This window comes from Gordonia oleivorans (assembly GCF_040044975.1).
Taxonomy (GTDB): domain Bacteria; phylum Actinomycetota; class Actinomycetes; order Mycobacteriales; family Mycobacteriaceae; genus Gordonia; species Gordonia oleivorans.
The window spans coordinates 229371-286655 of record NZ_JBDZDI010000001.1 but is presented as its reverse complement, the minus strand read 5'-3'; the positions used below and the strand labels follow the sequence as shown (position 1 = coordinate 286655).

The window sequence follows — 57285 nt, the reverse complement described above, 5'->3', positions numbered from 1 at the left end:
TTGCTCGGTGCCGGCGATCGCGCCTACACCGTCGCCGAGATCGAGACGATCCTCGCGCCCCTGCTCGACTACATCGACGCCCGCGGACTGCCCGGCCCCGACCCGTCGCTGTGCCGCGGGCTCGGTCTGCAGACGACCCTGCGGGAACTGGAAACCGCCAAGGTCCTCCAACGCTTCACCGGCGGCCCCGACACGGTGTGGTCGATCGCCCCGAACAGCCACGCGATCGCGGCCTACTACCGCAACGGGGCGCTGCATCACTTCGTGGATCGCGCGATCGTCGAGGTGGCGTTGCTGGCGGCGCTCGACGGCGACCTCGGGCATGACCATGAGCACGAGACGATGCTCGCCGCCGCGCAGGAGGAGGCACTGCGGATCCGGGACCTGCTGAAGTTCGAGTTCTTCTTCCCCACCAAGACCGAGTTCCTGCACAGGCTCGGCGGCGAGGTCGACCTGATCGCACCGGAATGGCGCACCGTCACCCCGTCGGCGGAGTGGTTCCACAACACGCTGCTGTCCACGTCGGGAGCATTGTTCGCGCGGCGGACCCTGCAACCGTTCTTCGACGCCCAGTTGGTGGTGGCGCAGCTGCTGGTCTCCGGTGGTGCGGCCGCCCTCGGCAAGGAGCAGGTGATCGCCGACGGACTCGGGCTGGGACGTCAACTGGCGCTGCAGGGTGTTGTGCGCAGCCAGGATTCGGTGTCGACCGAACTGTACGACGCGGCCTACCGGCTGGCGGAGAACCGGCGGCTGATCTCCGGTGGCGACGACGTCGACGTGGTGAGCGCACGGACCGCGTGGCTGGCCGAGGTCGAGCAGATGCGTGATCGTCTCGCGCGTATCGCGGCCATCGAGGTCGCCCAGGAGGAGGCGCTGTCGTGAGTGCGTTCACCCGACGGCTCGAGGCGATCCGGTCGTCGCCACGTGGCAAACACATCGGTGCCTTCTTCGACTACGACGGCACCCTGATCGAGGGATTCTCGGCCACCGCGATCTTCGGGGAACGTCTCCGCAGTCTTGAATTCGGGCTCGGTGAGGTCGCCGACTTCGCCCTCATCGGACTGCGCGGAGTGGAATCCGAACAGGATTACGCCGAGGTGCTCGAGGCCACCAAACCGACCTTCGCCGGCAAACCGTACACCGAGCTGCTGGCCATGGGGGAGCGGCTCTTCCGGCAGGACACCGCCGCCAAACTCCGGCCGCAGATGTGGCAGATCCTGCGGGCGCATCGGGAACGCGGGCATCGCATCGTGATCGCGTCGTCGGCCACCCGGTTCCAGATCGAACCGATCGCGCGTGAGATCGGCGCCGATCACGCCCTGGCCACCGACGTCGAGGTGGTCGACGGCATCGTCACCGGAGCGGTGATCGGCCGACCGCTGTGGGGACCGGGCAAGGCCGCCGCGGTACGCACCCTCGCGCGGGAACACGACATAAACCTCGACGCCTCGTTCGCCTACAGCGACGGCAACGAGGACATCCCCTACCTGGAGAGCGTGGGACATCCGGCCGCGGTGTCGCCGCGCCGCACCCTGCGTGCCGAGGCGAGCGCCCGTGGCTGGCCGATCCTCGACCTGCGCAACCCGTCACACAACCGATGGGCGATGGCGGCGCGGACCGGCGCCTGCTACGGCTCGTTCCTCGCCTCTGCCGCAGCGGGTTTCGTTGCCGGACTGGTACCCGGCGTCGGATCGGAGACGGCCATGCAGGCCGCGGTGGCGATGGGCACCGACGTCGGACTGGCCCTTGCCGGTATCGACGTCAGCGTCCTCGACGGTGGTCAGTACCTCACCTCGTCGCGGCCGTGCGTGTTCGTCTTCAACCATCAGTCGAAGCTCGACCTGGCCGTCATCGTCCACCTGGTGCGGCGTGACGCCACCGGGGTGGCGAAGAAGGAGGTGGGGGACCTGCCGGTCTTCGGGCAGATCCTCGACTCGGCGGGACTGGTGTTCATCGACCGTGCCGATGCCGGACGCGCCATCGACCAACTCGAACCCGCCGTGCGCAAACTGCGCGACGGCGGTGCGTCGCTGGTGGTGGCGCCGGAGGGCACGCGCTCGGCGACCCCGCGGATCGGGCCGTTCAAGAAGGGGCCCTTCCACATCGCCATGCAGGCGGGTGTGCCGGTGGTGCCCATCGTGCTGCGCAACGTCGGCGAATTGATGTGGCGCGGAGCGCAACTCATCTCGCCGGGCACCGTCGAGGTGAAGGTGCTGCCGCCGGTGGACACCTCGACCTGGACCACCGAGGCCGTCGGCGAACATGCCGAGGAGGTGCGTCAGATGTTCGTGTCCACGCTGGCCCAGTGGCCCGTCGAATCGTTCGAGGACGGCCGGATGACCCGCACGATGGAGGCGTGAGATGAGTGAGGACGCACCCCTGTCGTGGGGGACCGAACCGCATATGAGCCCGGTCGACGCCTTGATGTGGCGCGGCGATGCCGACCGCAAACTGCGGGGCACCATCTCCATGCTGGAAATCTATGACCGCGTACCGGATTGGGACCGGTTGCTCGCGGCGCACGACTGGGGAAGCCGGATGGCGCCCCGATTCCGGCAACGCGTCATCGAGTCGCCGTTGGCCACCGGAACACCGAGTTGGGCGGTCGACGCGGAATTCGACCTGCACTATCACGTGCGCCGGATCGCACTCGTCGGCGACGGTTCGATGCGCGAATTGCTGTCCACCTGTGAACAACTCGCGATGACGGCGCTCGATCCGGCACGGCCGCCGTGGGAGGGCTACCTGATCGAGGGACTCGCCGGCGGCAAGTGCGCCTACTTCCTCAAGGCGCACCACGCGCTCACCGACGGCCTCGGCGCCATCCTGGTTCTCGCGCAACTGCATTCGACGTCACGTGACCCGATCCCGGGTAAGCCGCAGCCGCCCGCCCCGATGCCGACATCCATCTCGGCGCTCGATGTGCTCCGGCGACAGATCGGCGAGGAGGTGGCCCGGATACCGCATCGTGCCTCGCTGGCGCTGCGCGGTGTGGCCGCCCTGCGGGACCCGGCCCATGCGCTCAGTTCGGTTCTGCGGTATGGGCGTTCGGTACCGCGGGTGGCCGGGATGGTGTCGCCGCCGGGATCGCCGCTGCTATCGGCGCGCAGCGTGTCGTGGCGGTTCGCCGCGTTCGAGGTGCCGTTTCCGGACATGCAGGCCGCGGCGCGCGCGGTGCGGGCCTCGATCAACGACATCTACCTCGGCGGGCTCATCGGCGGATTCCGGATCTATCACGAGAAGAGCGGTGCCGCACTCGCCCCGATACCGGTGGCCATCCCGATCTCGGTGCGGCGACCCGAGGATCCCGAGGGCGGCAACCGCATCGCCGTCGGGCGGATGGCCGGCCCGATGGACATCGCCGATCCCTTCGAACGGGTCCTGACCATCCGCGAACAGGTGCGGGCCGCCAAGAACGAACCCGCCGTCGACATCTTCAACACCCTGGGGTCGGTGCTCGCCTGGATGCCCGGCCGGCTCCTCGGACAGTTCAGCGGCGCGACGAGCCAGAACGACCTGCAGGCCAGCAACGTCCCCGGAATCCCGTGGGACACCTACGTCGCCGGCGCAAAGGTGGAGCGGCTCTTCCCGTTCGGGCCGCTGCCGGGGTGTGCGGTGATGGCCACGTTGATCACCCACAATCAGATCGCGTGTCTGGGACTGAACTTCGACGCCGCGGCGGTCACCGATCCGGAACTGTTCGCCGAATCCGTCGTCGCCGGTTTCGACGAGGTGCTGGGCCTGGTGGCCGAGGGCCCCGACGGTGCCGATGCCACCCCGGGCGTGATGCGTCGGGTCGTCTGAGGGGGATGTCGAGGCGGGGCCGGTCGCCGGGTGGTCGGCCGGCGCATGGTCGGTGGCCGGGTGGTCAGTCGCTGCGGTGCGGCAGGAACGCGGCGATCACCAACGCCACCACCGCGATCCAGATCGACGACACCCCGATCCAGCGGTAGCCGAAGCCGCCGGCCATCGCACCGCAGGCGAAGACGAGCCAGGTCGCCACGGTGGTGGTCCACTGCCAGGCGTCGTCGGTCCTGATGCCGTACACCAACTGGTGCGCGGCCTTGACCAGGGTCCCGGTGACGTAGGTCAGCCCCACATGCACATCGGTGGATCGCGACAGGGCCGTGTTGATCAGGCCGCTGCCGATCGCGACCACGGGCAGGCCGATCTCCGGTGACACCACGACGGTGAGCAGTGCCCCGAGCGCCACCCAGGCGATCGTCGCCGAGGACTGGATGTGGTGAGCGCGTGGCCCGCCCCATCGGGTGATGACGTTGCCGAGGATGTTGCCGGCGAAGAAACCGATGATCAGGGCCGCGCAGATGGCCAGGGTGTGCCAGTGACCGTAGGCGATGGACTGTCCGAGGATGGTGGTGTTCCCCGACATGAAGGCGACGAAGATTCCGCTGAGAGCCAGGAATGCGACCGCGTCGAGGTACCCGGCCGCGGCCAGCAATGTCAGTGCCAGCGCGCGTTCGGACGGCGCCCGCCCCGGCGTGGCTGCGGCTGTGTCCGACACGGGTGTGAGGGTATCAGCCGAGATAGGTCGGAGAATCGGTGAATGCGCGTGTGTCCATACGACATTCGCCCGGTCCCCTCGTGGGGGACCGGGCGAGGTCAGGAGATCGGACGACTAGATGTCGAGGCGGGCGTACTCACGCAGCTTCGCGGTCTTGTGCACGGCCTCGATGCGGCGGATGGTGCCGGACTTCGAGCGCATCACCAGCGAGCGGGTGGTGGCGCCGCCCGGTCGGTAGGTGACACCGCGCAGCATGTCACCGTTGGTGACGCCGGTGGCGCAGAAGAAGGAGTTCTCGCCGCTGACCAGGATGTCGTTGGTGAGGACCCGGTCGAGGTCGTGGCCGGCGTCGAGGGCCTTCTTGCGCTCCTCCTCGTTACGCGGCCACAGCTTGCCCTGGATCTCGCCACCCATGCACTTCATCGCGACGGCGGTGATGATGCCCTCCGGGGTGCCACCGACACCCATCAGCATGTCGACGGTGCTGTAGTCGCCGGCCGCGGCGATCGACCCGGCGACGTCGCCGTCGGAGATCAGGCGGATCTTGGCGCCGGCCTGACGGATCTCGCCGATCAGATCGGCGTGGCGGGGACGGTCGAGGACGACCACGGTCAGGTCGGCGACGTCGATGCCCTTGGCCTTGGCGACCGAGTTGATGTTCCACTCCACCGACTCGTCGATGTTGATCGCGCCCTTGGCCTCCGGGCCGACGGCGATCTTGTCCATGTAGAAGACGGCCGACGGGTCGTACATGGAGCCGCGTTCGCTGACCGCGATCACCGCGATCGAGTTGGGGCGGCCCTCGGCCATCAGCGTGGTGCCGTCGATCGGGTCGACCGCGACGTCGCAGTCGGGGCCGTCGCCGTCGCCGACCTCTTCGCCGTTGAACAGCATCGGGGCCTCGTCCTTCTCGCCCTCACCGATCACGACCACACCGCGCATCGACACCGTCGACAGCAGTTCGCGCATGGCGTCCACGGCGGCACCGTCGCCGCCCTTCTTGTCGCCGCGACCCACCCAGCGACCGGCCGCGAGCGCGGCCGCCTCGGTGACTCGCACCAACTCCATCGCCAAGTTGCGGTCGGGTGCCTGGTGGGTGGATGCGCTCATGTCTCTTCGACTCCTCGGCGTGCGGCGTTGCGGCTCACCGTCCATCCTCGCATGTCACGCCGCCCGCGCGTCGGCGGGTCGCCCTTTGGGCGCGCGGGGTGTGCGTGCCTGCCATCACACGATTGGGGTCGGCGCGAGGCCGACTGCAATACTGGCCTCATGGCCTCCAAACCGCGCTATCTGACCAGCGGCAAGGACATGATTTGGTCGATCATTCCGCTGCTGGTGATCTGCGCGTTCGTCGCCATGGTCTCCGGCAACTGCTCGGTCGGACTGACCGGGACCGCCAAGGACGACCGGCGCGCACCGTTCGACGTGCAGGGCGCACTGCTCGCCGATTCGCAGACGATGCCGTTCCCGATCCGGCGGCCCGCCGACCCGGACGGCTGGAAACCCAGCTCCGGTAGCCGCGAGAACGCCTCGGGACATGTGCTGAGCAATGTGGGATGGCTGACCCCGTCGGGTAACTACGTGCAGCTCACCCAGACCGACGCCTCCGAGGACACACTCGTCACCCATCTCGCCGGGGGTGGCGACGACGACGAGGTCGCCTCCGGTACCGGTACCCGCGAGATCGGTGGCCATCGCTGGGTGCTCTATTCCACCTACGACGGCAACAACATCTGGATCACCGATCTGGGGAACGTGCGCATCGCGGTGATGTCGACCGGTTCCGCCGACGACATGGAGAAGATGGCCGCGGCGGTTCTCGCACAGCAACCCCTGCCCGGTCGGGGCTGAACCCGGGTCTCACACGCGGTTGGGCAGACACTCTCCCGGCCGTCGTGATCTCATGTCGGATGACGTTGCCGACGTGGCGTCGTGACATGTGGTCGGAAAGAAGGTGTCGGGGTGTTACGACTGCGGATTGTGAGCATGGGCGCACTGGTGGTGGCCGCGGTGGTCTGCATCGTCGGGGCCGTGATCGGCTCCTGGGTGTGGATCATCCCGGCGGCGATCCTGACGCCGCTCGCCGCCCTCGGCATCTACGACCTGCTCCAGCGCAAGCACTCGATCCTGCGGAACTATCCGGTGCTCGGACACATGCGATTCCTGCTGGAGATGCTGCGTCCGGAGATCCAGCAGTACTTCATCGAGCGGAACTTCGACGGCCGCCCCTACGATCGTGACGTCCGCTCCCTGATCTACGAGCGGGCCAAGGGCACCGCGTCGGAATTGTCCTTCGGCACCGAACGCGACATCGACGCCGAGGGTTACGAATACCTCGTCCACTCGGCCGCACCGCTGATGGCGCCGCCCGAGCCGTTCCGGGTGCGGATCGGCGGACCCGACTGCACCCGCCCGTACGACATGTCGCTGCTCAATGTCTCGGCGATGAGTTTCGGTGCGCTGTCGTCGAACGCGTTGCGGGCGCTGAACGAGGGGGCCCGGAAGGGCGGTTTCGCCCACGACACCGGCGAGGGCGGGCTGACGCCGTATCACCTGACCGGTGCCGACGTCATCTGGGAGATCGGCTCGGGCTACTACGGAACCCGCACCGCCGACGGACATTTCGATCCGGACACCTTCGCCGAGAAAGCCGCCACCGAACAGGTCAAGGCGATCCTGGTGAAGCTGAGTCAGGGCGCGAAGCCGGGCATCGGTGGCGTGCTGCCCGGGTCGAAGGTCACCGAGGAGATCGCGCGGTATCGAGGTGTGCCGGTGGGGCGCAAGTGTGTGAGCCCGCCCGCGCATTCGGCGTTCTCCACCCCGCGGGAACTCATCACCTTCATCGGGCGGCTGCGGGAACTGGCCGACGGGAAACCGGTGGGGTTCAAGCTGTGTGTGGGTTCCCGGGTGGATGTGCTGGCGATGTGCAAGGCGATGGTGGAGGAGCAGATCACCCCGGATTTCATCGTCATCGACGGTGCCGAGGGAGGTACCGCGGCGGCGCCGCTGGAATTCGAGGATCACGTCGGTCTGCCCCTGACCGACGGACTGATGACGATGCACAACGCCCTGGTCGGATGTGGTCTGCGGGACCGGATCCGGATCGGGGCGAGCGCCAAGGTGGCCTCCGGCAACGACATCGTCAAACGCCTCATCCAGGGCGCCGATTTCACCAACGCCGCACGCGCGATGATGATGGCGGTCGGCTGCATCCAGTCGCAGCGCTGCCACACCAATCAGTGCCCGGTGGGAGTGGCCACCCAGGACCCGCGGCGGGCGCGGGCGCTGGATGTGGCCGACAAGAGCGAACGCGTCTACCGCTATCACAAGGCGACGGTGGCGCAGGCGATGCGGCTGATGGGTTCGATGGGTATCGACGATCCGGCCCGCCTCGGCCCGCACCTGCTGCGCAAACGGCTCTCGACCACTGAACAGCGGTCCTACGCCGAGATCTACGAGTGGCTCGACGACGGTGTGCTGCTGTGTGATCCGCCGGAATCGTGGGTGGAGGACTTCTCCCGCGCTGATCCGGATTCGTTCCGGCCGGTCGGCTGATCGGGGCCGGTACATCCCGGTCAGGTCCCGACGGCGCGCGGGTCAGTCGTCGAAATCGTCCTCGTCGTCGTCACCATCGTCATCGCCGTCGTTGAGCACTGCCTCGATGCGGTCGCGGGCACCCGCGAGGTGTGCCTCGCAGCGGTCGGCGAGCGCCTCACCGCGTTCCCACAGGGCCAGTGACGCATCGAGATCGAGGCCGCCGCGTTCCAGGGTGGTCACCACCTCCACCAGTTCGTCGCGGGCCTGCTCGTAGCCGAGTTGTTCGACCGGGACGTCGGTGGGCTGGGCTGGATCTTTCGGGGCTGAATCTTTCTGCGATGAATCTTTCTGGCTCCGTTGCGGACTCACTGATCGGGCTCCTGATGATCGGGATGTGCGGGCTGATCGACGTGCGCGTGCAGGGAACCGTCGGCGACGCGGATGCGCAGCGCGGTCCCGGCGCCGACGCCGTCGACGGAGTCGAGGACCTGCGGCGGATCGACGTCGGTGCGTTGCACGACGGCATAGCCGCGGGCGAGGGTCTGGGCCGGCCCGAGGGTGGCCAGCCGCGCGGCGAGGGCCTCGGTGCGGCGCTCCTGGGTGTCGATGAGGCGCAGCACATCACGCCGGATGTCGGAGCGGGCCCGCTCGACGCCCTCGACGTGCCGGTCGATCATCGAGAACGGATCGGCGAGAACGGGTCTCGCGCGCAGGCCGGCGATCACCCGATCCTCCCGGTGCACCCAGTTGCGCAGGGCGTGCGCACTGCGTCGCCGCAGCGCGGTGATGCCGACCAGTTCGGCCTCGACGTCGGGGACCACACGTTTGGCGGCGTCGGTCGGGGTGGCCGCGCGCAGGTCGGCGACGAGATCGAGCAGCGGCGTGTCGGGTTCGTGGCCGATGGCGCTGACCACCGGGGTGGTGCAGGCGGCCACCGCGCGCAGCAGGGTCTCGTCGGAGAACGGCAACAGGTCTTCGACGCTGCCGCCGCCGCGGGCGATGATGATGACGTCGATGTCGGGGTGTGCGTCGAGGTCGTTGAGGTGGGCGATGATCCGCGTTACCGCCGTCGGCCCCTGGACCGGGGCGTCCCGCACGTCGAAACGCACTGCCGCCCAACGGGTTGACGCGACCGTGACCACGTCGTGCTGCGCGGCGCTCGCCCGCCCGGAGATCAGGCCGATGGTGCGGGGCAGGAAGGGCAGCCGGCGTTTCATCCGGGTGTCGAACAGGCCCTCGGCGGCCAGGAGCTGCCGCAGCCGTTCGATCCGCAGCAACAGTTGCCCGATGCCGATGGGGCGAATGTCGCTGACCCGCAACGAGATCGTACCGCGGCCGGTGTAGTAGCTGGGGCGTCCGAGCATCACCACGTGCGCGCCCTCGGTCAGCGGCACCTCGGAGCGGGCGAGCAGATCGGGGCTGCAGGTCACCGAGATGGAGATGTCGGCGGCCGGATCCCGCAGTGTCAGAAAGGATGTGCGGGTGCCCGGGCGTCGGCTGATCTGGGTGATCTGGCCTTCCACCCAGATCTGGCCGAGACGATGCACCCAGTCGGCGATCTTGGTGTTGACGGTGCGGACCGGCCAGGGATTGTCGGCGGTGTTGGCCCCGGCGGTCACGGTGTCCCCGGTGCGACGGTCACAGCCCCCGGAAAGGTGACGCGCCCCGTCACGAGGAGGTGGAGCGCTTGTTCTCGGCGGCGGTGATCCGGTTGTCGATCATCGTGATGAACGGTGCGCGGTTGCGGGTGCTCTTCTCATACGCCAGAAGCGCGGTGAGGTCGTCGACGCTGACGGTGCGCAGCTTGGCGCGCAGCTGGGCGAGGGTGAGGGTGTCGTAGTCGGTGTACTCGACGACTTCGGGCACATCGCCGGATGCCGGCGACTCGGCGTCCGCCTCGGAGGCGGACTCGTGGGCCGAGTCGATGACGTCCTGGGGCGCGGAGCTGTAGAGCGCGAACCGGCCGGCGTCGGCGCGGGGCGCCTCGGATTCGGGCGCCGGGGCCGGCGCGGATGCCTTCTTGGTCGGCGTTTTCTTCGCCGGGGCCTTCTTGGCCGGGGTCCTTGGCTCAGGGGCCTTGGTGGCGGGTGCCTTCTTCGCGGCCGCCTTCTTCGCCGGAGCCGGTGTGGCCGCCGCCGGCGTCGCCTCGTCGGTGGTGCCGCCCTTGCGCCCGGACTCGATCGGCACGACCGATTCGGTGACGTCGATCTCGTCGTCGTCGAAGCGCGCCCACGACGGTTGCTCGTCGGGATGGTCGAAGAGGAACTCGAGCGCGGTGTCACCCTTGATGGCGAGTTCGGCGATGCCCTGCTGTGCGCGCATCGCGAACTGCAGGGTTTCGCTGACCGCGGTCATCGGCAGGGTGACGAGCAGAGTGGGGAGCTTGCGCGTCTCCTCGATCGCGGTGACGACGAGACCTGCGGCGATACGGGCCGGATAAGGTGCGCGAACCATGGGTTCACTCTGCCATCTTCGCTCGTGGCGGCCAACACGTACCCTGGGAGTCATGTCTGAACCCAAGCGCGTCCTGCTCGCCGAACCGCGGGGGTACTGTGCCGGCGTCGACCGGGCCGTGGAGACCGTCGAGCGTGCCCTCGACAAACACGGGGCTCCCGTCTACGTCCGCAAGGAGATCGTGCACAACCGGCACGTCGTCGACACGCTGGCCGAACGCGGTGCGATCTTCGTCGGGGAGACCGACGAGGTGCCCGAGGGGGCGATCGTCGTGTTCTCCGCGCACGGTGTGTCCCCGGAGGTCCACCGCACCGCCGCGGTGCGCAACCTGAAGACCATCGACGCGACATGTCCGCTGGTCACCAAGGTGCACCAGGAGGCCAAGCGATTCGCCCGCGACGATTACGACATCCTGCTCATCGGCCACGAGGGCCACGAGGAGGTCGAGGGCACCGCCGGTGAGGCACCCGAGCACATCCAGCTCGTCGACGGCCCCGACGCGGTGGACAAGGTGACCGTGCGTGACGAGTCCAAGGTGATCTGGCTGTCGCAGACCACGCTGTCGGTCGACGAGACGATGGAAACCGTCCGGCGCCTGCGCGAACGTTTCCCGGAACTCAACGACCCGCCGAGCGACGACATCTGTTACGCCACCCAGAACCGGCAGGTCGCGGTGAAGGCGATGGCCCCGCAGTGCGACCTGGTGATCGTCGTCGGGTCGAAGAACTCGTCGAACTCGGTGCGTCTGGTGGAGGTGGCCCTGCAGAACGGGGCGGCCGCGTCGTATCTGGTCGATTACGCCCGCGAGATCGACCCGTCGTGGCTCGAGGGCGTCAGCACCGTCGGCATCACCTCCGGCGCGTCGGTCCCCGAGGTGCTGGTGCGCGGCGTCATCGACTTCCTCTCCGAGTACGGATTCGACTCGGTGGAGAAGGTCACCACCGCCGAGGAGACGCTGACCTTCGCGTTGCCGCGGGAGCTGCGGCCGGCGCGGACGGCGCGCTGACCTCCCTGACCTCCTCGGCCATCTGCATGCCCAACTCCCACCTGCACGCAATGCATTCCGTGCAGGTGGGAGTTGCGCGCGCAGCTTCCGGAGCCGACCGCTCAGTACTCGTCGGGTTCGAGTCGGCGGACCCGACGATGCGGTAACGACAGCGCGAGCACCACGATCACCAGTGTCACCGCCACCGCCACGCCGATCAGGGCGACGTTGCGGGCGGTGTGGTCGACGACCGGCGGGGCTGCCGGGGCGGCGATCGGCGCCGACGTGGCCGGCTCGACCGCGGGACCGAGTTCGGCGGTCAGGGCCGCCACCGGATCGATGACGCCGTAACCGATGGCCTGGTCGTGCCCGGTCCCGGGCGCGTGGGCCGTGGCGATGATGCGGTCCATCACCTGTCCCGCCGACAGTTGCGGGTAGCGGGCGCGGATCAGCGCGGCGGTCCCGGCGACGTAGGGCGCGGCAAAGCTGGTGCCCAGCACCGGAACCGGGCCGGAGTCGCTGCGCAGGGCATTCACCAGCGCGGAACTGCGCGGGGTGCTGTCGAGGCTGACGATGTCGGTCCCCGGGGCGGCGACGTCGACCCACGGGCCGTGCAGGCTGAAGGAACTCGGGGCACCCGAACCGGCATCGACCGCACCGACGGTGAGCACATACGGGGAGAACCAGGCGGGGCTGGCGACGGTCACCACCGAACCCCAGCCCGCGGTGTCGGCGGGATCGGGTGCCGGATTCTGTTGTGCGCAGGCCGATCCCTGTGACAGATTGCCAGCGGCGACGACCACCACCACATTGCGTTCATAGGCGTGGCGGACGGCCGCGCCCAGCGCTCGATCGGCGGGACGGTCGCCGGCGGACGAACAGGCCACCTCGGAGATGTTGATGACCGTGGCACCGAGATCGACGGCCCGGACAACCGCGTTCGCCAGTGTCGACACGGACCCGTAGCCGCCGCCGACCGCGGGATCGGAATCCTCCCGCCGGCGGTCGGCGGCGTCGAACGCCGCGCTCGACTGCCGGATCGAGATGATCGAGGCATCGGGCGCGACCCCGACGAAGGCATCGTCGGATGACGGTGCGGCGCCGATGATCCCGGCGACCAGTGTCCCGTGCGCGTCGCAGTCGGACAGGCCGTCGCCGGCCGAGACGTAGTCGCCACCACCGCGGAGCCGGGGCAGGCGCGGGTGCGGTGACACACCCGTGTCGATGACCGCGACGCGCTGCCCGGCGCCCCGGGAGAACCGCCACGCGTCATCGAGATTCATCATCCGCTGCGCGGGCGGGACCCGGGTGGGGGACGGTGCGGTGAGGGGCCGCGCGCACAGGGTCCGCTGTTCGGTGCGTTCCGGCGGTGCCACCGGCGCCGAACGCACGAGTGCGCCCGTGTCGATGACCGGCGGTGTCAGGGCGGACGCAGGCGCCGCGCCGCCCAGTGCGACGATCACCGCGGTGAGCGCTGCGGCCAGGACACGCCGGGCACCCGACGCGGTGTCCGAGGTCATCTCACAGATTCCGGACGGTCTGATACAGGTCGAGAATCCATGCCAGCAGCGGCACGATCACGGCGATCAGCGCGTACTCCGTCAGCTCCGCCAGCCGACGCATCACCGGCGAAAACGCATGTCGCGGAGCCACAACCCCGCCGATCATGGCGGCGATCATGGCGAGGACACCCACGGCGAAACCGGCGAGCGGCCACATCCCCGGGCCCAGCGCCCACGACGCGACGATCGCGGCCAGCGTCAGACACCCGCCGGTGACCAGGGTGGCGGCCTGCGCCAGATCGGAGTGCGACCGCCCGCGCAGGCACAGCACGACGGCGACGATCATCGCCAACGACATCGACCGCCAGTCGATTCCGGCCCACGGGGTGGCCGTCACAACGGCGGCGACCGCCGTGATCACCGTCGATCCGGCGACGATCCCGGTGAGGTAGGCGTTCGCCAGGTAAGAACGACGTTCCAGTGCATCGGTTTTGGGTAGGGCGATGGCGCCGATCGCGCCGATCCCCTCGATGGTCGGGGGTGGCTCCGCGTCGTCGATGTCGATGGGTGCCCCGGCCGTCGGCACGGGCGGAAGCGGCAGTTTGGCGAGCACGATGGTCAGCCGTGGCGCCAGGCCGATCACCACCAGGCCGACCACCGCGGTCACCGCCGCCACGTCACCACCGGGCGCGGTCAGGAGAAGATCGGCGACACAGGCGCAACCACCCAGGATCGATGCCGTGATGACCGCGCTGTGGATCACCGGCCCGGCCGCCGAACACCGATAGGAGATCACCGCACACACCAGTGCGCTCGCGAACCCCAGGCTCACTCCGGCGGAGCCGAAAGTGCCGGGCACGCCCAGCATCCCGGCCGCGAATGCGGGCGGGATCGCGGCCGCCGACAACGCCGCGGCGGTGGCTCCGTCACGACGATGACGCGCCACGATCGTCGACGCGGTGATCAGTGCGACGGCGGCGAGCGCGGCCGGGATCGCCGGCCACCAGTCACTGTGCTGGGCACGCATGCCGCACAGGCTCACCGCGGCGACCAACGACGCGAGGATCGTCGCGGAGAAACCGAGAATCCGGGCGGCACGTGCAGACCAGTTGGCGAAATGCGACTCGTTGAGCCGCGCGACCGCGTCGACGACGTCGTCGTAGAGGACCGGTGCCTCGCCGGTACGCAGCCGGGAGATCACCAGCAGGTCGCCGTGGCGGACCCCGCACTCCGCCAGCGACCGCTCGAGGGGCAGTGGGTGTCGGCCGATGTGCGACAGGGTCCACCGGTGACGGTGATCGTCGGGTCGCGAACCCTCCGACGCCGCATCGCCATCCGGGTCATCGCTCCGGCTGCGCCGGGGACTGCGGGATTCGACGTGGGCGATGAGATCGGTCATCAGCGCGGCGATGGGCACACCGGCCGGGAGTGCCACGTCCATCTGGGTGTTGCCACCGAGCACCGACACCCGCACCATCGTGGGCTCGACTGTGGGGGTATCCGCCGACGGCGCGGAATCCGGCGGTATCGATGTGACCGGGTGCCCCGTTGACCGTGTATCCACAAGTGACATCTACCGTTACCTCCCCGCTGGTTCGCAGTTACCATAACCGGACATCACGGTCCGGGTGACCCGGGCCACTGCCGGCGGTGGATAACCCGACCCGTCACGACGGCGCGGAGATGGTCGGCACGGGTGGACTGACGAGGGGGAGTTGGTTGGTGCTCACGGACGGCTTCGTGCGGCGACCGCGTATCACGCCGCCCCGCATGCCCGGTGGTGAACTCAACATCGCGCAACCACCGGACGTGCCCCGCGTGGTGCCCGGCAATCTGCTGGTCAAGCTGTTGCCGGTGGTCATGATCGTTGCGGTGGTGGGCATGGTCGGACTGATGTTCGCGACCGGTGGACGCAATATCCTCTCCAACCCCCTGTTCATGATGTTCCCGCTGATGATGCTGATGTCGATGTTCGGGATGTTCGCGGCCGGCGGACGTGGCGGTGGGAAGAAGGCGGCCGAACTCAACGAGGAACGCAAGGACTACTTCCGGTATCTGGCGCAACTGCGGGGCCAGGTCGACGAGACCGCCCGGGCCCAGCGCGTGGCGTTGTCCTGGAGCCATCCCGACCCGCGGTCGCTGGCCGAGGTCATCGGTGGCCGGCGGATGTGGGAGCGGCGTCCCACCGACAGCGACTTCGCCCACGTCCGTGTCGGTGTCGGCACGCAACGGTTGGCGACGCGACTGGTCCCGCCGGAGACCGGGCCGCTCGAGGACATCGAACCGGTGTCGATGGTGGCGTTGCGCCGGTTCGTCCGTACCCATTCGGCGGTCCACCGGCTGCCGACGGCGGTGTCGCTGCGGGGTTTCCCGGCCCTCAACATCGAGGGCGTCCGGCAGGAGACCCGGGACCTGGTGCGGGCCATGGTGATCGAACTGTGTGTCTTCCACGGTCCGGATCACCTGCGGGTGGCCGTGGTCACCGCCGATCCGGTCGGAGAGGCGTGGGATTGGGCCAAATGGCTCCCGCACGTGGGTCATCCGCGTCTGGCCGACGCCATCGGTCCGATGCGGATGATCTTCCCGAGCCTGGGCGATCTGGAGCTCGCGCTGGCCACCGAACTGTCCGAGCGTGGCCGGTTCAGCCGCTCGGCCCCACCCACCCCGGGCCGGCCCCACCTCGTGGTCATCATCGACGACGGTCTCATCGAGGGTGGCGAACGGCTGATCAACGACGCCGGCATGGAAGGTGTCACCGTCGTCGATCTCACGGCGCCCGCCGACGGGCTGGCCGCCAGACGTGGTCTGTCCCTGGTGGTTCGAGATGACACGGTGTCCGCGCGGAGCGCATTCGGCGTCGAGGAGTTCGCCACGAGGGACGGCGTGTCGATCGCCGAGTGTGAGGCCATGGCCCGACGTCTGGCACGCTACCGCCTCGCGTCGGCGGCCAGCATCGCCAGCCTCGACGCGGAGGCCACCGCCGTCGATCCGGGTCTGCCCGCGCTGCTCGGCATCGACGATGTGTCGCGATTCGATCCGGCGTCGGGTTGGCGCGGCCGATCCGGACGGGAACGACTACGGGTGCCCATCGGCTACACCCCGAACGGCTCGACCGTCGAACTCGACATCAAGGAGAGCGCCCACGGCGGTACCGGACCGCACGGCCTGTGCATCGGAGCGACGGGCTCGGGGAAATCGGAGTTCCTGCGGACACTCGTCGTGGCCCTGCTGGCCACCCACTCACCCGCCGAACTCAATCTCGTTCTCGTCGACTTCAAGGGTGGCGCAACCTTTCTGGGACTCGAGCGAAGCCCGCACGTGGCGGCGATCATCACCAACCTGGAGCAGGAACTGGCGATGGTCGACCGGATGAAGGATGCCCTCTCGGGGGAGATGAACCGCAGGCAGGAGGTGCTGCGCTCGGCGGGAAATTTCGCCAACGTCACCGAGTACGAACAGGCCCGGCTGGCCGGGGCACCCCTCCAACCGCTTCCCGCGTTGTTCATCGTCGTCGACGAGTTCTCCGAATTGCTCTCTCAGAAACCGGATTTCGCCGAACTGTTCGTCGCGATCGGCCGTCTGGGACGGTCCCTGCACATCCATCTGCTGCTGGCCTCGCAACGGTTGGAGGAGGGGAAACTCCGTGGGCTCGATTCGCACCTGTCGTATCGGATCGGACTGAAGACCTTCTCGGCCAACGAGTCACGATCGGTGCTCGGCGTTCCGGACGCCTATCATCTGCCCAGCGTGCCCGGTTCGGCATATCTCAAGGCCGACTCCGGTGAACCCGTCCGCTTCAACACCTCCTATGTGTCGGGTCCGTATCACCCGCCGGTGCACGGCTCGCCCGACGAGTTCGGTGCGGCCGAGGCACGGGGTCCCCGCGCCCGCATGAAGGTCTTCACCGCGCTACCCGTGCCCTTCGATGGGCCGCCGCCACCCGAGAGCGCGCCGGTGGTGGGTTCGGTCCTCGACAATGCGGCCGCGTTGCTCGAGGAGACCCCACCGGCGACGTCGATGCCCGATCCCCCCGAGCCGGGTGCCGGAGGTCCGAATCCTGCTGCGCAGCACGGTGGTTCGGTGACGGTGCCCACGCTGCTGCAGACGCTGGTGGGGCGTATCGTCGGATACGGTCCGCCGGCTCACGAGGTCTGGCTGCCGCCCCTGGACTCCTCGCCCACCGTGGACGCACTCGTCGGCGACCGCGACTACTCCGCGCCCGCACCGCCGGGCGCGCTGCGGGTGCCGATCGGCATCATCGACCGACCCTTCGATCAGCGGCGGGACGTGCACGTCCTGGATCTGTCCGCGGCCGCAGGCAATGTCGCGATCGTGGGTGGACCGCAGTCGGGCAAGTCGACGGCACTGCGCACGCTGATCGTGGCCGCGGCGGCCACGCACACACCCGAGCAGGTGCAGTTCTACTGCCTCGATTTCGGTGGCGGTTCGCTCGCCGGGGTGGCGGGGCTCCCGCACGTCGGGTCGGTGGCCACGCGCGCCGACATGGATGCGGTGCGTCGCACCGTCGCCGAGGTGGCCGCGGTCATCCGGGCCCGCGAATTGCGTTTCGCGCGGGCCGGTCTGGAGTCGATGCAGGATTATCGACAGCGCCGGGCCGCCTGGGCGGGCACCGGACGGACCGACCCCGACGATCCGCTCGCCGACGACCCGCACGGCGACGTCTTCCTGGTGCTCGACGGTGTCGGCGTGCTGCGCGGCGAGATGGAATTCCTCGAGGAGCAGATCTCCATGATCGCCGCGCAGGGGCTGTCCTACGGTGTCCACCTGGTGATCACGGCCACCCGGTGGGCCGAGGTCCGACCGGCGATGCGTGACCTCATCGGAAGCCGTGTCGAACTACGTCTCGGCGACGCCATGGATTCCGAGGTCGGGCGCCGGGCCGCCTCACTTGTTCCGCACAACCGCCCGGGCCGCGGACTGAGCCCGGACGAGATGCACCTGCTGGTGGCGCTGCCGCGGCTCGACGGCGACCCTACGCCCACGTCGCTCCCGGTCGGTGCGCAGATGGCGGTCGACGCCATCTCGCTGGCCTACGGCGACCGTCGGGCGATGCGGGTACGCACGCTGGGCACCGAGATCGCGATGTCCCACGTTGCCGAACGCGTCACGGCCGAACGGGGACCACTGCCGGTCACCCAGGTCGCCATCGGCCTCGGCGAACTCGAATTGGCGCCGGTGATACTGGATTTCGCCGCGCAGCCGCACTTCATGGCGTTTGCCGACGTCGAGCACGGCAAGACGACGCTGCTGAGAACCATTGTCGCCGGCCTGGTTTCGGGGTCGACGCCCGAACAGGTGAAGATCGTGCTGGTCGACTACCGGCGGACGATGCTCGGCCTGATCTCCGGTGACCATCTCGCCGGCTACGCCAGCTCCAACGACAACGCCACGGCCATGATGCGCCAACTGGCCGGCTACTTCACCCAACGCCTTCCACCCGAGGACATCACGGTGGATGCGCTCAAGGACCGCAGCTGGTGGTCGGGCCCGGACGTCTACGTCATCGTCGACGACTACGACATGGTCGCGACGTCGTCGGCGAATCCGATGCTGCCCCTGCTGGATCTGGCCTCGCACGCCCGTGACATCGGGATGCACATCGTTCTCGCACGCCGATCCGGCGGCCTGGGGCGGGCGATGTTCGACCCGGTGATCGCCCGGCTGCGCGACCTGTCCTGCGACATGTTGCTGATGAGCGGTGACCGGGACGAGGGCTACATCACCGGACGCTCGCGATTGCAGCGACTCGTTCCCGGGCGCGGTGAACTGATCTCACGCAGCCGGCCGGCGGAGATGATCCAGGTCGGCATCTCCGATCAGGTGTCCTCGTGACCGCGACGACGGCGCCACCGCGAGCCCACCCGCCGGCGCCGGTGGTGTCCCGGCGGGCGACCGTCATCGACCTCGCCTACGGGCAGGTGGTCCTCGGCGATGCGGGGGCGGGCCCGGATGTGTCCGCGCTGCTCAACGCCATCGACGCCGACACGATCGTCGTCGATGGTGTCGCCGCGCCGGCACCGGCGCGGTGGGCGGCGGTGTTCGCGGCGATCGCCGAGTCGGTCGGATGGACTCCGCTGATCCTCACCCACCCCAGCACCTGGGGATCGGTGCGCACCGGGGTGCTGCGCCGCGCCGCGGCGATGGTGCCGACCGACATCGACGTGCTGCCCCGCGCGGTGCAGATCGCCCGCACCCATGCCGACGTCACCGTCTCGCGGTGCGCGGTCGTGGAGACGACCGCCCTTCCCGACCATGACGACGGCCGCCGCTCTCCCCGGTGGGACGTGCAGCGGTTGCGCCGCATCCCGACCGGGTGGGAGATCGAGGCGAGTGGCATCCTGCGCGCGGTCGGCGACGCGACCGATTCCGCCGCGGTCCAGGCGGTGATCGACGACGGCGTCGAAGCCGTGTTCGTCGACGGGGTCACCGCCGCCGAGGTGACCCGAGCCGTCGACACCATCACCGAACACACCGTCGCCGGTCGGGTGGTGCGGGTCGACCGGCGCCTGGTCACCCGGGCGCCGTCGACGGCCGGCTCGGCGGGATCCGCCGCTACCGACCCGGCCTGGGCCGACGCCGCGGCGGAGGCGATGCCGAGTACCTCGCGCGCCGGTCGACGGCGGTGGGCCTGGGCCGCCGCGGCGATGGCCGCGGTGATCGTCGTCGCGATCGCCGGGCTGGTGGGGATCGTCCAGACCGACGAATCACCACCGCCCACACCGCTGGCCGTCACGGTGGGCCGCACGTCGATGCTGATCCCACCCGCCTGGCACCGCGACGACCCGCCGGCACCGGGCTCGGCGCCGGCGTCACCGGCGACCCGGTCACCGTCCCAGTCACGCACCGTCTTCGTCGCTCCCGACGACGGCGCCCGGCTCATCCTCGTGCAATCGCCGATCCGCGCCGGATCGACACCGGCGTCGGTGGGCGTGAGCATGGGTAACCGGATCGGACAGCGCGGCGACGACGTGGTCAGCGAGTTTTCGCCCTCGACCCGATTCGCCGGCCGGGATGTGATCAGCTACCGCGAGGCACCGGCGTCCGGCGCACCGATCCGCTGGTACGTCCTGGTCGAACACGATCTCCAGGTCAGCATCGGATGTCAGGCCGGAACCGGCGGCCAATCGGTGGACGGGCCGTGCGTGCAGGCGGTCGAATCGGCCCGGATCGCCGCCCGATAGTCCCCGCCTCTGGTGCCCTTACCGGCCAGCTCAGACAGCGTTTTGACCCCGATGGGGCCGCTCCCGTACTCTGGATCGCTGGTGCGTGGCACCCTCATGCCGTCGTGGTGTGCGGGTAGTCGAGGCCCGGGTCCCCACTGGTCGCCGGAACAACCTCTGCCATCGTGCCTGACCAGCACCGATCACAGACAAGTTGAGGACCAACTGTGCCTACCTACACCCCGAAGGCCGGTGACATCACACGCACGTGGCATGTCATCGACGCCACCGACGTGGTGCTCGGCCGGCTGGCCGTGCAGAGCGCGAACCTGCTCCGCGGCAAGCACAAGCCGACCTACGCCCCGCATGTCGACGGTGGCGATTTCGTCGTCATCATCAATGCCGACAAGGTCGCCCTGACCAGCAACAAGGCCGAGCGCAAGCTGAACTACCGGCACTCCGGGCATCCGGGTGGCCTGAAGGTCCAGACGACCGCCGAGCTGCTCGAGTCCAACCCCGAGCGCGTGGTCGAGAAGGCCATCAAGGGCATGCTGCCGCACACCAAGCTGGGACGCGCCATGGCGTCGAAGCTCAAGGTGTACGCCGGCCCGAATCACCCCCACGCCGCGCAGCGGCCCGTCCCCTTCGAGATCAAGCAGGTGGCCCAGTGACCAACGAGAACATTTCCGACGAGGCCGTCGAGGCCGCCGTGGAGAATGCCGCCGAGGCCCAGGCCGCTGCCGGTGACGACACCGCTGCCGCCGAGACCGCCGTCGAGCAGGCCGTCGAGGCCGTCGAAGAGGTCGAGGCCGCTTCCGACGACTACGACGCCGACGCCGATGTCGTCGCCGAGCCGGCCGTGGATCGTGCGCCGGTCGTCATCGACCGCCCGATCCAGACCGTCGGCCGCCGCAAGGAGGCCGTGGTGCGGGTGCGTCTGGTTCCGGGTTCGGGCCAGTTCACCCTCAACGGCCGCACCATCGAGGAGTACTTCCCGAACAAGGTGCACCAGCAGCTGATCAAGGCCCCGCTGGTCACCGTCGAGCGCACCGAGTCGTTCGACATCTACGCCAAGCTCGTCGGTGGCGGCCCCTCGGGCCAGGCCGGTGCGCTGCGTCTGGCCATCGCCCGTGCCCTCATCGAGGTCACCCCGGAGGATCGCCCGGCCCTGAAGAAGGCCGGCTTCCTGACGCGTGACCCGCGTGCGGTCGAGCGCAAGAAGTACGGCCTGAAGAAGGCCCGCAAGGCGTCGCAGTACTCCAAGCGCTGACTTGGCACGCCTCTTCGGAACCGACGGCGTCCGAGGCCTGGCCAACGCCGAGCTCACCTCCGAGCTCGCGTTGCGCCTGGCCTCGGCCGCCGCGTTCGTTCTCGGTACCGGCCCACGCCCCCGCGCGGTGGTGGGTCGCGATCCCCGCGCCTCCAGCGAGATGCTCGAGGCCGCGGTCTGCGCGGGGCTGGCCGCCTCCGGCGTCGACGCGATCCGGGTGGGTGTGCTGCCCACCCCGGCGATCGCCTTCCTGACCGCCGACTACGGCGCCGCCTTCGGTGTGATGATCTCCGCATCGCACAACCCCATGCCCGACAACGGCATCAAGTTCTTCGGCGCCGGCGGACACAAACTCGACGACGAGATCGAGGACCGCATCGAGGCCGCGATGGACGGTGACCTGCCGCGCCCCACCGGCGCCGGCGTGGGCCGACTCTCCGACGCACCCGACGCGGAGGACCGCTACGCCCGTCACCTCGCCGCCGCGATCGATGTGCGACTCGACGCGCTGACCGTCGTCGTCGACTGCGCGCACGGCGCCGCCTCGCACGTCGCGCCGCACGTCTACGCCGCCGCGGGTGCCACGGTCATCCCGATCCACGCCGATCCCGACGGCATCAACATCAACGAGGACTGCGGCTCCACCCACATGGGCAAGCTGCAGGCCGCCGTCCTCGAACACGGCGCCGACCTCGGCCTGGCCCACGACGGTGACGCCGACCGCTGCCTGGCCGTCGACTCGACCGGCCAACTCGTCGACGGCGACCACATCATGGCGATCCTGGCGAGCGCCATGCATCGTCACGGGCGTCTGCGGGACGGTGTCCTCGTGGCCACCGTGATGAGCAACCTCGGACTGCATATCGCCATGCGCGAGGCCGGAATCTCGTTGCACACCACCGCCGTCGGCGATCGGTACGTGCTCTCCGAACTGCGCCGCGGTGACTACTCGCTCGGTGGCGAACAGTCCGGGCACATCGTCGTCCCCGGCTCCGGGACCACCGGCGACGGCATCCTCACCGGCCTGCTGCTGATGGCCGAAATGGTGGAGAGCGCCACACGTCTGGCCGATCTGGCCGGAGTCATGACGACGTTGCCGCAGGAGCTGATCAACGTCCGGGTGGCCGACAAACATGCGGTCGCCGTGGCGATCTCGGTGACCGAGGCGGTCACCGCGGCCGAGGCCGAGCTCGGCGATCAGGGCCGAATCCTGTTGCGGCCGTCGGGAACCGAACAACTCGTACGGGTGATGGTGGAAGCGCCGACCGCCGAGTTGGCGCACGCCATCGCCGCGCGCGTCGCCGACGTCGTCGCCACCGCGGGTGCCTGAGGCCCCGTCGAATGAGCGGCGCACCGAAGGCCGTCCTGTTCGACTTCTCCGGCACCCTGTTCCGGTTCGAGGCGCGTGACGAGTGGTTCGCCGACCTGCACGACGAGCACGGTGAGCCACTGCACGTCGACGCCCAGGCCGAACTGATGCGCCGGATGACCCAGCCCGTCGGGCTGCCCGCCGACATCGTCGACGATGATCGGATCGCCTGGGAACGACGCGATCTCGATCCCGAACAGCATCGCCGCGCCTACCTCGCGGTGCTTCGGGCATCCGGTCTGCGTACCCCCGGGCACGCCGAATCGCTGTACGAACGTGTCCTCGACCCGCACTCGTGGGTGCCCTTCGGTGACACCACCACCGTGCTCACCGGACTCGCCGCCGCGTCGGTGCCGGTCGGCGTGGTCAGCAACATCGCCTTCGATCTCCGGAAAGTCTTTGCCCTGCACGGACTTGCCGACACGATCGGCACCTTCGCGCTGTCGTATGAGGTCGGCGCCATCAAACCCAACCCACGGATCTTCCACGCCGCCCTCGAGCCGCTCGGTGTGCCGGCCTACGACGCGCTGATGATCGGCGACAGCGCCGAAGCCGACGGCGGTGCCACCCGCCTCGGCTGCGCCTTCGAACTCGTGCACGACGTCCCGGTCGCCGGGCGTCCGAGCGCCTTGACCGACGCCGTCCGGGCGCACGGCCTGCTGCACTGAGTACCGGTAGTTGTGGATTCCTCCGGCACAGATGGGGGATCGTGGGTCACAATCGTCTCACGACGGGAGGGGGACCACGTGGAATCGTCGAATGTCGCGGTCGATGATGTCGCGATCGATGCGGACGAGGTGGCCGAGGTGATCGCGTTCTACCGGCGTGCGTCGCACGTGTTGACGGCCGCCACCGATGATCTGACCGCCCACGACTTCGGTGCGTGGAGCAGTGGCGGGTGCGGCGACCTGCCCGATCACGCACTGCCCGATCACGCACTGGCCGACGACCTCGGCGTGCGGGTCGGCGAGATGGGCCGCGCGCTCGCGCAGGGCCTCGCCGCGCAGGCCGCATCGGCGGCCCGGCTGGCCGACATCCTGGCCCACGGCCTGGCGGCGCTCGCCGATGCGGATGCGCAAGCGGCCCGGGTGGTGGCCGCATCCGCCGATCCGGAGCCGGCGTCCTGATGGTTCGGGAGCCGGAAACCCTTGCGGTGCTGCGTGATCGGGCCGTCGCGGGTGTGGAGGACCTGGTGACGGTGCTCGGTGTCGGGCGCACCATCGGGGTGACGGTGCCTGCCGACGACGACGTCCGCACCACACTGCGTGAGGTCGGGACCCTCGACCTGACCCGGCTGTCCGCCGATGCGCATCGCCTGCAGACCGTCCACCGGGTGGTCGCCGATCTGTGGCACCGGCTCCCCGAACAGCAGGTCCGACTCGATCACGCCTGGTCGTCGGGTGCCGGTGCGGTGGCGATGACCCTGGCCGTCGACCATCAGCGGCGCGCCGAGGCCGATCTGCAGGCGCTGCGTTCGGTCGCCGACGCGACGGCCGCGGCGGCGTCGGGAATCGATCAGGTCCTGCGCACCTGGTATCTGACCGTCGCGCGCCTGTCCACGCCGCTGATCGCCGGCGTCCCGCCGGGCGAACTCCCCGCCGCCGTCCTGTCCGGTCGGGTGCCCCTGACCGTCGTCGCCGCCGACATCGGCGCCCGGGTGCATCTTCTGCACACCACGGCCGATTCCACCCGCACCGGGATCTCGGCCATCCTCGAACAGCTGGCCACCTCGGCCGGCTCCTGGTCACCGCCGTCGAACGTGCGGGCGGAGTCGGGTCTGGCGGGCGCGGGCGGTGGGTACGGCCCCGGCGACGACAGCGGTATGGCCGCGGAATCCACCGGTGACGTCGTCCACGGCGTCAGCACCGGCGTCGGCACCGGAGCCGACGCGTCGGCGGTGGGGCACCCGAGTACGAAGGACAATGCGGCCGACGTACCGCTGACACTCACGGCGCAGAAGTCCGATGTGGTCGTTCCTGACGAAACATCCGGTGAGGCAACAGATTCCGGTGTCATATCCAAGTCCGGGCAACCCGGCCACGCGCTGGGAGGTCACGCGCCGATGCCGCCGCCTCCCGCACCATCCCCGTCGCCCTCGCTTCCGGAATCCGACCTCGCACTGGCGGGTGATCAGTGAACGCCGCCGAGCAGATCGAGATGATCGCGCGCCGGACCGTCGCCACGGTGACCGCGGAGTCACGCCGGTTCAGTGAGACGACACTGCGTCTGGCCGCCGAACTCGGCGAACACCAGCAGACCCGCCGCAACGACGTCGCGGACCTGCGCACCGAACTGCAGGCCGCGGCGGACGCCTGCGACACCGCCACCCCCCGAATCCTGCTGCCCGCGGACATGTCCGAGGCCAGTCCCCATCGGGGCCGTCCGAACGCATAGGCTGTCACACGTGCCCGGCAAGAAGCGTTCCCGCAAACCTTCCACGCCCCCGGAGAAGCTGATGAAGGAGCTGACCCGGCGAGGTCCGCACCGCGTGCTCGCCGGTGGTCTCGGCATCGTCGGCATCGAGGGTCGTGTGTTCGCGCCCGCCGACGGCACCCGACGACCCGTGCTCGCCTTCGGGCACGGCTGGCTCACCGGGGCCGGTCGCTATCGCGACTTCCTCTATCACCTCGCGTCCTGGGGCTTCGTGGTCGCGGTACCCGAGGGCCAACGCGGACCCTTCGCCTCCGACGTGGGTCTGGCCGCCGAGATGCGCTCGGCGGCCACCATCGTGTCCTACGCGCCCCTCGGCGACGGCACCGTGACCGCGGATCCGGCCCGCATCGGTTTTCTCGGCCATGGCTTCGGGGCGGCGGCCGCGGTGATCGCGGCCTCCGACGAGGTCGTCCTCGGCCAACCGGCCGTGTCGACGTCGGGTGTGGTCGCGATCTTCCCCGCGCCGACGACCCCGATACTCCCGGCCGCCGCGGCGCAGGTCCGCGCGCCCGGTCTGGTTCTCGCGGCCGGTACGGCCCTCGACACGTTCGACGCCAACGCCCGCCCGCTGGCGCAGGCCTACGGCGGCGATGTGGTGTTGCGCACCCTGCCCGGGGCCACCAGCAAGGGATTCCTCGAACACCGCTCACCGAAATCGCTGCTCGGCATCAACGGTGCCGACAAGGTGACCCACACGCAGGTCCGCGCGTTGACGACGGGCTTTCTGCTGCATGCGGTGGCCGGTGACGACCGCTATGCCGGGTTCGCCGATGCCTCGGAGATCATCAAGAAGACCGTGGTCAGCGATCCGTCGGAGACCACGGAGGGCGAGCTGGATCACGTGTCCCGGTTGCTGGGCGCCAAACCGCGCAATCAGCGTGGCCGGATCGCCCGCAGAATCCCGGTACCCTGACCTTCTATGTGTGGAATCGTCGGATATGTGGGCAGCCGTGACGCCCTCGACATCGTGGTGGAAGCACTGCGACGGATGGAATACCGCGGATACGACTCCGCCGGGGTCGCGATCCTCGACGGCCGTGGTCACACGGCGGTCGAGAAGAAGGCCGGCAGGCTGGAGAACCTCGACAAGCAGATCGCCACGGTGGGACGGGAGTCGCTGGCCGGGACGACCGGCATGGGACACACCCGCTGGGCCACCCACGGGCAGCCCACCGACCGCAACGCGCATCCGCACGTCAGCACCGACGGCAAGATCGCGGTGGTGCACAACGGCATCATCGAGAACTACGCCCCCCTGCGGACCGAACTCGAGGATGCCGGCATCGAGTTCCGCTCCGACACCGACACCGAGACCGCGGTCCACCTGATCGAGCGGGAGTACGCCCACGGCGCCACCGCCGGCGACTTCGTGGCCAGCGCGTACGCCGCCCTCAGTCGACTCGAGGGGGCGTTCACGCTCGTCTTCACCCATTCCGACCATCCCGGCACCATCGTCGCCGCGCGACGATCCACCCCGCTGGTGGTGGGCGTCGGCGACGGCGAGATGTTCGTCGCCTCGGATGTGACGGCGTTCATCGAGCACACCCGTGACGCCGTCGAACTCGGGCAGGACGAGGTCGTGGTGATCACCGCGGACAGCTTCACCATCACCGACTTCGATCAGAATCCGCAGGCGGGCAAGCCTTTTCACATCGATTGGGATCTCGCGGCCGCAGAGAAGGGCGGCTACGACTTCTTCATGCTCAAGGAGATCGCCGAGCAGCCCGCCGCGATCGCCGACACCCTGCTCGGTCACCTCGACGAGGGCCGGATCGTGCTCGACGAGCAGCGGCTGTCCGATCAGGATCTCCGCGACGTGGACAAGGTCTTCGTGGTGGCCTGCGGCACCGCCTACCACGCCGGCATGCTCGCCAAGTACGCCATCGAACACTGGACCCGCCTGCCCGTCGAGGTGGAACTGGCCAGCGAGTTCCGCTACCGCGATCCGGTGCTCGACCGGTCGACGCTGGTGGTGGCGATCTCGCAGTCCGGTGAGACCGCCGACACCCTGGAAGCGGTCCGGCACGCCAAGACGCAGAAGGCGCGGGTGCTGGCCATCTGCAACACCAACGGTGCGCAGATCCCGCGCGAGTCGGACGCGGTGCTCTACACCCACGCCGGACCCGAGATCGGGGTGGCCTCCACCAAGTGCTTCCTCGCGCAGATCGCCGCCGCCTATCTGGTGGGTCTGGCGCTCGCGCAGGCCCGCGGCACCAAGTACTCCGACGAGGTCGCCCGCGAGTTCGCCGCGATGGAGGCGATGACCGACGCGGTCCGCGAGGTCCTCGGCACCATGGAACCGGTGCGGGAACTCGCCCGATCCCTGGCCCACCACAACACCGTGCTGTTCATCGGTCGCCACGTCGGCTTCCCAGTGGCCCTCGAGGGTGCGCTGAAGCTCAAGGAACTCGCCTACATGCACGCCGAGGGTTTCGCGGCCGGCGAGCTCAAGCACGGCCCGATCGCCCTGATCGACGACGGCCTGCCGGTGATCATCGTGATGCCGTCGGCCGACGGTCGTGCCGTGCTGCATTCGAAGATGGTCAGCAACATCCGCGAGATCCAGGCACGAGGTGCGCGGACCATCGTCATCGCCGAACCCGACGATGACTCGGCCCGCGCCGTCGCCGATCACTTCATCCCGATCCCCAAGACGCCCACGTTGCTGCAGCCGCTGGTCTCGACCGTCCCGCTGCAGGTGTTCGCCGCCAGTGTCGCCCAGGCCCGCGGCTACGACGTCGACAAGCCCCGCAACCTGGCCAAGTCGGTCACCGTCGAATAGACAGCCATGCCGGTCACCTACGTCACCGCCGAACGGGTCCGCGAGGCCGAACGCGCGACCGGCGACCTGCTGACGAACGGCACGCTGATGCGCCGCGCGTCGCACGGGGTGGCGCAGGCGGTGATCGACGAGTTCACCCGCGCGGGCGGCTGCCACGGACGCCGCGTCGGGGTGGTCGTCGGCGCCGGTGACAACGGGGGAGACGCCCTCTACGCCGGGGCCGCGCTCGTGGGTCGGGGCGTCGCGGTCAGTGCCCTGCTCCTCGCGCCCGACAAGGCCCATCCCGGCGGGCTCGCCGCGCTCCGCCGCGCCGGCGGCCGCGTCGTCGACGTGCTGCCGACGGGACTCGACGCGGTCATCGACGGTGTCGTCGGCATCGGCGGTCGGGGACCGTTACGCCCGGCGGCCGCGGCGGTGTTCGCCGCGCTCGACCCGCGCACCCTCGTCGTCGCGGTCGACCTGCCCTCCGGTGTCGACGCCGACACCGGCGAGGTGCACTCGCCCGCGGTGCGGGCCGACATCACCGTCACGTTCGGTGTGCGCCGCCACGCCCATCTGCTGGCCGCGCCGCAGTGCGGGCGGGTGGTGCTCGTCGACATCGGGCTGGCGCAGGACGCAGACGGGGAGCCGACGGCGCCCGGCGTGGCAGGGGCGACGGGGGCCACGCACCTGTATGCGCTGACCGACACCGACATCGCCGAGAGCTGGCCGGTCCCCGGGCCGCACGACGACAAGTACACCCAGGGGGTCGTCGGCATCATCGCCGGCTCTCATCGGTATCCGGGGGCGGCCATCCTGTGTTCGGGGGCCGCGGTGTCCGCGACCTCCGGGATGACCCGATATGTCGGGTCCGCCCACGCCGAGGTGGTCTCACACTTCCCCGAGGTCGTCTCCGTCGCCGAGCTCGCCGACGCCGGGCGGGTACAGGCGTGGACGATCGGGCCGGGGGCCGGCACCGACGACGATGCGTTGGAGACCCTGCGTACGGTCCTGGCGACCGATCTGCCGGTACTGGTGGACGCCGACGCCCTGACCCTCATCGCCGATCACCACGACCTTGTCGTCGGCCGGGACGCGCCGACCCTGCTGACCCCGCACGCCGGCGAGTTCGCGCGGTTGACCGGTGAACCCGTCGGCCCGGACCGGCTCGCCGCCGTCCGGGATCTGGCCCGACGCTGGGGTGTCACGGTCCTGCTCAAGGGCCGGATCACGCTCGTCGCCGAATCCGACGGGATCGTCTACGGCAACGACGCCGGCTCGTCGTGGGCGGCGACCGCCGGCGCCGGGGACGTGCTGTCCGGGATCGCCGGGTCGCTGCTGGCCGCGGGCCTGCCACCGGCCTGGGCCGGTGCGGCCGCCGCGCGGGTCCACGCACACGCCGCCGCGCTGGCCTCGCGGGGCGCACCCATCGGGGCGTCGGCACTGCTCGGGGCGCTGCGACCGGCGATCCGCGAGCTGCTGACCTCACACGGTCGTGAGCACGAGCAGCGACGGTAACGCCATCAGGCAACCGATGACCACGAGTGTGGTCGCGAAGCCGAGTTCGGTGGTGCGCGCGGGCGGCTTGTGACGGTAGGCCGCGATCAGGCACACGAGCGCGGTGGTCGCCGACACCAGGGTTGCCGCGGCGAAGCAGCCTGCCGGAAGGTAATAGCGCTGGGCCTCCTCGTCGGGCGCGTTGAAGGCCGCGTCGAGGGAGAGGAAGAAGATCCATGTCAGGGCGGCGAACAAGATCGGTGTGAGCAGGCCGAACACCCAGGTCAGAATCAGTGCGCGGGACTTGGGTGATGGCGCGGGATACGGCAGCGGGTCAGACATGCCCACCACCCAACACCGCCCGGAACGTCGGCGGATGCGTAGAAACACCTGCCGTGGCTGCGTGATCGGCCGAGGAGTACCGGTCGGTTGGGTACCTCACCGTCGCACCTCACGTGGTGCTGGTCACGATGCCGTTCAGAGTGACGGACCAGTCACCGCGACCGTCGCCTCGGTCGGCAGAGCACTCCGCGTCATCTGGGACAATGGACGCCGATGACTACCTCAGCGCTGACCGCAACCATCGACCTCGACGCGATCGCCCACAACGTGGGCGTGGTGCGCGCGGCGTCGGGGGCCGGTGTGATCGCGGTGGTCAAGGCCGACGCCTACGGGCACGGTGCGGTCCCGGTGGCGCGGGCCGCCCTGGCCGCCGGGGCGAGCGAACTCGGGGTCGCCGTCATCGGCGAAGCGCTCGACCTGCGTGCGGCCGGCATCGACGCGCACATCACCGCGTGGCTGCACACGAACTCGGCCGATTTCTCGGCGGCGATTGCCGCCGATGTCGACCTCGCGCTGTCATCACGCAGGCAACTCGCCGCGGTCCTCGATGCCGCCGCGGCCACCGGGACCACCGCCACCGTCACCGTCAAGCTCGACACCGGGCTGGGACGCAGCGGCGTGGCACCCGACGAATGGGCGGACTTCGCCGACGATCTCGCCAAGGCCGTCGCCGACGACGCGGTCCGGGTGCGCGGCCTGATGTGCCATCTCGCCCGCGGAGACGAACCCGATCACCCGCTGAATTCGCTTCAGGCGCACCGGCTCGAAGAGGCACGCGATGACCTGGCCCGGCTCGGTGCGGCGCCACAGGTGATGCATCTGGCGAATTCGCCTGCGGCACTGACCCGTGCCGATCTCGCCTACGACCTGGTCCGGCCCGGTATCGCCCTCTACGGCGGTGTCCCTATCCCCGGACGTGACTTCGGACTGATCCCGGCGATGACCCTGACCGGGGAGATCGCACTGGTCAAACGCATCCCGGCGGGACAGGGCGTGTCCTACAGCCACACCTGGGTGGCCGAACGGGACACCACCATCGCGGTCATCCCGGCCGGATACGCCGACGGGGTACCCCGCCTGGTGTCCGGGCGGCTGCGGGCCCGCATCAACGGCCGGGACTTCCCGCAGATCGGCCGGGTCTGCATGGATCAGATGGTCGTCGACCTCGGACCCGACGGAAGTAACAGCGGAACGGGCGACGTGCGCGAGGGGGATGTGGCCGAACTCTTCGGCACCGGTGCCGACGGCGGCCCGACGGCGCAGGAATGGGCCGAGACCATCGGCACCATCGACTACGAGATCCTGTCGCGTATCGGTGGCCGCGCCGCCCGGGTGCACCGATCATCGGTATCGCCGAGCGACTCAGTGGTGACCGCACACAAGGTGGCCGGACATACAGCGACGGGGGATCGCCGATGAACACCACCGAACGATTCGGTGTGGCAGCGGGTTTGGCGGGCGTGGCGGCACTGGGCGGCCTGGTGGCCTCGGGCGCCGCACGCACCGCGGTCACCCGCAGACGGATGGCCCGCGGCGACGATGCCTATGCCGGAATCGATTTCACCACGATCTATGACGATCCCGCCACGACGGTCACCACCGACGACGGCCTGGCCCTCGCGGTCCGGACCGTCGATCTCGGCGGCCTCGAACCCGGACAGACGCCGGAGTTCACCGTGATCTTCGCGCACGGGTTCAGCCTGCGGATGGCGAGCTGGCACTTCCAGCGCTACGACCTCGCCCGGCGGTGGGCCGACCGGCGAATCCGGATGGTGTTCTACGACCAGCGCGGGCACGGAGCCAGTGACGCCGCGCCGGCGCAGGAGTGCACCATGGCGCGCCTCGGTGACGATGCCGCCACCGTGATCGAGGCGATGGCGCCCGCCGGACCGGTTGTCCTCGTGGGACATTCGATGGGCGGCATGTCGCTGATGAAGCTGGCCGATCGGCATCCGCATCACTTCGGACCGGACGGCCGGGTGGCCGGTGTCGCGCTCGTGGCCACGGCCGCGAGTGGACTGACCGAGGCCGGACTCGGTCGCGGATTGCGCAATCCGCTGCTCGACGCCTTCGCACTGGCGGCCCGGCGCACCCCGCGCGTCATCCAGGCCGGACGGGACCTGACCCGCCTCGCGCTCGAACCGGTGCTGGTGGAGGCGAGCTTCGGGCCGGATTTCCACAGCCCGGCCGCCGGCCGTGCGGTGGAGAAGATGATCCAGAACACGCCCATCACCACCGTCGTGAACTTCCTCGGCGCGCTCGAACGGCACGACGAGATGATGGCCCTGCCGATCCTGGCGCAGGTGCCGACCGTGGTCGTCTGTGGGGACGCGGACAAGATGACACCGCTGCCGAACTCGTTGCGCCTCTACGGGGAACTCGGTGCCGATTCGGTGATGGAGGTCGTCGACGGTGCCGGGCACATGGTGCTGATGGAGGAACCCGATCGGGTCACCGATGCGATCGATCAACTCCTCGATCGTGCCCGGGTGGCGCTGCCGCAGCCACCCCGACGGTGGTGGCAACGGCGCAAGGTGCGTGCATGAGTACCGGGGTGCAGACCCGCGAGCTGCCCGACGTCACCGACACCGAGAGCCTGGGAGAGTCACTGGCACATGACCTCTCGGCCGGGGATCTGGTGATTCTGGATGGTCCGCTGGGCGCCGGGAAGACCGCGCTGGCCCGGGGGATCGCCCGTGGACTCGGCGTCGTCGGCAGGGTGTCGTCGCCGACGTTCATCATCGCGCGCGAGCATCGCCCGGGCGGCGACGGGCGGCCCGGAATGGTGCACGTGGATGCCTATCGGCTCGGCGGTCTGGAGGAACTCGACGCCCTTGATCTCGACACCGATCTCGCCGACGCGGTGGTGGTGGTCGAGTGGGGTGAGGGGGTGGCCGAGCGTCTCGCCGACCGTCATCTGCTGGTGCGGTTGACCCGCGACCCCGACACCGACGTCCGTCACGCCGAATGGGGATGGGTGAATCACCAATGAGCACAATCACTTCGGGTGCGCAGACTCCCGATGCCGCGGCGCTCACCGTGCTGGTCATCGACACCGCGACCGACACCGTCGTCACCGGGGTGGCGCGGTGCCACCCGACCGGCGACGTCGAGGTACTCGCGCAGCGGGCGAATGCCGACGGTCGACGCCATGCGGAGATCCTGACCACCCTGATGGCGCAGTGCCTGGACGAGGCGGGAATCGGTCGCGATCAGATCGACGCGGTGGTCGTCGGCACCGGTCCGGGACCCTTCACCGGACTGCGGGTGGGTATGGCCACCGGCGCGGGTTTCGCCGACGCCCTGGGTATTTCGGCGTACGGGGTGTGTTCGCTGGACGCCATCGCCCGCGAGACCGCCCGTGCGGTGCCGGCGGCGACGGCGGTGCTGGTGGCCACCGACGCGCGTCGCCGCGAGGTGTACTGGGCCCTCTACGGGCCGGGCGGGCACCGCCGCGTCGGCCCCGAGGTCACCGCACCCGCCCACGTCGCCGATCTCATCGACGGTGGACCCGCCGCCGTCGACGCGGTGGGTGGCTCCGCCGAGCATCTCCGCCTGATCGGTTGGGCCGGAAGCGATCCGGTGGTCTCGGTGCCGACGGTGGCCGGCCTCGTCGAGGCCGCACGTGGTGACCTCTACGCCGATGCCGCCCCGGGACCCCTGACGCCGCTGTACCTGCGCCGGCCCGATGCGGTCGAACGCAAGGATCAGCGGCCCAAAACGGTGAGCGCCCAGTGACAGGCGAGACGGTGACAGGCGAGACGGTGACAGGTGCGCAGGTGACCGGCGGCGGGATCATCGACGCGTTGGAGTATTCGGACATCCCGCGGTGCGCGGCGTTGGAACGCGAGATGTTCAGCGAGGATTCACCGTGGCCCGCCGCGGCCTTTCGCGCCGAACTCAACGCACCGTACAACCGGTATTTCGCCGCCCGGGACGAGCGCGGTGCGCAGGTGGTCGGCTATGCGGGGATATCCACCCTCGGATCGCCCGGCGACCACGAATGCGAGATCCACACGATCGCGGTGGCACCGACCCATCGAGGTCTCGGATACGGACGCGGCCTGCTCGCGGCGATGCTGGCGGTCGCCGACGCCCTCGACGCACCGGTCTTCCTGGAGGTCCGCGTCGACAACGACACCGCGATCGCACTGTATGAGCGCAACGGTTTCGTGACGTCGGGTGTTCGGCGTGGCTATTACCAGCCGTCGGGGGCGGATGCCTACACGATGATCCGCCCGCGACGGTCCGAGCAGCCGCAGGTGCCGCCGTCGGCCGATGCGCCGGACGACGTGCGCGGCAGTAGGAGTGAACAACCATGATCGTGATGGGAATCGAGAGTTCGTGCGATGAGACCGGGGTCGGCATCGTGCGATGGGAACCCGGCACGGGTGCAGAACCGGGACGTGCGGTGCTGCTCGCCGACGAGGTGGCATCGAGCGTCGACGAGCACGCCCGATTCGGGGGAGTGGTGCCCGAGATCGCGTCACGCGCGCATCTCGAGGCCATCGTCCCGACGATGCGGCGGGCCCGTGAGACGGCCGGAATCGACCGTCCCGACGCGATCGCGGTGACCATCGGACCCGGTCTGGCGGGTGCGCTCCTGGTGGGGGTGGCCGCCGCGAAGGCCTATGCGCTGGCCTGGGATGTACCGCTGTATGCGATGAATCATCTCGGCGGGCACGTGGCGGTCGACACGCTCGAACACGGTCCGATGCCGGAATGCGTGGCGCTGCTGGTGTCCGGTGGACACACCCATCTGCTGCACGTGACCGACCTCGCCGAGCCGATCGTCGAGTTGGGCACCACCGTCGACGATGCGGCGGGTGAGGCCTTCGACAAGGTCGCCCGGCTCCTCGACCTGGGTTTCCCGGGTGGCCCGGCACTGGACAAGGCTGCCGCACACGGTGATCCGCACGCCATCGAGTTCCCGCGTGGAATGACCGGCCCCCGCGATGCCCGCTACGACTTCTCCTTCAGTGGGGTGAAGACGGCGGTGGCGCGGTATGTGGAGAAGTGCCGCCGCGACGGCGTGGAGGTGCCGATCGCCGACGTCGCCGCCTCGTTCCAGGAGGCCGTCGCGGATGTGTTGACGCTCAAGGCCGTTCGGGCCTGTCAGGATCTGGGTGTGACCACCCTGGTGCTGGGTGGCGGGGCGACCGCGAATTCGCGTATCCGGTCGCTGGCCGCGCAGCGGTGTGAGGCTGCCGGCATCACCCTGCGGGTTCCGACCCCGCGACGGTGCACCGACAACGGCGTGATGATCGCGACCCTGGGTGCTCATGTGATCGCCGGCGGGGCGCAGCCGTCGCCGCTGACCGTGGCGACCGATCCCGGGTTGAGCGTGCAGCTCTCGCAGGTCTGACGAGGCAGGTCGGTCTCGGCGGGACCGGCTCGGCAGGTCTGACTCGGCCGGGTATGACTTATCGGGCCTGCTCGCGGAGCAGGTCCGGGCAGCCGACGCACAATTCGGCCAGGATGCGGCGCTGGGTGGGGCGGGCCTGGTCGTAGCGGGTGATCCCGGCGGGGGTGAGTGCGGCGAACACCGACCGGCGATCGGTCGCGCACATCGTCCGGTGCACGAGTCCGTCCTTCTCGAGTCGGCCGACCACACGCGACAACGCGCTCTGCGTCAGGTGCACCTCGCCGGCGAGGTCGTTCATCCGCAGCGAGTGACCGTCGGCGGCGCAGAGTTGTTCCAGTACTTCGAATTCGCTGGCCGTGAGCTGGTGGCGGTCGTGGAGTTCGCGGTCGAGGGTGCACTGGATGCGGTGGAAACGGATCGAGAGGTCGTGCCAGGCGGACGCCAGATGATCGGCGGCCGTGTCATCGGCGGCACCCGGTTGCCCGGTGGTGTCGATCGCGGCGGTCGGCTCGGACACCCTGCTCATGGCCGCATACTAACACCGCACGAGATTCGTATGCAAGAGAAAATTATGTGAGATCAATAGATGCACAAGCATTAAATGCATATGCATATACTTTCCTCATGACGCAGACAGATCCGCATGTGATCGCGCATCAGGAGGCGCTCCGCGCGCCAGAGCTCAACCCGTCCGACCATGTTGCGGCCGGCCACATCACCTCGGGAGGTGGGTGGCCGGCGCGTACCTGGATTCTGCTGGTGGTCCTGGCGGGGGCGTTGTTCCTTGACGGCCTGGACATCTCGATGGTCGGCGTCGCGCTGCCGTCGATCGGTGCGGACCTGGGGATGGGGCAATCCGCGCTGCAGTGGATCGTGAGCGGATACGTTCTCGGCTACGGCGGTCTGCTGCTCCTGGGCGGGCGGGTCAGTGATCTGCTCGGCCGACGACGGGTCTTTCTGGTGGGCCCTGGGTGTGTTCGGGGTGGCGTCGGTGATCAGCGGGCTCGTCGATGTCGACGGGGTGATCGTCGGATTGCGGTTCGTGAAGGGGGCGGCCGCGGCGTTCACGGTGCCAGCCGGTCTGTCCATCATCACCACGACCTTCGCCGAAGGTCCGGCCCGTAATCGGGCGCTGAGCATCTACACGGTGTGCGGTGCGAGTGGATTCTCGCTGGGTCTGGTCTTCGGTGGACTGCTGACGGAGTGGTCGTGGCGCGCGACGCTGATGTTCCCGGGCTCGGTTGCGTTGGCGCTGTTGGTGATCGGTATGCGGGTGATCCCCCGGGGCGAGCGCACGCACTTCCGGTGGTCGCAGTTCGACGTGCTCGGTGCGGTGGCCAGTACGGCCGCGTTGCTGCTGCTGGTGTTCGGGGTGGTGCGGGCCCCGCAGGTGGGCTGGGGTGCGCCGGCGACGATCGGGGTGTTCGCGGCGGCGGTGGTGGCCGGTCTGCTGTTCGTCGTGGTCGAGGTGCGGCATCGGCATCCGCTGATCCGGCTCGGCATTCTGCGGTCGACCCTGCTGGTGCATGCCAATGTGTCCGGTGCGTTGATGTTCGGCGGATACGTCGCCTTCCAGTTCGTGGTGACGTTGTATCTGCAGGATGTGTTGGGGTGGTCGCCGCTGATGATGGCGCTCGGGTTCCTGCCCGCCGGACTCATCGTCGCGGCCAGTGCGGTGCGGATGGATCGGGTACTGGACCGGGTGCCCACGCCGGTCCTGATGATCTTCGGGTTCGCCGCATTCCTCGGCGGCTACCTCTGGTTCGCCCGGGTTCAGCCGGGGATGGGGTACGCGGAGTTCCTGCTGCCCACCATCATCCTGCTCGGCATCGGCTTCGCGCTGACCTTCCCGTCGGTGACCGCCCAGGGCACCAGTGGGGTCGACGACGACGAGCAGGGTCTGGCGTCGGGGCTGGTCAACACCAGCGTGCAGATCGGGGGTGCGGTGATGCTGGCCGTCATCACGGCCATCCTGACCAGTTCCGCCGAGCCGGCCCGCCCGGGAGCGCTGCTCGGTGGGATGACGACCGCGATCTGGGTGGTGAGCGCCTTGTCGGTGGCGGGGCCGATCGGTGCGGTGGGCGTGGCCTGGTGGAGTCGCCGGATCCGGGTACCGTCGACGACGTCGCCGCCGGATGTCACCGCCGACGCCGACGGTGACCGGGAGCTCTGCGGCCAGGTCTGAACTTTTGCACCCACCAACCTTGAGTGCTGGCACTCGCATGTATAGAGTGCTAGTAGGCACTGTGTTGTGAACCTCGGCACCCGCGACGACGAGGTTTGTGGCAGAGCCCCAAGTGCAGGACATCTGCAACAAATACATCGATTTCTCAGACGAGAAAGTTGAGGACTCACATCGTGGCGAGCGTGAACATCAAGCCGCTTGAGGACAAGATCCTGGTGCAGGCCGTGGAGGCCGAGACGACCACCGCGTCGGGCCTGGTCATCCCGGACACCGCCAAGGAGAAGCCGCAAGAGGGCACCGTCATCGCTGTCGGCGAAGGCCGCGTGACCGAGCAGGGCAACCGCGTCCCGGTCGACGTGAAGGAAGGCGACACCGTCATCTACAGCAAGTACGGCGGCACCGAGATCAAGTACGCCGGCGAGGAGTACCTGATCCTGTCGGCGCGCGACGTGCTCGCTGTCATCGGCAAGTAAGAGATCACGAGGTCTCTCGTGTCTTTCTCCGCCCCGGTACCCCTGAAAGGGGTGCCGGGGCGGAGCTGCTGAGAGAGCCGGCAGGTCAACAATCCAATAGCCACTTTGATCGCCACTGGCAACGTGCCGCGATGCAGGCGTAGGCCCAAGCGGTTGGTGAGTGCACAAACGCCACCACCTGTTAGAGCCGCGATGCGGCAGCAGGCGCGAGCGGTTGGTGAGTGCACAAAACGCCACCACCACCCGTTCGCGCCGCGATGCGGAAGCAGGTGTGAGCGGTTGGTGAGTGGAGTGAACGCCACCACCGCCAGTTTGCGCCGCGCCGCGATGCAGGAGGAGCCCGCAAGGAGCGAAGCGACGGCGCGGGCGACGACGAAGAGCGGTGCACAAGGGCGCAAACTGCGCGTCGCCGGAGGCGGCGCCAAAAAACACAGGAGAGTGTATGTCCAAACAAATCGAATTCGACGAGAAGGCCCGTCGGGCGCTGGAGCGGGGTATCAATCAGCTCGCCGACACGGTGAAGGTGACGTTGGGGCCGCGGGGTCGGCATGTGGTGCTGGCCAAGGCTTTTGGTGGTCCGAGTGTCACCAATGATGGTGTGACGATTGCGCGTGATGTGGATCTGGAGGATCCGTTCGAGAATCTCGGTGCGCAGTTGGTGAAGTCGGTGGCGACGAAGACCAACGATGTGGCCGGCGATGGTACGACGACGGCGACGGTGTTGGCTCAGGCGATCGTGGCGGCGGGTCTGCGCAATGTGGCCGCCGGTGCCAATCCGATTGCGTTGGGCGCGGGTATCGGCAAGGCCGCCGATGCGCTGGGCGCGGAGTTGTTGCGGGTGGCGACCCCGGTTGCCGGTGAGAAGGCGATCTCGCAGGTGGCGACGGTGTCGTCGCGTGATGAGGAGGTCGGTGAGATGGTCGGTAAGGCCATGGAGACCGTGGGTGTCGACGGTGTGGTCACCGTCGAGGAGGGTTCGGGTCTGCAGACCGACCTCGATGTGACGGAGGGCGTGCAGTTCGACAAGGGTTATCTGTCGCCGTATTTCGTCACCGACGCCGACGCCCAGGAGGCGGCGCTCGACGACGCGCTGGTGCTGCTGTACCGCGACAAGATCAGCTCGTTGCCGGATTTCCTGCCGCTGCTGGAGAAGGTGGTCGGTGCGGGTAAGTCGTTGCTGATCATCGCCGAGGACGTCGAGGGTGAGCCGCTGTCGACGTTGGTGGTCAACTCGATCCGCAAGACGATCAAAGCTGTTGCGGTGAAGGCCCCGTTCTTCGGTGATCGTCGCAAGGCGTTCCTGGAGGATCTGGCGGTGGTCACGGGTGCGACGGTGATCTCGTCGGACATCGGTCTGAATCTTGCGACCGCCGAACTGGATCTGCTGGGGTCGGCGCGTCGTGTGGTGGTCACCAAGGACACCACGACGATTGTCGAGGGTGCCGGTACCTCGGAGGCCGTTGCCGATCGTGCCGCGCAGTTGCGCCGTGAGATCGAGGCGAGCGATTCGGATTGGGATCGGGAGAAGCTGGCCGAGCGGCTGGCGAAGCTGGCCGGTGGTATCGCGGTGATCCGGGTGGGTGCGGCGACCGAGACCGCGCTGAAGGAGCGCAAGCATCGCGTCGAGGATGCGGTGGCGGCGGCGAAGGCCGCGGTCGAGGAGGGCATCATCCCCGGTGGCGGTTCGGCGATCGTGGCCGCGGCGTCGGTGCTCGACGCATTGGCCGATGAGCTGACCGATGCTGATGAGGCGCTGGGTGTGCGGGTGGTCCGCGAGGCCGTCAAGGCACCGTTGTTCTGGATTGCCACCAATGCCGGTGTCGACGGTGCGGTCGTGGTGAACCGGGTTGCCGAGTCGGGGGAGGGTTTCAATGCCGCGACCCTGACCTATGGCGATCTGGTGGCCGAGGGCATCATCGATCCGGTGAAGGTGACCCGGTCGGCGGTGGTGAATGCGGCGTCGGTGGCGCGAATGGTGCTGACCACCGAGACCGCGGTGACCGACAAGCCCGAGCAGGGCGGCGATGATCATGGGCATGGTCACGCCCACTGACGTGCGGGGGTGACCTGACGGTCATCGCCTCGTCAGACAGACACACCTCCGGGGTGGTCACTTCCATGGTGACCACCCCGGAGGTGTCTGGTCTGGTTGCGTGATCCGACCGGCGATGATCCGGGCGGTGTGACAGTCAGCTGGCGATGCGGCGTCCGACGCCGCGCTTCATCAGCATGCTGCGTTCTGACTCGGACAGCCCGCCCCAGATGCCGTAGGGTTCGGCCACGGCGAGTGCGTGTTCGCGGCATTGGGCGATCACCGGGCATTGGTGGCACATCTCTTTGGCGCGACGCTCACGTTGTGCGCGGGCACGGCCGCGTTCTCCGTCCGGGTGGAAGAACATGGACGACTCAACGCCGCGGCACAGGCCGTGCATCTGCCAATCCCACACGTCTGCGTTGGGTCCGGGGAGGTGATTGGGCTGGGGCATGGCAGCTTCTCCTTGTTGCAGGACGGGGATCGCGGGTGATCGCGGTCGTGGCGTGGTCCGTGCGCGGTTGCGGTGACGATCGGGTTCGGACGATCGGGTTCAGGGGGTCTGACCCGGGTGTTTTCGCTCGGCGCAAGCAAACACTAAGCGGGCCTGAGAAACGACGTCAATACCGTCAATTGGGGGGCAGAGATCGGAAAGATTCCGCCATTGTTAACGGGGTGTTAGTGACGTACTGGCCGTTAGCACAGGTGCTCTCGGGCGTGGATTCGGGTGGCGGTTTCGGTGCCGAGATGTACTGTGACCAGCGGATACTGGCGGTTGGATCGCGATGGGGGTGCCGAGGTGGTCGTGCGGGAGGGGCGGCACGCCGGTGCGGCGATTAACGTAATAGAAACATTGGCGTCATCGCCCATTGACCTTGGAAGGGTTTTTAACAATTGTGTCGCCGGGTTAAATTCATGCTAACTGGTTCTTCTGAGGGTGATCCGGACCACGTTTCGCCAGGTGATCGACGTTGGGCGGCGTGGTCGGAGGCCGTCGAGATCGGTGCGCGGGGATATGGCTGTGTTGCCATGACCCGCCTCGACGAGGTCGGTCTCGTCGCCCGACGCCTGGGCGATGCGAGTCTGGCGGCCCTGTCGGTGAGTGCGGGTGCATCGCTGTTGCGGCAATCGGGTCGGCACGGTGATGCGCTGACGCGTGACGGTCGGGCGCTGGCTCTCGTCGACCCGCGGCCCGATGTCCACGACCACGCCGCGGTTGCCGCGGTTGCCGATGTGATGGTGAATCTCGCGGCCGACAACCTCGGGCTCGGCCGTTTCGGTGCCTCCGAACGCCTCCTGAATCGAGCGGACCGGGTGCTGGCGCCCCACGACGAGACCGTCGGCGAGGAGTGGGTGACCGGTCGTCCGCGGGTACGACTGTTCTGGGTCCGGGCCGAACGGGCCCTCTACACCGGTGATCCGGCGACGGCGCTGATCGAGGCGCGGCGGGCGCTGGCCCTGGTGCGGCGTTTCGGGGCCGCCGCACCGCCACGACACCGCATCAAGACCGAACTCATCGTCGCCGCGGCGGTGTCCGCCTCCGGTGACACCGATCCGGCGATCCGCACGGCCCGTCGGCTTCGTGCCGAAGCGGCCGCGGGCGATTTGATCCCGTTGGAGTGGGCGGCACTGTCGCTGTTGGCCGGTATCGGTGACGACGACGCATATGTCCGCACCGATATGGACGACAGGTATCGGTTGCTGTATGCGCGCGGCATGCCATTCGTGACCGTGACAAACGATCGCTAAGGTGTCTGCTTGGGGTCCACTGCCCGGCCACGCCGCCTGGTCGCCGACGCGGTGCCTTCATCGCCCGCTTCGCCGGGCGGGAAAATGGCCGATAAGGGCTGGTGAGACCAGTCACACAACGTGTAACGCGGGGATCAGTACTGACGATGAAGCTGACAGGTGATGAGTTGGACGCCGCCGTCCACGCCGCAAGGCAGGGCGACCGCGCAGCGCTCACGTCAGTTCTCGAAAGTGTGCATGAGCCGATCCTGCGCTACTGCCGAGGGCGAATCGGGGTCGGAGAACGACATCTGTTCTCCGCCGACGACATTGCTCAGGAGGCGTTGATGGCGGTGATGACGGCCTTGCCCAGGTATCAGGATCAGGGCAAACCGTTCATGGCCTTCGTTTATGGGATCGCCTCGCACAAGGTGGCCGACGCGATGCGGGTGGCCGGGCGGGTCAAGGCCGACCCGGTCGACGAGGTGCCCGATGTGACCACCGTCCTCGGTGGGCCCGAACAGGCGGCACTCGAATCCGATGCGAGTCGGCAGATGAGGCAGTTGATGTCGGTGCTTCCGGACAAGCAGCGGGAGATCCTGGTGCTGCGGCTGGTCGTCGGGATGTCGGCGGAGGAGACCGCCGACGCCGTCGGGAGCACACCGGGCGCGGTCCGGGTGGCCCAGCATCGAGCGCTGGCGAAATTGAAAGACGAGCTGAGGAAGGCAGGTGGACGACGTGACGAACGACGAGCGTGATCGACGTCGCCCGCAGCCGGATCGTCGGCCGTCGGGGGACGCGTCCGGCGCCGGGCAGCGGCGGGGATATGTGCCATCAGGCGCCCCCGACGATTCCATCGATGTGCGAGAGGTGCATGTCGATGACGCATTTCTCGATGCGCTCTCGCGCGACCTGTCCACTCCCACCAGGGATCCGGCCGAGTATGAACTCGCGGTCCTGTTGTCGGGGTGGCGACATGACGTCATCGGCACACCCGAACCACCGCTTCCGGCCCTCGACGAGGTCGCACGCGCGATGGCCGCCGAGATGCCCACCCGCCGCGCCGCCGGGGTGGTCCGTTCGCTGCGGATCGTCGCCGGGGCGGCCGCGATCGCGGTGGTGGCCGCTGCCGGCCTGACCGTCGTCAGTGAGGGCGCCCAGCCCGGGGATCCGCTCTGGGGTGTGAAGAAGGTGGTCTTCGCGCAGGCGGCGTCGGAGACCCAGGCCGCCTACGACGTGCGCTCGGATCTCGAGCAGGCCGAGGCGGCCCTCGCGGCCGGTGACACCGCGCAGGCGCAGCAGCTGATCGAACGTGCCCAGAGCAAGATGGGGCCGGTGTCGGATTCGGGTACGCGTGAGCAGATGACCCAGTGGATCAACCGATTGCGCTCCGATGAGTCGAGTCGCCCGTCGACGTCGACCACGCGCAGCGGCTCGGCGTCGGCGGAGCCGGCACCGCCCGTCGACGAGACGGACGTGACCACGGCGCCGGAGACATCGGAACCGACGAATCAGACCACCGTTCCCAGTGTGCCGCCGACCAGTCAGGTGCCGCCCACGTCGGCGGAGGTTCCGGTGCCGACCAGTGGAGGCGTACCGAGCACCACGGCCGCGGCGTCGACGGTCCTGAGTCCGAGCTGATCTGAGTTCGGCGGTGATCTGCGCAGGGGAGTGCTCAGCCGTTCAGCGTTCGCTGCCGAGGTGTCCGTGGGCGTCGGCGTAGCCGCGGCAGTAATCCCAGGTGACGTAGTCGTCCGGACGCGGGTCCACGGCCGGCTCGTGCGGGCGCACGGTGCCGTCGATCAGCAGCTGTAAGAGGTTGGCGCGCAACATATCCCAGTCGTGATAGTGATCCTCGTGGCAGTCTTCGCAGACCACCACGAGACCACGGACCCCGCGCTGGGCCAGTAGGGCCTCGTAGACGGCGAGGTCGGCGAGATCCTCCTCGACGGCCAGCCGCTCGTTCTCGTCGAGGGGGATACCCGGTTCGACGGAGTCCAATGCCGACGCCGGATCGCTGGGATCATCGGCGAACGGGTCCGGTGGTAGGCCCGGTGGAAGGTGGTCACGCACCCCACCACCGTAGCCGATGTCGCGTGACCTGCGCCGCATCGGTTCCACAGATCGACGACCCGGTCCGGTGCGGTCGACGTGACCCAGATCGCCGTATTCGGTTTCCCCAGAAACGCCCGATACCATGGACCGATGACACACGTGCGCACCGGTGGAGACGATCCCGGTAAGGTCGCGATGCTCGGCCTCACCTTCGACGACGTCCTGTTGCTGCCCTCGGCATCGGATGTGATCCCGAGCGAGGCCGACACCTCGTCGCAACTGACCAAGAAGATCTCGTTGCGGGTGCCGCTGGTGAGTTCGGCGATGGACACCGTCACCGAGGCCCGGATGGCCATCGCGATGGCCCGCTCCGGCGGCATGGGTGTCCTGCACCGCAACCTGTCCATCGAGGATCAGGCCTCGCAGGTCGAGACCGTCAAGCGTTCCGAGGCCGGCATGGTGACCGACCCGGTGACCTGTTCGCCGACCAACACCCTCGCCGAGGTCGACTCGATGTGTGCGCGCTATCGCATCTCGGGTCTGCCCGTCGTCGACGACACCGGTGAGCTCGTCGGCATCATCACCAACCGCGACATGCGTTTCGAGGTCGACCAGGACCGCGCCGTGTCCGAGGTGATGACCAAGGCGCCGCTGATCACCGCGCAGGAGGGCGTGTCCGCCGAGGCGGCGCTGGGTCTGTTGCGGCGCAACAAGGTCGAGAAACTGCCCATCGTCGACGGCAACGGGCGCCTGACCGGTCTGATCACGGTCAAGGACTTCGTCAAGACCGAACAGCATCCGTTCGCCACCAAGGACTCCGACGGACGACTGCTCGTCGGCGCCGCGGTCGGCACCGGCGATTCGCAGTGGGACCGCGCGATGGCACTGGCCGACGTGGGCGCCGACGTGATCATCGTCGACACCGCACACGCCCACAATCGACTCGTGTTGGACATGGTCTCCAAGCTCAAGGCCGAGATCGGCGACCGCGTGGAGATCGTCGGCGGCAACGTCGCCACCCGGGAGGCCGCGCAGGCCCTCGTGGACGCCGGAGCCGACGCCGTCAAGGTCGGGGTCGGGCCCGGCTCGATCTGCACCACGCGGGTGGTCGCCGGGGTCGGCGCCCCGCAGATCACCGCGATCCTGGAGGCGGTCACGGTCTGTCAGGCCGCCGGTGTGCCGGTGATCGCCGACGGCGGGCTGCAGTACTCCGGCGACATCGCCAAGGCGCTGGCGGCGGGGGCCTCCACAGCGATGCTCGGCTCGCTGTTGGCCGGTACCGCCGAGGCGCCGGGAGATCTGATCCTGGTGAACGGCAAGCAGTTCAAGAGTTACCGCGGCATGGGTTCGCTCGGTGCGATGCAGGGCCGCGGACAGGCCAAGTCGTACTCCAAGGACCGCTACTTCCAGGACGACGTCCTCAAGGAGGAGAAGCTGGTGCCGGAGGGGATCGAGGGCCGGGTGCCCTTCCGTGGTCCGCTGAGTCAGGTGATCCACCAGCTCGTCGGTGGGTTGCGTGCGGCGATGGGCTACACGGGGGCGTCGACGATCCCGGATCTGCAGCACGCGCGGTTCGTCCAGATCACCGCGGCCGGGCTCAAGGAGTCGCATCCGCACGACATCACCCTGACCGCCGAGGCGCCCAACTACTATTCACGCTGACGGCCTCGCCGGTGGCTCTCCACGCCGGCGGCTCCCGCCGTCGGCGAATCGTGATCTCGCCACACCGACGACCTCGGTGTGCGCAGAACCAGAAAGGCGCTCTCGGTGCATGACCTCGTGGACCTCGGCATGGGTCGCACGGCCCGGCAGACGTTCGAACTCGACGACATCAGCATCGTGCCGTCGCGACGGACCCGCTCGTCCAAGGACGTGTCGACCGCATGGCAGATCGACGCCTACCGGTTCGATGCGCCCATCCTGAGTCATCCGACCGATGCGCTGGTGTCCCCGGCCGTCGCCGTCGAACTCGGGCGTCTCGGCGCGCTCGGCGTGATCAACGGTGAGGGGCTCTGGGCCCGGCATCGCGATGTCGAGGACAAGATCGCCGAACTGATCGAGCTGGCCTCCACCGATCCCGACCCGCAGGCGGCCGTCCGGCGCCTGCAGGAGCTGCATTCGGCTCCACTCGACACCGACCTGCTGGCCGAGGCGGTCGCCACCGTGCGCGACGCCGGAGTGACCACGGCGGTGCGGGTCAGTCCGCAACACGCACCCGAACTGACCCCGGCGCTGCTGGCCGCGGGTGTGGAGATCCTGGTGGTGCACGGCACGATCATCTCCGCCGAACACGTCGTGCAGGGCGCGGAGCATCCGCTCAACCTCAAGACCTTCATCGCCGACCTCGACATCCCGGTGATCGCCGGTGGCGTCCACGATCACCGCACCGCGCTGCATCTCATGCGCACCGGCGCGGCCGGTGTGATCGTCGGATACGGGTCCACGGCCGGTGCCACCACCACCGGTGAGGTCCTGGGCATCGGGGTGCCGATGGCGACCGCGATCGCCGATGCTGCCGCGGCGCGTCGTGACTACCTCGACGAGACCGGTGGCCGCTACGTGCACGTGATCGCCGACGGTGACATCCACACCTCCGGTGATCTGGCGAAGGCGATCGCCTGTGGTGCCGACGCAGCGGTGCTCGGCACGCCGCTGGCCGCGGCCGCCGAGGCACCCGGTGGCGGGTGGTACTGGCCGTCGGCCGCAGCCCATCCGGATACGCCGCGCGGGACGATGCTGCAGGTGTCCACCCCGCAGGATCGGCCGAGTCTGGAGCAGGTACTCACCGGTCCCTCCGACGACCCGTACGGCGAGCTGAATCTCGTTGGTGCTCTGCGTCGTTCGATGGCCAAGGCCGGGTACTCCGACCTCAAGGAGTTCCAGCGGGTCGGTCTGACCGTCCATCGCTGACCGGCGTCACGGCGGGAAACGAGACCCGGATCACCCGATGTGACAACCGGCATTAGTATGTTTTCATGGCAGCCCACCATGGATCGACCCAGTTCGACGTGCTCATCATCGGATCCGGCTTCGGCGGCAGCGTCAGCGCGCTGCGCCTCGTGGAGAAGGGGTACCGCGTCGGTGTGATCGAGGCCGGCCGGCGCTTCGAGGACGCGGACTTCGCCAAGACCAGCTGGCGCCTCAACAAGTGGCTGTGGGCGCCCAAGTTGGGGCTCTACGGCATCCAACGCATCCACGCCCTCAAGGACGTGATGATCATGGCCGGCGCCGGGGTCGGCGGCGGTTCGCTGAACTACGCCAACACGCTGTACAAGCCGCCCACACCGTTCTTCACCGATCCGCAGTGGAACCACATCACCGACTGGGAGGACGAACTCACTCCCTACTACGAGCAGGCGCGCCGCATGCTCGGGGTGGTCACCAATCCGACGTTCACCGAGTCGGATCGGGTGATCAAGGAGGTCGCCGACGAGATGGGCGTCGGCGACACCTTCACCGCGACACCGGTCGGGGTGTTCTTCGGCGCCAAGACCGGTCTGGCCGGCGAGCCCGGACAGACGGTGCCCGACCCGTACTTCGGCGGCGCCGGACCCGAGCGCACGGCGTGCACCGAATGCGGGGCGTGCATGACCGGTTGCCGGGTGGGTGCCAAGAACACCCTGATGAAGAACTACCTCGGCCTCGCCGAACGGGCCGGTGCGCAGATCATCGACCGCACCACCGTCGACGCGATCAGCCGGGACGCGGACGGCACCTGGCGGGTCGGTACGCACGGGTCGTCGTCGTGGGGCCCGGTGGGTGCGCGACGGCGCACCTTCACCGCCGATCAGGTGATCGTCGCGGCCGGAACCTTCAACACCCAGCGCCTGATGCATCATGCGAAACGTTCGACGCTACCGAAGATCTCGGACGCGATGGGTCGGCTGACCCGCACCAACTCGGAGTCGATCCTCGGTGCGATGGCCGCGAAATATGATCCGGCACACGATTATTCGCAGGGTGTGGCGATCACGTCGTCGTTCCACCCGGAGGCCAACACGCACATCGAGCCGGTGCGTTACGGCAAGGGGTCCAATGCGATCGCCTACCTGCAGACCGCGCTGACCGACGGCGGCAGTCCGCTGAATCGGTTCGGTCAGTTCCTGCGTCAGGTGATCACCAACCCGTTCATGATGGTGCGCCTGCTCTACGTCCGGAAGTGGAGTCAGCGCACGGTGATCGCGCTGGTGATGCAGAACAACAACAACTCGCTGACCACCTTCGTCCGGCGCCGTGGGCCGCTGCGATACATCACCAGCAAGCAGGGCCACGGCGAACCCAACCCCACCTGGATTCCCCAGGGCAACGAGGCAACCCGGCGTATCGCCGACAAACTCCCCGGCGGGATCGCTGGCGGCACCTGGGGCGACATCGTCAACATGCCGCTCACCGCGCACTACCTCGGTGGCTGCGCGATCTCCGACGATCCCGCCACCGGCGTGATCGATGCGTATCACCGGGTGTGGAACTATCCCACCCTGCACATCACCGACGGTGCGGCCATCTCGGCGAATCTCGGGGTGAATCCGTCACTGTCGATCTGCGCGCAGGCCGAGCGGGCGATCGCGTTGTGGCCCAACAAGGGCGAGGATGACCGGCGACCGGAGCAGGGCGGCGGCTACCGGCGGATCGATGCCGTGGCACCCGCGCATCCGGTGGTCCCGGCCGACGCGCCCGGGGCACTGCGGTTGCCGCTCACGCCGGTGCATCACGTCGACGCCTCGGAGAACTCGACGCCTCCTGAACTCGACGCCTGCTGAAGGGGCGCCGGGACTCAGTCCAGTCCGCGCGCGCTGAGGCTCTCGGCGAAACCGTCGGCGGTGCGCAGTGCGCCGAGCACGATGGGCGCCACCAGGATTCGTGGGCCGGGCCGCAACCCGCGGGCCCGTCGGGCCTCGTCGACCTGCGTGGCGATCTCGACGATCAGCGGGATCGCCCGGATGGTCAGGGCCAGCGCGATGGCGATGAGATCGGTGCGAACCCCGAAGCGGCGCAACGGGTTCAATGCTCGGGTCATCGACTCGAGCATGTCGGTGGTGCGCGTGGTCAGGGTGACCACGGCCGCGAGCATCACCGACAGGGCGAGCACCCCGCACACCAGGACCGCGCGGTGCCAGTCGGTGAAGATCACCTGAAAGACGAAGATGAACACCAGGATCCACAGCAGGGGCCGGAACTGCCGCCACGCGGTGATCGGGCCGATCCCGGCGAGGGCGTAGAGCGCCACCACGCCACCGGCGACGATGCCGAGCGTGGTCAGCGACCGCACGCCCACGGTGATCGCCACGATGGCGACGGCCAGGCCGAGGAGTTTGATGCCGGGGGACAGGCGATGGAGCACGCTGTGGCCGGGCCGATAGATGCCCAGCGGGTTCACGCCATCATCTTCCGGTAGGCCGCCAACGCGGGGCCGGGCTCGTCGTCGACGGCGATCCGCCCGTCGTCGACGACGAGGATCCGGTCGACATCGGCGACCAGGTCGAGATCGTGGCTGACCACGATCAGCTGTTCGTCGAGTGCGGCGAAGACCCGCCGCATCATCGCGCTGTTGCGCAGATCGAGCAGCGTGGTCGGTTCGTCGGCGACGATGATGCTCGGCTCGGTGACGAAGATCGACGCCAGCGCGAGGAGCTGTTTCTGCCCGCCGGACAGCCGACCCGCGGGGTGATCGGCGTGGTCGGCGAGGTCGAAGCGCCGCAGCACGGCCATGGTGCGTTCGGCGCGTTCGGCCTTGGACAGTTCGGTACGGGTCAGCGACAACTCGATGTCCTCACGCACCGTGGGCATGATGATCTGCCGGTCCGGGTCGGAGAAGACGAACCCGACCTCGCGCCGGATGCGACGTTTGTTCTTCGCGGTGGGCAGACCGTTGACCGTGACGGTGCCGTGGTCGGGGATCACCAGCGCGTTGATCATCCGGGCCAGGGTGGATTTGCCGCTGCCGTTGGCGCCGACGATGCCGATCCGGTGTTCGGTGAGGCGCAGCGTGATGTCACGCAGTACCGTGCGGGCGCCGTAGGCGTGGGAGACACCCCCGAACTCGATCATGCCGCCTCGATCATGCTGCCCTCGATCACGGCGCCTCGATCACGCCGTACGTCAGTTCGCGGTCGCACGGCGAGCCGACCGGCGCAGCGGGGTGATCAGTCCCGGCCATCCGCGGTGCACCTGAGATGCCACCAGGGCGGCGACGACGGCCTTGATGAGATCGCCGACCAGGAAGGTGCCGTTGGTGGTGATCGCGGCCCACAGGGTGAGGTCGGTGCGGATCAGCAGACCCGCGACGCCGAACGTGTAGAGCACGACCGTGCCGCCGAGCAGGTTGATGACGATGCCCCACCAGAACCGGTACCGGGGCATCATCATCGCGGTGAGAAGGCCGATGACGATGACGGCCGGCAGGAACCCGATGAAGTAGCCGGCGGTCGGCGAGGCCAGCGCGGTGAGACCACTGCGGCCGCCGGAGAGGATCGGCAGCCCCGCGATGGCCAGCGCCATGAAGATGATTACCGCGAGGGTGCCCTTCTTGGGGCCGAGGACGGCACCGGCCAGCATCACCCCGAGCGTCTGGAACGTGAGCGGCACACCGCTGGTCCCGATGTTGATGCTCCCCGGCAGACCGAGCGCCGCGATGAGTGCGGCGAACACCGCCGCCTGGGTGATGTCGGAGATGGTCAGTGACCAGGGCCTATCACGAGTATCTGAAGTAGTCATCGCGGACATCGAGTATTCCACCCCGACTCGTGCGTCCGGAACCCGAGGCCGGTCGACGGGCTCGGCCGACGGGCATGGGAGGAGCCACTAGACTCGCCTCGTGACCGATTCTGAAGGATTCATCGACGGCCCGCGCCCGGTCCTCGTCGTCGACTTCGGGGCCCAGTACGCCCAGCTCATCGCACGCCGTGTCCGTGAGGCCCGCATCTACTCCGAGGTGATCAGCCACGACGCGTCGCTGGAGGAGTTCACGGCCAAGAATCCGGTGGCGCTGGTGCTCTCCGGTGGGCCGTCGTCGGTGTACGCCGAGGATGCGCCGTCCATCGATCCGGCCATCCTGGACCTCGGCGTTCCGGTGTTCGGCATCTGCTACGGCTTCCAGTCGATGGCCGCCGCACTCGGGGGTGTGGTCGCCAATACGGGCGGACGCGAATTCGGGCGCACGACCCTGACCCTCGACGGCGACGGCGGCGTGTTGCATCAGGGACTCACCGACACCGCGCCGGTGTGGATGAGCCACAACGATGCCGTGCAGACCGCGCCCGAGGGGTTCGTCGTCACCGGGTCGACGCCGGGCGCACCGGTGGCCGCCTTCGAGAATGTCGAACGCCGGATGGCCGGGGTTCAGTATCACCCCGAGGTGCTGCACACCCCGCACGGCCAGCAGGTGCTCACCCGATTCCTGTACGAGATCGCCGGGCTGGAGGCCGACTGGACGGCGGCCAACATCGCCGACGCCCTCATCGACCAGGTGTCCGATCAGATCGGTGACGGACTGGCCATCTGCGGCCTGTCCGGTGGCGTCGACTCCGCGGTCGCTGCGGCGCTGGTGCAACGGGCCATCGGCGATCGGCTGACCTGCGTGTTCGTCGACCACGGACTGCTGCGGGCGGGTGAACGTGAGCAGGTGCAACACGACTTCGTCGGGGCGACCGGCGCCAAGCTGGTCACCGTCGACGCCGCCGACACCTTCCTGTCGGAACTGGCCGGGGTGAGCGATCCCGAGACCAAGCGCAAGATCATCGGCCGCGAGTTCATCCGGTCCTTCGAGGGTGCGGTCACCGACGTGCTCGGCGATCACGCCGAGGACGGGCAGAAGGTCGACTTCCTGGTGCAGGGCACCCTGTACCCGGACGTCGTCGAATCCGGCGGTGGCAGCGGCACCGCCAACATCAAGAGCCACCACAACGTCGGTGGGCTCCCCGAGGACCTGGAGTTCGCCCTGGTCGAGCCGCTGCGGCTGCTGTTCAAGGACGAGGTCCGCGCCGTCGGACGCGAGTTGGGCCTGCCGGAGGAGATCGTCGGCCGCCAACCCTTCCCGGGGCCGGGTCTGGCGATCCGCATCGTCGGCGAGGTGACCGCCGACCGCCTCGAGATGCTGCGCAAGGCCGACCTGATCGCCCGCGAGGAACTGACCGCGGCGGGTCTGGACGGGCAGATCTGGCAGTGCCCGGTGGTGTTGCTCGCCGACGTCCGCAGCGTCGGGGTGCAGGGCGACGGGCGGACCTACGGTCATCCGATCGTGCTGCGGCCGGTGTCGAGCGAGGACGCGATGACCGCCGACTGGACCCGGGTGCCGTACGAGGTGCTCGAACTGATCTCCACCCGGATCACCAACGAGGTGCCCGACGTCAACCGCGTGGTCCTCGACGTGACGAGCAAGCCGCCGGGCACCATCGAGTGGGAGTGACGGTTCCCTCGGCGCGTCCGCGCCGGTTCAGTTCCGTCGGGATGAGCGCGTACCGCTGAGAATCAGCAGGGCGCCGATCACCACGCCGACGCCGACCGCGAGCCAGCCGAGGGTGGCCGGATCGGGCAGGGCCGGGCCGTCGGCGAGGCCCCATCCGGCCACTGCGAGTGCGGCGACGCCGATCAGGGCGACGCCGGGCGCGCGGCGTGATCGGTCTTCGGCGGTGCCGGGGACATCGTTGCCGGAGGTGTCGTTGCCGAAGGCGTCGTTGTCGGGTGCCGGCCCGCTCGCGGTGCTCATCGTCGGATCTCCACATTTCCCACGTTGGTGTGTGCATCGATGGTCAACACCGGCCCGTCGGTGCCGTCGGCACCGCCGTCGAGTCCCTCCGGGCAGGTGTAGTCACCGACACCGGTGGAGCAGGTGGCCCGGATGTTCATCCCTTCGGCGACCTCGACGTTGACCTCGCCGACCCCGTTGCGCAGTTCCACCCGGCGGTCGGTGGTCAGGTCGATGCCACGCAGATCGAGCGTCATCTTGCCCATCCCCAGCGAGTAGGTGTCCCGGATGTCGTTCTCGCTCGGCGGTGCCCAGTTCCGTTCGCCGACCCCGCCGGTCGGCATTCCCCAGTGGCGGTCATCGGGTCCCCAGGTGGTCAGCACCGTCGAGAACACCACGGCCACACCGAGTCCGATGGTCAGCGGCACCAGGGCACCGGGATGTGACCCCGGCCGATGACGACGCAAACCCATCACGAGCGCTCCGGCGCCGACGACGGCCAGGACCAGCGAGAGCACGTGCGGCACGGTGAACCAGTCGGCGCCGGCCTGATGGGCGGCCGCCCCCGCGGCGGCGACGAGGACCGCGAGGCCGATCACGATGAGCGCCATGGGTGAGCGCCGCGGCGGCGTCGACGCCGGGGGCGGGGCCGGCGCCGCCGGTTCGGGCAGATCCCAGGCGAATCGTGCGGCGCCCAACGGGTCCCACGCCGGCGGGGTGCGATCGGCGAAGTCGGCGGCCGAGGCGGATGCCGGAATCGTGGCGGTGTCGTCGGGGTGGACCTCGGGATGGACCTTGGTCAGATCGACTGCGGCTGCGGTGGATTCGGTCCGCGGCGGCGGGCTTCCCGCATCGATGCCGGCGGCCACCCGCACCGCGCGCGGTGTCCAGCGCTCGAATCGTTGCGGCGTCGACGGCCCGCGCAGCGTCGAGACGGCGGTCTCCGGCAGCGGCTCGGGGGTGCGCAGGTAGAGCAGCCACCAGCCGACGAGCATCAGGATTCCGCCGAGCAGACCCCCCGATCCCCACGGACCCGACGACCCGATCGAGGTGGCGATGATCACGACCACGACGACCAGCAGGATCATCGACGGATTACCGTGGCGGGCCCGCCTGTTGGCCGCCGGGTCGCCGCCCGGTGCCGGGGCCGCGGTGCTCGAGGGAAAAGCGATCCACGCGGCGATGTAGAGGATCAGTCCACTGCCACCGAAGACGGTCGCGACGACGAAGGCGACCTTCACCAACGTCGGGTCGACCCGGTAGCGGTTGCCGATCCCGATGCAGACGCCCGCGACCGTGCGGGGTGCGGCGGGCCGGACGGGCCGGGTGTCCCACAACCGCGAGACCTGGGTCCGAAACTGTGCGGTATCCATGACAGCCATCCTCGTCGCCGCACCGGTGTGGCCGCATCGGGGACCGACCCTGAGATCCACCCGGGATTCACCGGGTTTAAGGGTGTCGCCTGGGGAACAACCCTGATGCCCGAACGCCGACGGCATGCCACTATCGAGTCATGGGTGTCGCCGAGGTGCAAACACCACCGCGGTTGCTGCGCCGCAGCGGTGGTCGGGTGATCGGTGGCGTCGCCGGTGGTGTCGCCGATCACCTCGGTGTCGACACCTTCCGCGTCCGAGTGGTTTTCGTCGTGTTGACGGCGATGGCCGGGGCGGGGGTACTGGCCTACGGCCTGCTGTGGTTCTTCTGCCCGCCCGGCGACGACGTGGAGCCGCCGGCGCCGGGGGAGCGTCGCCAGGCGTACGGACTGGCACTCATCGGCCTGGTCGCGATGATGGTGGTCGGCTTCGCCGCCTCCGGTACCCCGGCGACCTATCTCATCCCCCTGGTCTTCGTCGCGGTCGGGGCGAGCCTGGTGTGGCGGGAGTTCGACACCTCCACGCGCGTTCGCACCCACAGTCCGGTGGTCACCTGGTTGCGGTTGGCCGGCGGTGCGGTGCTGGTGATCGGCGGGCTGGTGGTGATCGTGCTCGCCGGTACCCGTAACTTCAGCAGCCTGAGCACCACCCTGCTGGCCGTGGCGACCACCTTGATCGGGGTGGTGCTGTTGACGGTGCCGCTGTGGATGCGGATGTGGCGAGCCCTCAACGAGGAACGCGCCGCGCGCATCCGCAACGCCGAGCGCGAGGAGATCGCCTCCCATCTGCACGACTCGGTGCTGCAGACCCTGGCGCTGATCCAGAAGCAGGCGGCCAAACCCGACGAGGTCGCCCGCCTGGCCCGAAGCCAGGAAAGAGAGCTGCGCAGTTGGCTTTTCGGTGATCCGGCGCAGCGCGGCGGCTCTCTGAGTGCGGCGTTGCGCAGCGTCGGCGCCGAGGTCGAGGATCACTACGGCATCGAGGTGGAGGTGGTCACCGTCGGTGATCTGTCACCGGATGCGGACACCGAAGCGCACCGGGCCGACAAGCTCGCGGCCAAGCGCTGGCCCGCGCTCATCGGTGCCACACGCGAGGCATTGGTCAACGCGGCCAAGCACTCCGGGGAGCGGAAGGTCGATGTGTATCTCGAGGTCGGCGACGACGAGGTGGAGGTGTACGTGCGCGACCGTGGTGTCGGGTTCGATCCGGATCAGGTCGACGACGACCGCCACGGCGTGGCGGGCTCGATCGTCTCCCGCATCGAGCGGGTCGGTGGCCGGGTGTCGGTGGTGTCGGCGCCCGGGCGGGGAACCAATGTGCGCATGACCATTCCACGTACCACGGTGCCGGGTGGGGATTCCGGGATGAGTGAGCAGGCCGGTGAATCGGATCACCAGAACGGGAGGGTGTCATGACGATCACCGACGGTGCGGACGGGCGGACCGACGGGGAGCAGCGTTACCGGGTGTTCCTCGTCGACGATCACGGCGTCTTCCGGTCGGGGGTCCGCGCCGAGTTGGCCGACGAGGCCGGACTGTCGGTGGCGGGTGAGGCCGGTTCGGTGGCCGAGGCCATCACCGGGATCACCCGAGTGCGTCCCGATGTGGTGCTCCTCGACGTGCACATGCCCTCCGGCGGCGGGGTCGCGGTGCTGCGCGGGGTGGTCGACGCGATGGGGGCCGACGCCCCGGTGTTCTTGGCGCTCAGCGTGTCCGACGCGGCTGAGGACGTGATCGCGACGATCCGCGCCGGGGCGCGCGGGTACGTCACCAAGACGATCGACGGCGCGGAACTCGCCGACGCGATCCGGCGGGTCGCCGACGGTGATGCGGTGTTCAGTCCGCGGCTGGCCGGTTTCGTGCTCGACTCGTTCACCGGCAAGTCGTCGGTGCCCGAACCGCAACTCGACCCGGAACTGGACTCGCTGACGCGCCGGGAGCTCGAGGTGCTGCGGTTGTTGGCCCGGGGCTACACCTACCGGGAGATCGCCGAAGAACTGTTCATCTCGATCAAGACGGTCGAGACCCATGCCTCCAATGTGCTGCGAAAGACGCAGCAGTCCAACCGGAATGCGCTGACCCGATGGGCGGCGAACCGGCACATCGGGTGAGCGTGGGCCCGGATGCCAGGGTCACCCGGCCAGGGCGATCACCAGGACGACGATGCCGGCGAGGACCACGAAGAACAGGAACACCACCAGCGCCAGCAGGGCCGGCGAGGTCTGGGACCGCGGGGCCGGCGGCGGGATGTAGGAGGGCATGGCGTTGCTGTAGGAGGGCGGAGTGCCCGGGGGCGCGGTGCCACCGTAGGGCGGGATCGACGGGTTGGAGGCGAGCCCGGGTGTCGACGGCCCAGGGGCGAAGGGTGGTGGGGTGGCTACCCGGGTGGGATGGTACGGGGGTGAATTCGAGGGCGGTACAACAGAACCGCCGCTGTCGCGGGCTCCGGGATCGCCGGCGCCGGGACCGCCCGACGATGCCGGCGGCATGGTCTGGGGACGGTGGGATGCGCCGATACCCGCCCGCGACACCAGGCTGGTGAGGACCTGTTCGGCGGTGCCGTGATCACCGGCGGCCACCCGGGCCAGTTGATCGCGGGCCTGTTCCATGGTGATGCGGCGCCGGGGGCTGGGTTCGAGCATCCGCAGGAGCACCGGTTCGAGTGCGCCGGCCCGGGTCATCGGGTTGATCTGGGCGCGGGCCACCCGGTGCAACATCACCAGGGAATTGTCGTCGACCCCGAAAGGCGGTGTGCCCTCGACCATCGTGTAGATCGTCGCGCCCAGCGAATACACGTCGGACGCCTCCGCGGGTTCGTCACCGCGGGCGACCTCGGGTGCGAAATACGCGGGCGTCCCGGTGATCAGACCGGTCTGGGTGAGTGTCACATCGTCCTTGGCGCGGGAGATGCCGAAATCGGTGAGCTTCACCAGTCCGGCGTTGCGACCCCCGCCGGCGATGAGGATGTTGCCGGGTTTGATGTCGCGGTGGATGATCCCGGCGGCGTGGGCCTCGATCATCGCGTCGGCGACCTGGGCCCCGATCTTGGCGGCCTCGACGATGTCGATGGTGCCGACGGAATGCAGGATCTGGGCGACGCTGCGCGAGGGCAGATACTCCATCACCAGCCACGGTTCGCCTCGTTCGAGGGCGACGTCGTGCATGGCGATCGCATTGCGGTGACTCAGCCGGGCGGCGATCCGTCCCTCGCGCATGGCCCGCTGCCGGACGTTCTCGGCGGAGTCCTCGGAGAGTCCTTCGGTGGAGAGCACCTGTTTCACCGCGACCTCACGGTCGAGGAGTTGATCCCGGGCGAGCCAGACGGTGCCCATGCCGCCGCCGCCGATGCGCGAGATCAACCGGTAGCGGCCGGCCACCAGGTAGCTCGGCCCGGGGGTCGCGCGGGCATCGGTATCGGCGGGCATACCACGAGATGATAGCCGGGGGATCGAAGCGGCCCGCCGGGACAAGGGCGGTCGGGGGCGCCACGCTTGACATCACCTCGCACGCGTGTTCGACTTCTGGCATGCGATGGTCCG

General features: G+C 68.9%; 53 protein-coding genes and 1 pseudogene (2 of these 54 running past the window's edge). 37 read left to right on the top strand and 17 right to left on the bottom strand.

The features are described from left to right. The 3 genes in view from ABLE92_RS01240 to ABLE92_RS01230 are tightly spaced (at most 1 nt apart) and all read left to right on the top strand, a layout consistent with a single transcriptional unit that may run on beyond the window. Positions 1 to 882, top strand: partial view of a glycerol-3-phosphate 1-O-acyltransferase gene (locus ABLE92_RS01240; protein ID WP_425476170.1) — the 3' portion only. The gene continues 1386 nt to the left of window position 1, outside the view; 882 of the gene's 2268 nt are visible here — the last part of the coding sequence; the start codon falls outside the window, past its left edge; the stop codon is at positions 880 to 882. Continuing rightward, complete coding sequence (locus ABLE92_RS01235) at positions 879 to 2360, top strand: HAD-IB family hydrolase (RefSeq protein ID WP_348802688.1); 1482 nt, start codon at positions 879 to 881, stop codon at positions 2358 to 2360. Before ABLE92_RS01240 ends, ABLE92_RS01235 begins: the two co-directional genes overlap by 4 nt. A 1-nt stretch (position 2361) precedes the next feature. Next, complete coding sequence (locus tag ABLE92_RS01230) at positions 2362 to 3804, top strand: wax ester/triacylglycerol synthase domain-containing protein (RefSeq protein WP_348802686.1); 1443 nt, start codon at positions 2362 to 2364, stop codon at positions 3802 to 3804. Positions 3805 to 3868: 64 nt separating this feature from the next. On the opposite strand, the gene ABLE92_RS01225 is transcribed toward ABLE92_RS01230, so the two are convergent. Next, on the bottom strand, positions 3869 to 4522 hold the full coding sequence (locus ABLE92_RS01225; protein ID WP_348802685.1) for a YoaK family protein: 654 nt from the start codon (positions 4520 to 4522) through the stop codon (positions 3869 to 3871). Positions 4523 to 4636: 114 nt separating this feature from the next. Next, entirely contained in the window at positions 4637 to 5632 is a 996-nt protein-coding gene (gene glpX / locus ABLE92_RS01220; RefSeq protein WP_348802684.1) for a class II fructose-bisphosphatase, read from the bottom strand. A 159-nt stretch (positions 5633 to 5791) separates the two neighbouring features. On the opposite strand from glpX, the gene ABLE92_RS01215 reads away from it, so the two are divergent. Further along, positions 5792 to 6373: a DUF4245 domain-containing protein gene (locus ABLE92_RS01215; RefSeq protein ID WP_348802683.1), complete on the top strand. Its 582-nt coding sequence runs from the start codon at positions 5792 to 5794 to the stop codon at positions 6371 to 6373. A 135-nt stretch (positions 6374 to 6508) separates the two neighbouring features. Then, on the top strand, positions 6509 to 8077 hold the full coding sequence (locus ABLE92_RS01210; protein ID WP_348802682.1) for an FMN-binding glutamate synthase family protein: 1569 nt from the start codon (positions 6509 to 6511) through the stop codon (positions 8075 to 8077). 42 nt (positions 8078 to 8119) lie between these two features. On the opposite strand, the gene ABLE92_RS01205 is transcribed toward ABLE92_RS01210, so the two are convergent. The 3 genes from ABLE92_RS01205 to ABLE92_RS01195 are packed head-to-tail and all read right to left on the bottom strand — an operon-like array spanning position 8120 to position 10513. Beyond that, on the bottom strand, positions 8120 to 8428 hold the full coding sequence (locus tag ABLE92_RS01205) for an exodeoxyribonuclease VII small subunit (RefSeq protein ID WP_348802681.1): 309 nt from the start codon (positions 8426 to 8428) through the stop codon (positions 8120 to 8122). Beyond that, complete coding sequence (gene xseA, locus ABLE92_RS01200) at positions 8425 to 9678, bottom strand: exodeoxyribonuclease VII large subunit (RefSeq protein WP_348802680.1); 1254 nt, start codon at positions 9676 to 9678, stop codon at positions 8425 to 8427. Before xseA ends, ABLE92_RS01205 begins: the two co-directional genes overlap by 4 nt. 49 nt (positions 9679 to 9727) lie before the next feature. Next, positions 9728 to 10513, bottom strand: coding sequence for a lipid droplet-associated protein (locus ABLE92_RS01195; protein ID WP_348802679.1), 786 nt, complete (start codon positions 10511 to 10513; stop codon positions 9728 to 9730). A 52-nt stretch (positions 10514 to 10565) separates the two neighbouring features. Here ABLE92_RS01195 and ABLE92_RS01190 point away from each other — a divergent pair, with 52 nt between their 5' ends. Then, complete coding sequence (locus ABLE92_RS01190; protein ID WP_348802678.1) at positions 10566 to 11519, top strand: 4-hydroxy-3-methylbut-2-enyl diphosphate reductase; 954 nt, start codon at positions 10566 to 10568, stop codon at positions 11517 to 11519. Between the two features lie 101 nt (positions 11520 to 11620). Here ABLE92_RS01190 and mycP read toward each other — a convergent pair whose 3' ends face one another. Continuing rightward, the gene (gene mycP / locus ABLE92_RS01185; RefSeq protein ID WP_348802677.1) at positions 11621 to 13018 is read right to left on the bottom strand and encodes a type VII secretion-associated serine protease mycosin; all 1398 of its coding nucleotides are present in this window, start codon (positions 13016 to 13018) and stop codon (positions 11621 to 11623) included. A 1-nt stretch (position 13019) separates the two neighbouring features. After that, entirely contained in the window at positions 13020 to 14573 is a 1554-nt protein-coding gene (gene eccD, locus ABLE92_RS01180) for a type VII secretion integral membrane protein EccD (protein ID WP_425476167.1), read from the bottom strand. A 110-nt stretch (positions 14574 to 14683) separates the two neighbouring features. On the opposite strand from eccD, the gene eccCa reads away from it, so the two are divergent. From eccCa to ABLE92_RS01120, 12 genes are all read left to right on the top strand, one after another. Beyond that, complete coding sequence (gene eccCa, locus ABLE92_RS01175; RefSeq protein WP_348803191.1) at positions 14684 to 18853, top strand: type VII secretion protein EccCa; 4170 nt, start codon at positions 14684 to 14686, stop codon at positions 18851 to 18853. Continuing rightward, a complete protein-coding gene (locus ABLE92_RS01170; protein WP_348802676.1) occupies positions 18850 to 20202 on the top strand; it encodes a type VII secretion-associated protein in 1353 nt (450 codons plus the stop codon). Before eccCa ends, ABLE92_RS01170 begins: the two co-directional genes overlap by 4 nt. A 206-nt stretch (positions 20203 to 20408) precedes the next feature. After that, a complete protein-coding gene (rplM, locus tag ABLE92_RS01165) occupies positions 20409 to 20852 on the top strand; it encodes a 50S ribosomal protein L13 (RefSeq protein ID WP_348802675.1) in 444 nt (147 codons plus the stop codon). Next, positions 20849 to 21451: a 30S ribosomal protein S9 gene (rpsI, locus tag ABLE92_RS01160; RefSeq protein WP_348802674.1), complete on the top strand. Its 603-nt coding sequence runs from the start codon at positions 20849 to 20851 to the stop codon at positions 21449 to 21451. Before rplM ends, rpsI begins: the two co-directional genes overlap by 4 nt. A 1-nt stretch (position 21452) precedes the next feature. After that, positions 21453 to 22781, top strand: coding sequence for a phosphoglucosamine mutase (glmM, locus tag ABLE92_RS01155; RefSeq protein ID WP_348802673.1), 1329 nt, complete (start codon positions 21453 to 21455; stop codon positions 22779 to 22781). Between the two features lie 11 nt (positions 22782 to 22792). Then, positions 22793 to 23488: an HAD family hydrolase gene (locus tag ABLE92_RS01150; RefSeq protein ID WP_348802672.1), complete on the top strand. Its 696-nt coding sequence runs from the start codon at positions 22793 to 22795 to the stop codon at positions 23486 to 23488. 78 nt (positions 23489 to 23566) lie between these two features. Continuing rightward, the gene (locus ABLE92_RS01145) at positions 23567 to 23947 is read left to right on the top strand and encodes a hypothetical protein (RefSeq protein ID WP_348802671.1); all 381 of its coding nucleotides are present in this window, start codon (positions 23567 to 23569) and stop codon (positions 23945 to 23947) included. Continuing rightward, positions 23947 to 24957, top strand: a complete 1011-nt coding sequence (locus ABLE92_RS01140; protein WP_348802670.1) for a hypothetical protein — start codon at positions 23947 to 23949, stop codon at positions 24955 to 24957. Before ABLE92_RS01145 ends, ABLE92_RS01140 begins: the two co-directional genes overlap by 1 nt. After that, complete coding sequence (locus ABLE92_RS01135; protein ID WP_348802669.1) at positions 24954 to 25214, top strand: hypothetical protein; 261 nt, start codon at positions 24954 to 24956, stop codon at positions 25212 to 25214. Before ABLE92_RS01140 ends, ABLE92_RS01135 begins: the two co-directional genes overlap by 4 nt. Positions 25215 to 25224: 10 nt before the next feature. Beyond that, positions 25225 to 26166: a dienelactone hydrolase family protein gene (locus ABLE92_RS01130; RefSeq protein WP_348802668.1), complete on the top strand. Its 942-nt coding sequence runs from the start codon at positions 25225 to 25227 to the stop codon at positions 26164 to 26166. 6 nt (positions 26167 to 26172) lie between these two features. Beyond that, on the top strand, positions 26173 to 28035 hold the full coding sequence (gene glmS, locus ABLE92_RS01125; RefSeq protein WP_348802667.1) for a glutamine--fructose-6-phosphate transaminase (isomerizing): 1863 nt from the start codon (positions 26173 to 26175) through the stop codon (positions 28033 to 28035). Between the two features lie 6 nt (positions 28036 to 28041). Beyond that, complete coding sequence (locus tag ABLE92_RS01120; RefSeq protein WP_348802666.1) at positions 28042 to 29532, top strand: NAD(P)H-hydrate dehydratase; 1491 nt, start codon at positions 28042 to 28044, stop codon at positions 29530 to 29532. Here ABLE92_RS01120 and ABLE92_RS01115 read toward each other — a convergent pair. Further along, positions 29500 to 29853: a hypothetical protein gene (locus ABLE92_RS01115; RefSeq protein ID WP_348802665.1), complete on the bottom strand. Its 354-nt coding sequence runs from the start codon at positions 29851 to 29853 to the stop codon at positions 29500 to 29502. The two genes, ABLE92_RS01120 and ABLE92_RS01115, sit on opposite strands and share 33 nt — an antisense overlap. A gap of 213 nt (positions 29854 to 30066) precedes the next feature. Here ABLE92_RS01115 and alr point away from each other — a divergent pair, with 213 nt between their 5' ends. Genes alr through tsaD form a run of 6 tightly spaced genes read left to right on the top strand, consistent with a single transcriptional unit; the run spans position 30067 to position 35218 of the window. Continuing rightward, positions 30067 to 31272 carry an alanine racemase gene (alr, locus tag ABLE92_RS01110; RefSeq protein WP_348802664.1) on the top strand — a complete coding sequence of 402 codons (1206 nt, stop codon included), beginning with the start codon at positions 30067 to 30069 and terminating at the stop codon, positions 31270 to 31272. Next, positions 31269 to 32399, top strand: coding sequence for an alpha/beta fold hydrolase (locus tag ABLE92_RS01105; RefSeq protein ID WP_348802663.1), 1131 nt, complete (start codon positions 31269 to 31271; stop codon positions 32397 to 32399). The genes alr and ABLE92_RS01105 overlap by 4 nt, the downstream gene beginning before the upstream one ends. Continuing rightward, positions 32396 to 32845 carry a tRNA (adenosine(37)-N6)-threonylcarbamoyltransferase complex ATPase subunit type 1 TsaE gene (tsaE, locus tag ABLE92_RS01100; RefSeq protein WP_348802662.1) on the top strand — a complete coding sequence of 150 codons (450 nt, stop codon included), beginning with the start codon at positions 32396 to 32398 and terminating at the stop codon, positions 32843 to 32845. Before ABLE92_RS01105 ends, tsaE begins: the two co-directional genes overlap by 4 nt. After that, the gene (gene tsaB / locus ABLE92_RS01095; protein ID WP_348802661.1) at positions 32842 to 33591 is read left to right on the top strand and encodes a tRNA (adenosine(37)-N6)-threonylcarbamoyltransferase complex dimerization subunit type 1 TsaB; all 750 of its coding nucleotides are present in this window, start codon (positions 32842 to 32844) and stop codon (positions 33589 to 33591) included. The genes tsaE and tsaB overlap by 4 nt, the downstream gene beginning before the upstream one ends. A 26-nt stretch (positions 33592 to 33617) precedes the next feature. After that, the gene (gene rimI, locus ABLE92_RS01090) at positions 33618 to 34175 is read left to right on the top strand and encodes a ribosomal protein S18-alanine N-acetyltransferase (RefSeq protein WP_348802660.1); all 558 of its coding nucleotides are present in this window, start codon (positions 33618 to 33620) and stop codon (positions 34173 to 34175) included. Continuing rightward, the gene (tsaD, locus tag ABLE92_RS01085) at positions 34172 to 35218 is read left to right on the top strand and encodes a tRNA (adenosine(37)-N6)-threonylcarbamoyltransferase complex transferase subunit TsaD (RefSeq protein WP_348802659.1); all 1047 of its coding nucleotides are present in this window, start codon (positions 34172 to 34174) and stop codon (positions 35216 to 35218) included. Before rimI ends, tsaD begins: the two co-directional genes overlap by 4 nt. 58 nt (positions 35219 to 35276) lie before the next feature. Here tsaD and ABLE92_RS01080 read toward each other — a convergent pair whose 3' ends face one another. Further along, complete coding sequence (locus tag ABLE92_RS01080) at positions 35277 to 35744, bottom strand: MarR family winged helix-turn-helix transcriptional regulator (RefSeq protein ID WP_348802658.1); 468 nt, start codon at positions 35742 to 35744, stop codon at positions 35277 to 35279. A 98-nt stretch (positions 35745 to 35842) separates the two neighbouring features. Here ABLE92_RS01080 and ABLE92_RS01075 point away from each other — a divergent pair. The 3 genes and pseudogenes from ABLE92_RS01075 to groL all read left to right on the top strand — a co-directional run bounded on the left by ABLE92_RS01075 (position 35843) and on the right by groL (position 39929). Further along, positions 35843 to 37403: pseudogene (locus tag ABLE92_RS01075) on the top strand (MFS transporter). 173 nt (positions 37404 to 37576) lie between these two features. Next, positions 37577 to 37876, top strand: a complete 300-nt coding sequence (gene groES / locus ABLE92_RS01070) for a co-chaperone GroES (protein WP_006334733.1) — start codon at positions 37577 to 37579, stop codon at positions 37874 to 37876. 442 nt (positions 37877 to 38318) lie between these two features. After that, positions 38319 to 39929 carry a chaperonin GroEL gene (groL, locus tag ABLE92_RS01065; RefSeq protein ID WP_348802657.1) on the top strand — a complete coding sequence of 537 codons (1611 nt, stop codon included), beginning with the start codon at positions 38319 to 38321 and terminating at the stop codon, positions 39927 to 39929. Between the two features lie 136 nt (positions 39930 to 40065). On the opposite strand, the gene ABLE92_RS01060 is transcribed toward groL, so the two are convergent. Further along, a complete protein-coding gene (locus ABLE92_RS01060; protein WP_053777703.1) occupies positions 40066 to 40362 on the bottom strand; it encodes a WhiB family transcriptional regulator in 297 nt (98 codons plus the stop codon). A 575-nt stretch (positions 40363 to 40937) separates the two neighbouring features. Between ABLE92_RS01060 and ABLE92_RS01055 the strand changes: the two genes are divergently transcribed. The 3 genes from ABLE92_RS01055 (at position 40938) to ABLE92_RS01045 (ending at position 43277) form a co-directional block, all read left to right on the top strand. Continuing rightward, positions 40938 to 41657 (top strand): hypothetical protein, encoded by a 720-nt coding sequence (locus ABLE92_RS01055; protein ID WP_348802655.1) that lies wholly within the window; start codon positions 40938 to 40940, stop codon positions 41655 to 41657. Positions 41658 to 41803: 146 nt separating this feature from the next. Then, the gene (locus ABLE92_RS01050; protein WP_348802654.1) at positions 41804 to 42394 is read left to right on the top strand and encodes a sigma-70 family RNA polymerase sigma factor; all 591 of its coding nucleotides are present in this window, start codon (positions 41804 to 41806) and stop codon (positions 42392 to 42394) included. Beyond that, on the top strand, positions 42366 to 43277 hold the full coding sequence (locus tag ABLE92_RS01045; RefSeq protein WP_348802653.1) for an anti-sigma-D factor RsdA: 912 nt from the start codon (positions 42366 to 42368) through the stop codon (positions 43275 to 43277). Before ABLE92_RS01050 ends, ABLE92_RS01045 begins: the two co-directional genes overlap by 29 nt. A gap of 42 nt (positions 43278 to 43319) precedes the next feature. On the opposite strand, the gene ABLE92_RS01040 is transcribed toward ABLE92_RS01045, so the two are convergent. Further along, entirely contained in the window at positions 43320 to 43709 is a 390-nt protein-coding gene (locus ABLE92_RS01040) for a DUF5319 domain-containing protein (RefSeq protein WP_348803190.1), read from the bottom strand. Between the two features lie 132 nt (positions 43710 to 43841). Between ABLE92_RS01040 and guaB the strand changes: the two genes are divergently transcribed. The 3 genes from guaB (at position 43842) to ABLE92_RS01025 (ending at position 48451) form a co-directional block, all read left to right on the top strand. Continuing rightward, positions 43842 to 45353, top strand: a complete 1512-nt coding sequence (gene guaB / locus ABLE92_RS01035; protein WP_348802652.1) for an IMP dehydrogenase — start codon at positions 43842 to 43844, stop codon at positions 45351 to 45353. 105 nt (positions 45354 to 45458) lie between these two features. Further along, complete coding sequence (locus ABLE92_RS01030) at positions 45459 to 46601, top strand: GuaB3 family IMP dehydrogenase-related protein (RefSeq protein ID WP_348802651.1); 1143 nt, start codon at positions 45459 to 45461, stop codon at positions 46599 to 46601. A gap of 65 nt (positions 46602 to 46666) precedes the next feature. After that, complete coding sequence (locus ABLE92_RS01025) at positions 46667 to 48451, top strand: GMC family oxidoreductase N-terminal domain-containing protein (RefSeq protein WP_348802650.1); 1785 nt, start codon at positions 46667 to 46669, stop codon at positions 48449 to 48451. A 14-nt stretch (positions 48452 to 48465) separates the two neighbouring features. Here the strand turns inward: ABLE92_RS01025 and ABLE92_RS01020 are convergent, their stop codons facing one another. From ABLE92_RS01020 to ABLE92_RS01010, 3 genes are read right to left on the bottom strand one after another with little or no spacing between them, the layout of a single operon-like run. Continuing rightward, a complete protein-coding gene (locus ABLE92_RS01020) occupies positions 48466 to 49068 on the bottom strand; it encodes an energy-coupling factor transporter transmembrane component T family protein (RefSeq protein WP_348802649.1) in 603 nt (200 codons plus the stop codon). Continuing rightward, positions 49065 to 49739, bottom strand: a complete 675-nt coding sequence (locus tag ABLE92_RS01015; RefSeq protein ID WP_348802648.1) for an energy-coupling factor ABC transporter ATP-binding protein — start codon at positions 49737 to 49739, stop codon at positions 49065 to 49067. Before ABLE92_RS01015 ends, ABLE92_RS01020 begins: the two co-directional genes overlap by 4 nt. Before the next feature lie 51 nt (positions 49740 to 49790). Then, the gene (locus ABLE92_RS01010; protein WP_348802646.1) at positions 49791 to 50405 is read right to left on the bottom strand and encodes a biotin transporter BioY; all 615 of its coding nucleotides are present in this window, start codon (positions 50403 to 50405) and stop codon (positions 49791 to 49793) included. A 100-nt stretch (positions 50406 to 50505) separates the two neighbouring features. Here ABLE92_RS01010 and guaA point away from each other — a divergent pair, with 100 nt between their 5' ends. After that, on the top strand, positions 50506 to 52095 hold the full coding sequence (gene guaA, locus ABLE92_RS01005) for a glutamine-hydrolyzing GMP synthase (protein WP_348802645.1): 1590 nt from the start codon (positions 50506 to 50508) through the stop codon (positions 52093 to 52095). A 27-nt stretch (positions 52096 to 52122) separates the two neighbouring features. Here guaA and ABLE92_RS01000 read toward each other — a convergent pair whose 3' ends face one another. Continuing rightward, positions 52123 to 52395 (bottom strand): hypothetical protein, encoded by a 273-nt coding sequence (locus ABLE92_RS01000; RefSeq protein WP_348802644.1) that lies wholly within the window; start codon positions 52393 to 52395, stop codon positions 52123 to 52125. Further along, a complete protein-coding gene (locus tag ABLE92_RS00995) occupies positions 52392 to 53747 on the bottom strand; it encodes a PspC domain-containing protein (protein ID WP_348802643.1) in 1356 nt (451 codons plus the stop codon). Before ABLE92_RS00995 ends, ABLE92_RS01000 begins: the two co-directional genes overlap by 4 nt. Before the next feature lie 140 nt (positions 53748 to 53887). On the opposite strand from ABLE92_RS00995, the gene ABLE92_RS00990 reads away from it, so the two are divergent. Continuing rightward, entirely contained in the window at positions 53888 to 55162 is a 1275-nt protein-coding gene (locus tag ABLE92_RS00990) for a PspC domain-containing protein (RefSeq protein WP_348802642.1), read from the top strand. Then, the gene (locus tag ABLE92_RS00985) at positions 55159 to 55857 is read left to right on the top strand and encodes a response regulator (RefSeq protein WP_348802641.1); all 699 of its coding nucleotides are present in this window, start codon (positions 55159 to 55161) and stop codon (positions 55855 to 55857) included. Before ABLE92_RS00990 ends, ABLE92_RS00985 begins: the two co-directional genes overlap by 4 nt. Before the next feature lie 21 nt (positions 55858 to 55878). Here the strand turns inward: ABLE92_RS00985 and ABLE92_RS00980 are convergent, their stop codons facing one another. Further along, positions 55879 to 57171 carry a serine/threonine-protein kinase gene (locus ABLE92_RS00980; RefSeq protein ID WP_348802640.1) on the bottom strand — a complete coding sequence of 431 codons (1293 nt, stop codon included), beginning with the start codon at positions 57169 to 57171 and terminating at the stop codon, positions 55879 to 55881. A 101-nt stretch (positions 57172 to 57272) separates the two neighbouring features. Between ABLE92_RS00980 and ABLE92_RS00975 the strand changes: the two genes are divergently transcribed. Next, a protein-coding gene (locus ABLE92_RS00975; protein ID WP_348802638.1) for an Rv2578c family radical SAM protein crosses the window boundary here: on the top strand, positions 57273 to 57285 show its beginning. 1070 nt of this gene lie beyond the right edge of the window; the window shows 13 of its 1083 coding nt (coding positions 1-13); the start codon lies at positions 57273 to 57275; its stop codon lies off the right edge, out of view.

Coding starts and splice junctions, on each gene's coding strand:
- mycP (WP_348802677.1), bottom strand. CDS start 13,018: ATGACCTCGGACACCGCGTCGGGTGCCCGGCGTGTCCTGGCCGCAGCG.
- ABLE92_RS01050 (WP_348802654.1), top strand. CDS start 41,804: ATGAAGCTGACAGGTGATGAGTTGGACGCCGCCGTCCACGCCGCAAGG.
- ABLE92_RS01000 (WP_348802644.1), bottom strand. CDS start 52,395: ATGAGCACCGCGAGCGGGCCGGCACCCGACAACGACGCCTTCGGCAAC.
- ABLE92_RS00995 (WP_348802643.1), bottom strand. CDS start 53,747: ATGGATACCGCACAGTTTCGGACCCAGGTCTCGCGGTTGTGGGACACC.
- ABLE92_RS01215 (WP_348802683.1), top strand. CDS start 5,792: ATGGCCTCCAAACCGCGCTATCTGACCAGCGGCAAGGACATGATTTGG.
- ABLE92_RS01010 (WP_348802646.1), bottom strand. CDS start 50,405: ATGACTACTTCAGATACTCGTGATAGGCCCTGGTCACTGACCATCTCC.
- ABLE92_RS01115 (WP_348802665.1), bottom strand. CDS start 29,853: ATGTCTGACCCGCTGCCGTATCCCGCGCCATCACCCAAGTCCCGCGCA.
- ABLE92_RS01055 (WP_348802655.1), top strand. CDS start 40,938: ATGACCCGCCTCGACGAGGTCGGTCTCGTCGCCCGACGCCTGGGCGAT.
- groL (WP_348802657.1), top strand. CDS start 38,319: ATGTCCAAACAAATCGAATTCGACGAGAAGGCCCGTCGGGCGCTGGAG.
- ABLE92_RS01195 (WP_348802679.1), bottom strand. CDS start 10,513: ATGGTTCGCGCACCTTATCCGGCCCGTATCGCCGCAGGTCTCGTCGTC.
- alr (WP_348802664.1), top strand. CDS start 30,067: ATGACTACCTCAGCGCTGACCGCAACCATCGACCTCGACGCGATCGCC.
- ABLE92_RS01080 (WP_348802658.1), bottom strand. CDS start 35,744: ATGAGCAGGGTGTCCGAGCCGACCGCCGCGATCGACACCACCGGGCAA.
- ABLE92_RS01140 (WP_348802670.1), top strand. CDS start 23,947: ATGGTTCGGGAGCCGGAAACCCTTGCGGTGCTGCGTGATCGGGCCGTC.
- ABLE92_RS00985 (WP_348802641.1), top strand. CDS start 55,159: ATGACGATCACCGACGGTGCGGACGGGCGGACCGACGGGGAGCAGCGT.
- ABLE92_RS01025 (WP_348802650.1), top strand. CDS start 46,667: ATGGCAGCCCACCATGGATCGACCCAGTTCGACGTGCTCATCATCGGA.
- ABLE92_RS01105 (WP_348802663.1), top strand. CDS start 31,269: ATGAACACCACCGAACGATTCGGTGTGGCAGCGGGTTTGGCGGGCGTG.
- ABLE92_RS01060 (WP_053777703.1), bottom strand. CDS start 40,362: ATGCCCCAGCCCAATCACCTCCCCGGACCCAACGCAGACGTGTGGGAT.
- eccCa (WP_348803191.1), top strand. CDS start 14,684: ATGGTCGGCACGGGTGGACTGACGAGGGGGAGTTGGTTGGTGCTCACG.
- ABLE92_RS01015 (WP_348802648.1), bottom strand. CDS start 49,739: ATGATCGAGTTCGGGGGTGTCTCCCACGCCTACGGCGCCCGCACGGTA.
- ABLE92_RS01120 (WP_348802666.1), top strand. CDS start 28,042: ATGCCGGTCACCTACGTCACCGCCGAACGGGTCCGCGAGGCCGAACGC.
- tsaE (WP_348802662.1), top strand. CDS start 32,396: ATGAGTACCGGGGTGCAGACCCGCGAGCTGCCCGACGTCACCGACACC.
- ABLE92_RS01230 (WP_348802686.1), top strand. CDS start 2,362: ATGAGTGAGGACGCACCCCTGTCGTGGGGGACCGAACCGCATATGAGC.
- ABLE92_RS01150 (WP_348802672.1), top strand. CDS start 22,793: ATGAGCGGCGCACCGAAGGCCGTCCTGTTCGACTTCTCCGGCACCCTG.
- ABLE92_RS00990 (WP_348802642.1), top strand. CDS start 53,888: ATGGGTGTCGCCGAGGTGCAAACACCACCGCGGTTGCTGCGCCGCAGC.
- glmS (WP_348802667.1), top strand. CDS start 26,173: ATGTGTGGAATCGTCGGATATGTGGGCAGCCGTGACGCCCTCGACATC.
- tsaB (WP_348802661.1), top strand. CDS start 32,842: ATGAGCACAATCACTTCGGGTGCGCAGACTCCCGATGCCGCGGCGCTC.
- ABLE92_RS00980 (WP_348802640.1), bottom strand. CDS start 57,171: ATGCCCGCCGATACCGATGCCCGCGCGACCCCCGGGCCGAGCTACCTG.
- guaB (WP_348802652.1), top strand. CDS start 43,842: ATGACACACGTGCGCACCGGTGGAGACGATCCCGGTAAGGTCGCGATG.
- eccD (WP_425476167.1), bottom strand. CDS start 14,573: ATGTCACTTGTGGATACACGGTCAACGGGGCACCCGGTCACATCGATA.
- tsaD (WP_348802659.1), top strand. CDS start 34,172: ATGATCGTGATGGGAATCGAGAGTTCGTGCGATGAGACCGGGGTCGGC.
- ABLE92_RS01210 (WP_348802682.1), top strand. CDS start 6,509: ATGGGCGCACTGGTGGTGGCCGCGGTGGTCTGCATCGTCGGGGCCGTG.
- glpX (WP_348802684.1), bottom strand. CDS start 5,632: ATGAGCGCATCCACCCACCAGGCACCCGACCGCAACTTGGCGATGGAG.
- ABLE92_RS01190 (WP_348802678.1), top strand. CDS start 10,566: ATGTCTGAACCCAAGCGCGTCCTGCTCGCCGAACCGCGGGGGTACTGT.